The sequence below is a fragment of the Chryseobacterium indologenes genome, assembly GCF_001295265.1.
Taxonomy (GTDB): Bacteria; Bacteroidota; Bacteroidia; order Flavobacteriales; family Weeksellaceae; genus Chryseobacterium; species Chryseobacterium indologenes_A.
Genome location: NZ_LJOD01000001.1, coordinates 692,057 through 748,560 on the forward strand (window position 1 = coordinate 692,057; position 56,504 = coordinate 748,560).

Annotated in this window: 65 protein-coding genes (1 of these 65 cut by a window edge); 50 read left to right on the forward strand and 15 right to left on the reverse strand. The window is 38.9% G+C overall.

The window, feature by feature from the left end:
- The first annotated feature begins 49 nt into the window (after positions 1-49).
- Entirely contained in the window at positions 50-283 is a 234-nt protein-coding gene (locus AOB46_RS03055; protein ID WP_062696558.1) for a hypothetical protein, read from the forward strand.
- Between the two features lie 39 nt (positions 284-322).
- On the opposite strand, the gene AOB46_RS03060 is transcribed toward AOB46_RS03055, so the two are convergent.
- Positions 323-1,441 (reverse strand): ATP-binding protein, encoded by a 1,119-nt coding sequence (locus AOB46_RS03060; RefSeq protein ID WP_062696559.1) that lies wholly within the window; start codon positions 1,439-1,441, stop codon positions 323-325.
- A gap of 233 nt (positions 1,442-1,674) precedes the next feature.
- Between AOB46_RS03060 and AOB46_RS03065 the strand changes: the two genes are divergently transcribed.
- Genes AOB46_RS03065 through AOB46_RS03075 form a run of 3 tightly spaced genes read left to right on the forward strand, consistent with a single transcriptional unit; the run spans position 1,675 to position 4,605 of the window.
- A complete protein-coding gene (locus AOB46_RS03065) occupies positions 1,675-2,958 on the forward strand; it encodes a hypothetical protein (protein WP_062696560.1) in 1,284 nt (427 codons plus the stop codon).
- A gap of 1 nt (position 2,959) precedes the next feature.
- Complete coding sequence (gene lptC, locus AOB46_RS03070; RefSeq protein WP_062696561.1) at positions 2,960-3,559, forward strand: LPS export ABC transporter periplasmic protein LptC; 600 nt, start codon at positions 2,960-2,962, stop codon at positions 3,557-3,559.
- Positions 3,559-4,605 (forward strand): anhydro-N-acetylmuramic acid kinase, encoded by a 1,047-nt coding sequence (locus AOB46_RS03075; protein ID WP_062696562.1) that lies wholly within the window; start codon positions 3,559-3,561, stop codon positions 4,603-4,605. The genes lptC and AOB46_RS03075 overlap by 1 nt, the downstream gene beginning before the upstream one ends.
- A gap of 183 nt (positions 4,606-4,788) precedes the next feature.
- Here the strand turns inward: AOB46_RS03075 and AOB46_RS03080 are convergent, their stop codons facing one another.
- Positions 4,789-5,178 carry a hypothetical protein gene (locus AOB46_RS03080; protein ID WP_062696563.1) on the reverse strand — a complete coding sequence of 130 codons (390 nt, stop codon included), beginning with the start codon at positions 5,176-5,178 and terminating at the stop codon, positions 4,789-4,791.
- Between the two features lie 36 nt (positions 5,179-5,214).
- Between AOB46_RS03080 and AOB46_RS03085 the strand changes: the two genes are divergently transcribed.
- Positions 5,215-5,826, forward strand: a complete 612-nt coding sequence (locus AOB46_RS03085) for an NUDIX hydrolase (protein WP_062696564.1) — start codon at positions 5,215-5,217, stop codon at positions 5,824-5,826.
- A gap of 106 nt (positions 5,827-5,932) precedes the next feature.
- Here the strand turns inward: AOB46_RS03085 and AOB46_RS03090 are convergent, their stop codons facing one another.
- Together AOB46_RS03090 and gldJ are read right to left on the reverse strand one after the other, a co-directional pair.
- A complete protein-coding gene (locus tag AOB46_RS03090; protein ID WP_062696565.1) occupies positions 5,933-7,204 on the reverse strand; it encodes a UDP-N-acetylmuramoyl-tripeptide--D-alanyl-D-alanine ligase in 1,272 nt (423 codons plus the stop codon).
- A 64-nt stretch (positions 7,205-7,268) separates the two neighbouring features.
- Positions 7,269-8,870, reverse strand: coding sequence for a gliding motility lipoprotein GldJ (gene gldJ / locus AOB46_RS03095; protein ID WP_062696566.1), 1,602 nt, complete (start codon positions 8,868-8,870; stop codon positions 7,269-7,271).
- Between the two features lie 164 nt (positions 8,871-9,034).
- Here gldJ and porU point away from each other — a divergent pair, with 164 nt between their 5' ends.
- The 4 genes from porU to AOB46_RS03115 all read left to right on the forward strand — a co-directional run bounded on the left by porU (position 9,035) and on the right by AOB46_RS03115 (position 17,469).
- Positions 9,035-12,937, forward strand: a complete 3,903-nt coding sequence (gene porU / locus AOB46_RS03100) for a type IX secretion system sortase PorU (RefSeq protein WP_062696567.1) — start codon at positions 9,035-9,037, stop codon at positions 12,935-12,937.
- 60 nt (positions 12,938-12,997) lie between these two features.
- Positions 12,998-14,161 carry a type IX secretion system outer membrane channel protein PorV gene (porV, locus tag AOB46_RS03105; RefSeq protein ID WP_062696568.1) on the forward strand — a complete coding sequence of 388 codons (1,164 nt, stop codon included), beginning with the start codon at positions 12,998-13,000 and terminating at the stop codon, positions 14,159-14,161.
- A gap of 236 nt (positions 14,162-14,397) precedes the next feature.
- Entirely contained in the window at positions 14,398-16,653 is a 2,256-nt protein-coding gene (locus tag AOB46_RS03110; RefSeq protein WP_062696569.1) for an FUSC family protein, read from the forward strand.
- A 78-nt stretch (positions 16,654-16,731) separates the two neighbouring features.
- A complete protein-coding gene (locus AOB46_RS03115) occupies positions 16,732-17,469 on the forward strand; it encodes a hypothetical protein (protein WP_062696570.1) in 738 nt (245 codons plus the stop codon).
- On the opposite strand, the gene AOB46_RS03120 is transcribed toward AOB46_RS03115, so the two are convergent.
- Both AOB46_RS03120 and AOB46_RS03125 read right to left on the reverse strand, forming a co-directional pair.
- Positions 17,442-18,056, reverse strand: coding sequence for a 4'-phosphopantetheinyl transferase superfamily protein (locus AOB46_RS03120; protein WP_062696571.1), 615 nt, complete (start codon positions 18,054-18,056; stop codon positions 17,442-17,444). The two genes, AOB46_RS03115 and AOB46_RS03120, sit on opposite strands and share 28 nt — an antisense overlap.
- A 164-nt stretch (positions 18,057-18,220) precedes the next feature.
- Positions 18,221-18,751: a HugZ family protein gene (locus tag AOB46_RS03125; RefSeq protein WP_062696572.1), complete on the reverse strand. Its 531-nt coding sequence runs from the start codon at positions 18,749-18,751 to the stop codon at positions 18,221-18,223.
- Between the two features lie 166 nt (positions 18,752-18,917).
- Here AOB46_RS03125 and ahcY point away from each other — a divergent pair, with 166 nt between their 5' ends.
- The 3 genes from ahcY (at position 18,918) to AOB46_RS03140 (ending at position 21,605) form a co-directional block, all read left to right on the forward strand.
- The gene (ahcY, locus tag AOB46_RS03130; protein ID WP_062696573.1) at positions 18,918-20,231 is read left to right on the forward strand and encodes an adenosylhomocysteinase; all 1,314 of its coding nucleotides are present in this window, start codon (positions 18,918-18,920) and stop codon (positions 20,229-20,231) included.
- 333 nt (positions 20,232-20,564) lie between these two features.
- Complete coding sequence (gene yiaA / locus AOB46_RS03135; protein ID WP_062696574.1) at positions 20,565-20,957, forward strand: inner membrane protein YiaA; 393 nt, start codon at positions 20,565-20,567, stop codon at positions 20,955-20,957.
- Positions 20,958-21,008: 51 nt separating this feature from the next.
- Positions 21,009-21,605: a hypothetical protein gene (locus tag AOB46_RS03140; protein WP_131724310.1), complete on the forward strand. Its 597-nt coding sequence runs from the start codon at positions 21,009-21,011 to the stop codon at positions 21,603-21,605.
- An 81-nt stretch (positions 21,606-21,686) separates the two neighbouring features.
- Here AOB46_RS03140 and purE read toward each other — a convergent pair whose 3' ends face one another.
- Positions 21,687-22,190 (reverse strand): 5-(carboxyamino)imidazole ribonucleotide mutase, encoded by a 504-nt coding sequence (gene purE, locus AOB46_RS03145; protein ID WP_062696576.1) that lies wholly within the window; start codon positions 22,188-22,190, stop codon positions 21,687-21,689.
- Positions 22,191-22,413: 223 nt separating this feature from the next.
- On the opposite strand from purE, the gene AOB46_RS03150 reads away from it, so the two are divergent.
- From AOB46_RS03150 to AOB46_RS03175, 6 genes are all read left to right on the forward strand, one after another.
- Positions 22,414-23,340, forward strand: coding sequence for a DMT family transporter (locus AOB46_RS03150; RefSeq protein ID WP_062696577.1), 927 nt, complete (start codon positions 22,414-22,416; stop codon positions 23,338-23,340).
- 322 nt (positions 23,341-23,662) lie between these two features.
- A complete protein-coding gene (locus tag AOB46_RS03155) occupies positions 23,663-24,235 on the forward strand; it encodes a hypothetical protein (RefSeq protein ID WP_062696578.1) in 573 nt (190 codons plus the stop codon).
- Between the two features lie 8 nt (positions 24,236-24,243).
- Positions 24,244-26,367, forward strand: a complete 2,124-nt coding sequence (locus tag AOB46_RS03160; RefSeq protein ID WP_062696579.1) for a cation:proton antiporter — start codon at positions 24,244-24,246, stop codon at positions 26,365-26,367.
- A 26-nt stretch (positions 26,368-26,393) separates the two neighbouring features.
- A complete protein-coding gene (locus AOB46_RS03165; RefSeq protein WP_062696580.1) occupies positions 26,394-27,104 on the forward strand; it encodes a hypothetical protein in 711 nt (236 codons plus the stop codon).
- A 14-nt stretch (positions 27,105-27,118) separates the two neighbouring features.
- The gene (locus AOB46_RS03170) at positions 27,119-27,754 is read left to right on the forward strand and encodes a hypothetical protein (protein WP_062696581.1); all 636 of its coding nucleotides are present in this window, start codon (positions 27,119-27,121) and stop codon (positions 27,752-27,754) included.
- 71 nt (positions 27,755-27,825) lie between these two features.
- The gene (locus AOB46_RS03175) at positions 27,826-28,197 is read left to right on the forward strand and encodes a hypothetical protein (RefSeq protein WP_062696582.1); all 372 of its coding nucleotides are present in this window, start codon (positions 27,826-27,828) and stop codon (positions 28,195-28,197) included.
- A gap of 54 nt (positions 28,198-28,251) precedes the next feature.
- Here AOB46_RS03175 and AOB46_RS03180 read toward each other — a convergent pair whose 3' ends face one another.
- Positions 28,252-29,364, reverse strand: a complete 1,113-nt coding sequence (locus AOB46_RS03180) for a 5-(carboxyamino)imidazole ribonucleotide synthase (RefSeq protein WP_062696583.1) — start codon at positions 29,362-29,364, stop codon at positions 28,252-28,254.
- 42 nt (positions 29,365-29,406) lie between these two features.
- The gene (locus AOB46_RS03185) at positions 29,407-29,970 is read right to left on the reverse strand and encodes a DUF1543 domain-containing protein (protein WP_241489151.1); all 564 of its coding nucleotides are present in this window, start codon (positions 29,968-29,970) and stop codon (positions 29,407-29,409) included.
- 73 nt (positions 29,971-30,043) lie between these two features.
- Between AOB46_RS03185 and AOB46_RS03190 the strand changes: the two genes are divergently transcribed.
- Together AOB46_RS03190 and AOB46_RS03195 are read left to right on the forward strand one after the other, a co-directional pair.
- Positions 30,044-30,874, forward strand: coding sequence for a sulfite exporter TauE/SafE family protein (locus AOB46_RS03190; RefSeq protein ID WP_062696584.1), 831 nt, complete (start codon positions 30,044-30,046; stop codon positions 30,872-30,874).
- Entirely contained in the window at positions 30,874-31,257 is a 384-nt protein-coding gene (locus AOB46_RS03195) for a DUF1634 domain-containing protein (RefSeq protein WP_062696585.1), read from the forward strand. The genes AOB46_RS03190 and AOB46_RS03195 overlap by 1 nt, the downstream gene beginning before the upstream one ends.
- A gap of 2 nt (positions 31,258-31,259) precedes the next feature.
- Here the strand turns inward: AOB46_RS03195 and AOB46_RS03200 are convergent, their stop codons facing one another.
- From AOB46_RS03200 to AOB46_RS03210, 3 genes are all read right to left on the reverse strand, one after another.
- Complete coding sequence (locus AOB46_RS03200; protein WP_062696586.1) at positions 31,260-31,637, reverse strand: VOC family protein; 378 nt, start codon at positions 31,635-31,637, stop codon at positions 31,260-31,262.
- A 5-nt stretch (positions 31,638-31,642) separates the two neighbouring features.
- The gene (locus AOB46_RS03205) at positions 31,643-32,446 is read right to left on the reverse strand and encodes a hypothetical protein (RefSeq protein WP_131724311.1); all 804 of its coding nucleotides are present in this window, start codon (positions 32,444-32,446) and stop codon (positions 31,643-31,645) included.
- A 119-nt stretch (positions 32,447-32,565) separates the two neighbouring features.
- Positions 32,566-33,012: a nuclear transport factor 2 family protein gene (locus AOB46_RS03210; RefSeq protein ID WP_062696588.1), complete on the reverse strand. Its 447-nt coding sequence runs from the start codon at positions 33,010-33,012 to the stop codon at positions 32,566-32,568.
- 124 nt (positions 33,013-33,136) lie between these two features.
- Here AOB46_RS03210 and AOB46_RS03215 point away from each other — a divergent pair, with 124 nt between their 5' ends.
- A complete protein-coding gene (locus AOB46_RS03215; RefSeq protein ID WP_062696589.1) occupies positions 33,137-34,219 on the forward strand; it encodes an endonuclease/exonuclease/phosphatase family protein in 1,083 nt (360 codons plus the stop codon).
- Between the two features lie 95 nt (positions 34,220-34,314).
- A complete protein-coding gene (locus tag AOB46_RS03220; protein ID WP_062696590.1) occupies positions 34,315-35,022 on the forward strand; it encodes a hypothetical protein in 708 nt (235 codons plus the stop codon).
- Between the two features lie 288 nt (positions 35,023-35,310).
- Here AOB46_RS03220 and AOB46_RS03225 read toward each other — a convergent pair whose 3' ends face one another.
- Positions 35,311-36,597 carry an adenylosuccinate synthase gene (locus AOB46_RS03225; protein WP_062696591.1) on the reverse strand — a complete coding sequence of 429 codons (1,287 nt, stop codon included), beginning with the start codon at positions 36,595-36,597 and terminating at the stop codon, positions 35,311-35,313.
- A 205-nt stretch (positions 36,598-36,802) separates the two neighbouring features.
- On the opposite strand from AOB46_RS03225, the gene AOB46_RS03230 reads away from it, so the two are divergent.
- From AOB46_RS03230 to AOB46_RS03240, 3 genes are read left to right on the forward strand one after another with little or no spacing between them, the layout of a single operon-like run.
- Positions 36,803-37,048 carry a type II toxin-antitoxin system ParD family antitoxin gene (locus tag AOB46_RS03230; RefSeq protein WP_062696592.1) on the forward strand — a complete coding sequence of 82 codons (246 nt, stop codon included), beginning with the start codon at positions 36,803-36,805 and terminating at the stop codon, positions 37,046-37,048.
- Positions 37,045-37,344: a type II toxin-antitoxin system RelE/ParE family toxin gene (locus AOB46_RS03235; RefSeq protein WP_062696593.1), complete on the forward strand. Its 300-nt coding sequence runs from the start codon at positions 37,045-37,047 to the stop codon at positions 37,342-37,344. Before AOB46_RS03230 ends, AOB46_RS03235 begins: the two co-directional genes overlap by 4 nt.
- A 43-nt stretch (positions 37,345-37,387) precedes the next feature.
- The gene (locus tag AOB46_RS03240; RefSeq protein WP_062696594.1) at positions 37,388-38,323 is read left to right on the forward strand and encodes an alpha/beta fold hydrolase; all 936 of its coding nucleotides are present in this window, start codon (positions 37,388-37,390) and stop codon (positions 38,321-38,323) included.
- 588 nt (positions 38,324-38,911) lie between these two features.
- Here the strand turns inward: AOB46_RS03240 and AOB46_RS03245 are convergent.
- A complete protein-coding gene (locus tag AOB46_RS03245) occupies positions 38,912-39,706 on the reverse strand; it encodes a helix-turn-helix transcriptional regulator (protein WP_062696595.1) in 795 nt (264 codons plus the stop codon).
- A 95-nt stretch (positions 39,707-39,801) separates the two neighbouring features.
- On the opposite strand from AOB46_RS03245, the gene AOB46_RS03250 reads away from it, so the two are divergent.
- From AOB46_RS03250 to AOB46_RS03290, 10 genes are all read left to right on the forward strand, one after another.
- On the forward strand, positions 39,802-40,029 hold the full coding sequence (locus AOB46_RS03250; RefSeq protein WP_185113840.1) for a hypothetical protein: 228 nt from the start codon (positions 39,802-39,804) through the stop codon (positions 40,027-40,029).
- Positions 40,026-40,160, forward strand: coding sequence for a hypothetical protein (locus AOB46_RS23955; protein WP_262486708.1), 135 nt, complete (start codon positions 40,026-40,028; stop codon positions 40,158-40,160). Before AOB46_RS03250 ends, AOB46_RS23955 begins: the two co-directional genes overlap by 4 nt.
- A gap of 22 nt (positions 40,161-40,182) precedes the next feature.
- Positions 40,183-42,240, forward strand: a complete 2,058-nt coding sequence (locus AOB46_RS03255) for a hypothetical protein (protein ID WP_062696597.1) — start codon at positions 40,183-40,185, stop codon at positions 42,238-42,240.
- A 19-nt stretch (positions 42,241-42,259) separates the two neighbouring features.
- On the forward strand, positions 42,260-43,186 hold the full coding sequence (locus tag AOB46_RS03260) for an AAA family ATPase (RefSeq protein ID WP_062696598.1): 927 nt from the start codon (positions 42,260-42,262) through the stop codon (positions 43,184-43,186).
- Positions 43,183-43,815 carry an ATP-binding protein gene (locus AOB46_RS03265; protein ID WP_062696599.1) on the forward strand — a complete coding sequence of 211 codons (633 nt, stop codon included), beginning with the start codon at positions 43,183-43,185 and terminating at the stop codon, positions 43,813-43,815. Before AOB46_RS03260 ends, AOB46_RS03265 begins: the two co-directional genes overlap by 4 nt.
- Positions 43,812-44,021 (forward strand): hypothetical protein, encoded by a 210-nt coding sequence (locus AOB46_RS03270; protein WP_062696600.1) that lies wholly within the window; start codon positions 43,812-43,814, stop codon positions 44,019-44,021. Before AOB46_RS03265 ends, AOB46_RS03270 begins: the two co-directional genes overlap by 4 nt.
- Before the next feature lie 216 nt (positions 44,022-44,237).
- Positions 44,238-44,867 carry a DUF3164 family protein gene (locus tag AOB46_RS03275; protein WP_062696601.1) on the forward strand — a complete coding sequence of 210 codons (630 nt, stop codon included), beginning with the start codon at positions 44,238-44,240 and terminating at the stop codon, positions 44,865-44,867.
- Between the two features lie 9 nt (positions 44,868-44,876).
- A complete protein-coding gene (locus AOB46_RS03280) occupies positions 44,877-45,206 on the forward strand; it encodes a hypothetical protein (RefSeq protein ID WP_062696602.1) in 330 nt (109 codons plus the stop codon).
- 178 nt (positions 45,207-45,384) lie between these two features.
- Positions 45,385-45,603: a hypothetical protein gene (locus AOB46_RS03285; protein WP_131724312.1), complete on the forward strand. Its 219-nt coding sequence runs from the start codon at positions 45,385-45,387 to the stop codon at positions 45,601-45,603.
- 85 nt (positions 45,604-45,688) lie between these two features.
- Complete coding sequence (locus AOB46_RS03290) at positions 45,689-45,892, forward strand: hypothetical protein (RefSeq protein WP_062696604.1); 204 nt, start codon at positions 45,689-45,691, stop codon at positions 45,890-45,892.
- On the opposite strand, the gene AOB46_RS03295 is transcribed toward AOB46_RS03290, so the two are convergent.
- Positions 45,889-46,428 carry a hypothetical protein gene (locus AOB46_RS03295; RefSeq protein WP_062696605.1) on the reverse strand — a complete coding sequence of 180 codons (540 nt, stop codon included), beginning with the start codon at positions 46,426-46,428 and terminating at the stop codon, positions 45,889-45,891. The genes AOB46_RS03290 and AOB46_RS03295 overlap by 4 nt on opposite strands.
- Before the next feature lie 219 nt (positions 46,429-46,647).
- Here AOB46_RS03295 and AOB46_RS03300 point away from each other — a divergent pair, with 219 nt between their 5' ends.
- From AOB46_RS03300 to AOB46_RS03370, 15 genes are all read left to right on the forward strand, one after another.
- Positions 46,648-47,106: a CHAP domain-containing protein gene (locus tag AOB46_RS03300; protein ID WP_062696606.1), complete on the forward strand. Its 459-nt coding sequence runs from the start codon at positions 46,648-46,650 to the stop codon at positions 47,104-47,106.
- A gap of 19 nt (positions 47,107-47,125) precedes the next feature.
- The gene (locus tag AOB46_RS03305) at positions 47,126-47,635 is read left to right on the forward strand and encodes a hypothetical protein (protein WP_062696607.1); all 510 of its coding nucleotides are present in this window, start codon (positions 47,126-47,128) and stop codon (positions 47,633-47,635) included.
- Between the two features lie 85 nt (positions 47,636-47,720).
- Positions 47,721-48,881 carry a DUF2586 family protein gene (locus tag AOB46_RS03310; RefSeq protein ID WP_062696608.1) on the forward strand — a complete coding sequence of 387 codons (1,161 nt, stop codon included), beginning with the start codon at positions 47,721-47,723 and terminating at the stop codon, positions 48,879-48,881.
- An 8-nt stretch (positions 48,882-48,889) separates the two neighbouring features.
- Positions 48,890-49,327 (forward strand): hypothetical protein, encoded by a 438-nt coding sequence (locus AOB46_RS03315; protein ID WP_062696609.1) that lies wholly within the window; start codon positions 48,890-48,892, stop codon positions 49,325-49,327.
- A gap of 18 nt (positions 49,328-49,345) precedes the next feature.
- A complete protein-coding gene (locus tag AOB46_RS03320) occupies positions 49,346-49,753 on the forward strand; it encodes a hypothetical protein (protein ID WP_062696610.1) in 408 nt (135 codons plus the stop codon).
- A 181-nt stretch (positions 49,754-49,934) separates the two neighbouring features.
- A complete protein-coding gene (locus AOB46_RS03325; RefSeq protein WP_062696611.1) occupies positions 49,935-51,752 on the forward strand; it encodes a hypothetical protein in 1,818 nt (605 codons plus the stop codon).
- Between the two features lies 1 nt (position 51,753).
- Positions 51,754-52,398, forward strand: a complete 645-nt coding sequence (locus tag AOB46_RS03330) for a DUF6046 domain-containing protein (protein WP_062696612.1) — start codon at positions 51,754-51,756, stop codon at positions 52,396-52,398.
- Positions 52,379-53,374 (forward strand): hypothetical protein, encoded by a 996-nt coding sequence (locus tag AOB46_RS03335; protein ID WP_062696613.1) that lies wholly within the window; start codon positions 52,379-52,381, stop codon positions 53,372-53,374. Before AOB46_RS03330 ends, AOB46_RS03335 begins: the two co-directional genes overlap by 20 nt.
- Entirely contained in the window at positions 53,374-53,865 is a 492-nt protein-coding gene (locus AOB46_RS03340; protein ID WP_062696614.1) for a hypothetical protein, read from the forward strand. Before AOB46_RS03335 ends, AOB46_RS03340 begins: the two co-directional genes overlap by 1 nt.
- Positions 53,862-54,086: a hypothetical protein gene (locus AOB46_RS03345; protein WP_062696615.1), complete on the forward strand. Its 225-nt coding sequence runs from the start codon at positions 53,862-53,864 to the stop codon at positions 54,084-54,086. Before AOB46_RS03340 ends, AOB46_RS03345 begins: the two co-directional genes overlap by 4 nt.
- Position 54,087: 1 nt before the next feature.
- Positions 54,088-54,381, forward strand: a complete 294-nt coding sequence (locus AOB46_RS03350; RefSeq protein ID WP_062696616.1) for a hypothetical protein — start codon at positions 54,088-54,090, stop codon at positions 54,379-54,381.
- On the forward strand, positions 54,371-54,670 hold the full coding sequence (locus AOB46_RS03355; protein WP_062696617.1) for a hypothetical protein: 300 nt from the start codon (positions 54,371-54,373) through the stop codon (positions 54,668-54,670). The genes AOB46_RS03350 and AOB46_RS03355 overlap by 11 nt, the downstream gene beginning before the upstream one ends.
- A gap of 1 nt (position 54,671) precedes the next feature.
- Positions 54,672-55,571 (forward strand): hypothetical protein, encoded by a 900-nt coding sequence (locus AOB46_RS03360; RefSeq protein ID WP_062696618.1) that lies wholly within the window; start codon positions 54,672-54,674, stop codon positions 55,569-55,571.
- Between the two features lies 1 nt (position 55,572).
- Positions 55,573-56,100 (forward strand): hypothetical protein, encoded by a 528-nt coding sequence (locus AOB46_RS03365; RefSeq protein WP_062696619.1) that lies wholly within the window; start codon positions 55,573-55,575, stop codon positions 56,098-56,100.
- Between the two features lies 1 nt (position 56,101).
- Positions 56,102-56,504: the beginning of a phage baseplate protein gene (locus AOB46_RS03370; RefSeq protein WP_062696620.1), read on the forward strand. It continues 416 nt past the right edge of the window; only the first 403 of its 819 coding nucleotides appear in the window; its start codon is at positions 56,102-56,104; its stop codon lies beyond the right edge, outside the window.

Genomic DNA, 56,504 nt, shown 5'->3' on the forward strand with positions numbered 1-56,504 from the left:
TTAAATAATCAAAAAAGTATTACATTTATCTGCATAAAAATTTTGAATCATGAAAAAAACAATTTCCATTCTTGCGATCAGTTTATTCTCTTTGGGCTATGCTCAGGAAAAGCCTAAAGAAGGAGGCTGCTGTGCAGGAAAAGACAAAAAAGAATGTTCCGTAAAAGATAAAAAAGCTTGTTCGGATGCTCATCATAAAGGTTGTGATGCAAAAATGAAAACAGCAGAGAACGCTTCAAAAGAAAAAGATAAAAAGGCTGTAAAAGAAAAAAAGACGGCTTAAATAAAAAACAAAACTCCGGAAAATCTCCGGAGTTTTGTTTTATGTACTTTTATGAATGTATCTCGACAGTTTTATTCCAAGGTCTGTCCAGACAATCTTAGGATTTCCGTTTCTGGTAAGATGAAGGTCCGCAGTATTGATTTCCTCCAGAATGCTTTCTATATTGGCTCCACTGATGAATTTTGAAAATCCGGCCCAATTAAATCCATCTGCATTGATCTTCTTATACACCAGACTTTCCGACTGATAGTTCTGAAGTAGGGCCAGTCTGAAAATCTCAGAGCAATAGTTTAAAAAGTTTTTTTGTTTTTCTCTGTTCCAACCGGCAATTTCTCTTGCCCAGAAAATGATACTCTTAAGAAACTGCGGTTTCTTTTTCACCATAAATGCATCACGCACCCATTGTACAAAAAGTTTTTCAAATTCATCTGATTTGCTTCCGGAATTCATAAGCTTTACAGCATCATTAAGATTTCCCTGGGCTTCATGAACAATTTCCCTTACTTTTTCGTCGGTCAGTGAAAAGTTCTTTTTAAGGAAATTTCCGAGATCTTCATCATCAATCCTCGGAATTTCTACTACCTGGGTCCTTGAAAGAATAGTAGGAAGAATATCGTTAGTGCTTTCTGCTGTAAGAAGGATAATGGTTTTTTCCGGAGGTTCTTCCAGAAATTTTAAAAACTTATTGGAAGCTGCAATGTTCATTTTATCTGCCCTCCACACGATCAGGATTTTGGTTCCTCCTTCAAAACTCTTTAAGGCAAATTTTTGGTTCTGATCATCTATTTCGTCTGCAGAAATAAAAAGCTGCTTGTTTTCAGATTCCAGGAAAGCTGTCCAGTCATCATAACTGGAATAAGGAGAAGCCATGATCATTTCCCTGAATTCTTCAAATTTATTTTTACTCAAAGAATTTTTGTTATCCGTAAAAACCGGAAAGCTGAAGTGCAGATCGAGGTGATTTAAATGCTCCACTTTTGAGGCAGCATGCTCATTTTCTCGGCTTAAGATCTCTTTAGCATAAGCCAGAACCATAGGAAATGTTCCATATCCTTCTTTTCCTACAAAAAGCTGGGCATGGCTCACTCTGTTTTCGGCAATGCTTTCTTTAAGAAGCTGTTTCAGGTTCTGTTGTCCGGCAATGTTCTCCCAATTCATGTTCCAAAGATAAAAAATCTGAAGGAGAATATGGAATTAAAATGTGAATGGTGAATTTTGTCACTTAGTAAAAATCTACGCTGAAACTGATAGACTATTTACCATTCCCATTCAATTATTCAATATTCATCAACTTTCCGGCTTCCCGGATGCCCTTAACAAACTTTAACCACTTATAATTTTTACAATTCATTAATATTTAAGATATTTGCGCATTGTTTTAAAAATAAAGAATGAAAAAAATCTTTGTAGTATCATTCATATCAGCTGGATACTTCCTGAATGCACAGAGCATAAGCAATTCTCCTTATGCCACTTACGGGATCGGAGATGTAAAATATGATAATACGATTGAAACTGCCTCTATGGGTGGTATATCTACTGCTTATATCAGTGATTTCACAAGCAGTTTCAACTTTGCAAACCCTGCAAACAACTCTAATTTCGAGCTTACAAGCATCAGACTGGAAGCAACCAACGAAAACAATTACTTCAAAACCAACTATAACGATACGAAGTCTACCAAACATTCTACGTATCTTTCTAATATTGCACTGGCCTTCCCTTTATCTTCAAAGGTAAAAATGGGACTTTCCTATCAGCCATACAGTTCCAAGAGTTATGATATTCTAAATACCCAGACCTTAGAGGACGGAACAGTATATGGAAACCGTTTTAAAGGAAGCGGAACATTAAATACGGCTCAGGCAGCGGTATCCTACAAAATCAACCAGCAATTTGCCGTAGGTTTAAGAGCGAATCTTTATTTTGGAAATCTTTACGACCTTAATGAATTTACATCATCCAAAGCTGATCTGATTAACGGTTACGAAACTAAAAACAGTATCAAAAACTTCAACTTTACCTTAGGGGGAAGCTACCAGAGCCTGAATACCCGTACCGATAAGAAGTTCACCATTGGAGCAACGGCTACTTTCGGGAATACCCGTAACACCACTACTGATTACACCAACAGTACTTACCGTTATACTGATTTAGCCCAGACAACCAAAGATAATGTAAGCATCATTGAAGAGAAAAACACCAGTTCTAAAAACATTCTTCCATTACAGGCTTCTATCGGGGTAGGTTATGGAAGTGAAAACCATTGGTTCTTCTCCGGTCAGCTTGATTATAAAAAAGGAGAAGATATTTCTTATTTCGGAAAAACATTTAATTTCCAGGATACCTACAGGATTTCTGCCGGAGGATGGTATCTTCCTAACTATAATAACTTCAGAAACTATTTCTCCAGAGTGATCTACCGATATGGAGCGTTCTATGAAAGAGGTAATCTGAAATTAGACGGTACCAGCATTAATAAATTCGGGATTTCCGGAGGAGTTGTACTTCCGTTCAAAACAAGCAGTATTACAAGAATGAGTGGTCTTGAGCTGGGTGTTGAAGTGGGTAAAAGAGGAACTCTTAAGAATAACCTGATTAACCAGAATTATATCAATCTGAGAGTCGGCTTCAATTTTGCTGATAAATGGTTCAGAAAGAATCTGTACAACTAAAATGAATTTTTCATACAAAATATCATATAAAAATATAGCATGCCTTTTTAGTTGTGCTATATTTTTTATATTGACTTCCTGTGAAGAAGATCTTACAAAGATTAACGGAAAAGACAGCAAAAACTTCCCTTCACAGATTATCAAAAAGGCTAATATCATACAACGGGACTCTGGTTTTATTGTATTAAAGGCTAAAGCACCGATTATCGAAAAATACGAGCTCATAGACAGTCCGTATACCGTAGCAAGAAAAGGGATCGATATAGAATTTTTTGATAAGAAAAAACCTAAAATTCCGGGAAAAATCACAGCAAAATTTGCCCGCATTTTTGAATATAAAAAGTTCTATGAAGCAAAAGGTGATGTAAAAATCACCACCAATGAAGGACAGAAATTTGCCATGCAGAGTATTTTCTGGGACCAGAAAAAAAACAGAATCTATACTAAAGATACCGTATACGTAACAATGGAAGACGGCTCTACACTGGTAGGAGCCAATGGAATGACTGCCAAAGATGATTTTTCTGAATACACATTCTACAACAATTCAGGAAATTTCAGTTCCAAAAGGTTAGCTACTGATAAAAAAATGCCACAGTGATGAAGGTACAGGCTATCGGGTTAATGTCCGGGACCAGTCTGGACGGTCTGGATATCTGTTTTGCTTCTTTTGAAAAGAAAAATGGCAGCTGGGCTTTCCGTATCCTGAATACTGAAACAATTCCCTACCCTTCAGAATGGGAAGAAAAGCTCAGAAATTCTGTTCATTTATCTTCTGAAAATCTTCTTGAACTTCATTCAGAGTACGGCTTTTATACCGGCAGACTGGTTAAAGGATTCATCGAAAGAAACCGCCTTGACAATATCAGCCTGATTGCTTCACATGGTCACACCGTTTTTCACCAGCCTCAAAAGAAGTTTACCCTTCAGATCGGTGATGGAAGAGCCATTAGGATAGAAACGGGGCTTCCTGTTATTTATGATTTCAGGAGTCAGGATGTACTCATGGAAGGAAATGGTGCCCCTTTAGTTCCTATAGGGGATCATCTGCTGTTTTCAGAATATGGTGCCTGCCTTAATTTAGGGGGATTTTCAAATATCTCTATGCAGAAAAACGGAAGAAGGATTGCGTTTGATATTGCACCTGTTAACATCGTTTTAAACCGGCTGGCGCAGAAGTCAGGCAAAAGTTTTGACGAAAACGGAGATCTTGCAAGACAAGGCACTATTGATCCTGAAATTCTAAATAAGCTTAATTCTCTCGATTTTTATCACCTGCCCTATCCGAAGTCTTTAGGTATTGAATGGTGCATTCAAAATATTTTCCCCCTGCTGGAAAATACAGAAACAATGGATGCCATCTCTACTTTTACCGAACATGCAGCCCAACAAATTGCCGTAGTCCTCAATGAAAATGCGATAACAAATATTCTCGTTACCGGAGGAGGCGCTTACAATACGTTTTTAATTGAAAAAATAAAGTCAAAAACAAAATCTGAGATTATCATCCCTGAAAAGGAAATCATCGAATACAAAGAGGCCCTGATCTTTGCCTTCATGGGTGTTTTAAGGATGAATAATGAGATCAATATTCTTTCTTCCGCTACCGGAAGTACTGCTGACCACTGTTCCGGGATAATCGTTTAAAATATTAGTCTGAAATCTGATCCAAACTACGGAAGCTAAAAAAACTCAGCATTCAGGCCCTCATCACACTAAAAAATTACAGAATAAAAGTAGACTTACTGAATAACGAAACGATAACCATGTTTAAATTATTCAATATAAAACTGCATAAAAAAACCTTCATTAGTGAAGGTTTTTAGTTTTTTATTTATAAGCTTCAATCTTATCGGTCAGGGTATTGATAAAATTCTGAAGCGGCTTTTCTACCATCATTTTAATAAAAGGATTGAATTTCCCTTCAAAAAGCATCTGAACTTCAGTCTGGTTTTCGTTAACAGGATTCAGAGTTGCTGTCAAAGAAAAGTCTAAGCTTGAGCTTGCCGACTTCAGCACTGCTTTCTGGTCAGTAACTTCATCTATTTTCAAAGCTATTTCAGGCATTCCCTGAAGACCGAATTTAAATCCGTTGTCTCTTGTTTCAAACTTCTGAAGACCGTCCGGCATAAAATCTTTATAGTTCTCAGGTGTTTTTAGTAATTCTGATAACTCCTTTGATGATTTATTGACAATAATTTTTCGTCCTTCTAAATTCATTTTTTATTTTTGTATTTAAATTCTTAATTCTTACAAATGTATAAAGTTTTTGTGAACGAAAAAAAATTATTAGTGTCTAAGCATCCTGAGAATCTTGAAAAAGAGCTTAAGTATGAAAGTTTCACAACTTTAGAGATTGCACTGGATCTTCTGGAGAATACATCTGCGCAGGAACTTAATATATTCGGTGAGAATATAGAAGAGATCTGGAAAGAGTTTCAGGGACTTTTCAGAATTATAGAAGCCGCAGGTGGCCTTGTGAACAATCCGCAGGGAGATATTCTTTTCATCAAAAGATTAGGAAAATGGGATCTTCCGAAAGGTAAAATGGAAAAAGGGGAATCCCGTGAAGAGTCTGCGGTAAGGGAAATTGAAGAAGAAACCGGACTTAGAGACGTGGAACTGATCAGATTCATCAACACTACCTATCATATTTATATTGAAAGAAATGGCGAAAAAATCCTGAAATGCACTCATTGGTTTGAAATGTCTTTCAGTGGAGAAGATACATCAAAGCCTCAGATAGAAGAAGGAATTACAGAAGTGGCCTGGAAAAATACGTCACAGATTGAAAACGAGGTTTTTCCAAGCACTTTTAAAAATATTAAGCTGATCGTTAGAGAATTCTGGGATTCCCAACCTAAATAATTTGGAAAAAAAATTAAGCAGAAAGAAGAATGCTGTTAATCTGCCTTAAAATGACAAACTTTCTCATATCCCCTATCTTTCCTATTCTTACCAAACCGAACTGATATTAAATAAATTCTATAGATTTTTCCAGCGCAATGCCTCTGGACCCTTTTAACAGGATATTTTCAGAATGTATTTTGTGTTCTTTGAGGTATTCTATCAATTCAGCTGTATTCCCGAAAGATATTCCTGAAGGATTAATGGCTTTAAAGTTTTTTCCGACAGTAATAATTTCGTCGAATCCCAGGGTATGGGCCAGTTCAAGAATATTACGGTGTTCTTTTATACTTTCATCGCCCAGTTCAAGCATATCTCCTATAATGATAGTTTTACGACCTTCAAAAGAGATGAAGTTATTCAGAGAAGCGGTCATTGAGCTTGGATTGGCATTGTATGTATCCAGGACTAAAGTTCTTCCTTCTTTCTTTACAACCTGGGAACGCATATTTGTTGGTGTATAGCTTTCAACCGCATGCTTTATATTTTCGAAACTGATTCCGAAATACAGCCCGAGACTTGCAGCAGCGCAAAGATTGGTGAAATTATACTCCCCCGTAAGTTTTGACACTGCTTTCATGCCCTGATATCCTAATCCAACAAAATGTTCTTCTGAAATTAATTCAAACTGATATTCCGAGGTTATGCCTCCAAATGTTATTTTGTCCGGATAGCTCTCTGTTTTCTCTTTCTGAATAGGATCATTTTCATTAACAACAATAGTCTGGCCGTTGTTTTTCAGATAATCATAGAGTTCAGATTTTCCTTTTATGACTCCCTCAAATCCTCCGAATCCTTCTAAATGAGCTTTCCCGAAGTTGGTAATATACCCGAAATTGGGTTGCGAAATGGTACACAGAAGCTCTATTTCTTTCTGATGATTGGCTCCCATCTCAATCACAGCCATTTCATGTTCCGGTTTAACAGAGAGTATCGTAAGCGGAACTCCAATATGGTTATTCAGGTTTCCAAAGGTATACTGAACATTGAATTTTTCCGAAAGCACCGCATGAATGATCTCTTTGGTAGTTGTTTTTCCGTTGCTACCTGTAAGGCCTATAACAGGTATCTGAAGCTGGTTTCTGTGATGAATGGCCAGTTCCTGCAGAAATTCCAACGTAGATGGAACATAGAATATATTCCTGGATTTATTTTCAAATTCAGCCTGCTCAACAATCACTGCCAGCGCCCCGTCATCTATGGCTTTTTCTGCTAAGGTTGCTGCATTGAAATTTTCACCGGAGAAGGCAAAGAAAATATCGTTTTTTCCTATCTTTCTGCTGTCGATGGTCACTTTATCTGCCTGTAGCAGTAAAGGATAAAACTGTGCTGTATTCATAGTTCAAAAATAAAAAACCTTCCGAAAATCCGGAAGGTTTTTTGTAAGTATTTTTTGATAAATATTATCTTCTAGTTCTACCTTTATCGCTGGCTCTGGCATCCTGTGCAACACGGAATCCGATCCAACCAAAAGCTTTCCCCTGATTCTTATATCTTCTCTGCCCCGGATCTAACCAGTATGCAGTATCCATCCATGAACCTCCTTTTACTACTCTCACTTCATTAGAGATAGCAGAAGTTCTGTCTTTGGTATCTTTCTGCATTTTCACTTTTCCGTTAGCATCTACAACAAATCTTGTTTTAGGAGAGTTGTACATGTCAAATGAAGCTGCGGAGTCTGAAGCTCTGTAATATTCAAGAGAAGATTGTCTGTCACCATCTCTGAAGTTTCTGTAATCTGCGATAGTTTCTCTTTCAAACTGTCCAGGAAGTCCTCTGTATACAAGTCTTCCGTCAGCTAAAGTATCGTATTTGATTGTACCTTCTTCGATCATTTTGTAAGTTCCGTCACCGTTTCTTACGATCGCCTGAGGCATATTTCCTCTGTAGTAGTTGAAGTCGCTGAAGTCTTCGTCAATGATAGGTCTGTAAACGTCGGCAGTCCATTCAGAAACGTTTCCGTACATTCCGTAGATTCCTAAATCATTGGAAGGATATTGTCTAACATCTGAAGTTTGTGCAGATCCGTCATTTTTCCATCCCGGAAGACCAGAATAGTCACCTTTACCCATTTTGAAGTTTTCAAGGAACATTCCTCTGTCTCTTCCTTTGGATCCTCTTAATCTTTCAATTTGAGGTTTCTTTCCTGTGTATTGGTTGTATTCTCTGTTTTTAGCCATTCCCAATGCTGCGTATTCCCATTCAACTTCTGTAGGAAGTCTGAATTTCTGAACCATAGATGCATTAGGAGCTCTGTTGGCAGCAAGAAGTCTTTGGTTGGTAGTTTTCATACCACTTTTCTGCTGCATTCTTTTTTCGTTGATGTACCCTTGCATTTCAGGATCATTCGATTTGAATTTATCCATATTGAAAGCAGTTCCACCCTGGTTATTAGATTCGTTGATATACAAATCTTTTGCAATAATACCAGCCTGCATCAAAGCTTTTTCATTGGCTCTGTCTGAAAGCCATTCACAATATCTGTTTGCCTGAGTCCAGGAAACTCCTACTACCGGGTAGTAATCGAATTCCGGAGAACGCAGATAAGTTTCATTATAATCGTTTCTAGCTAATTTGTTGTCCCATAATAAGGTATCCGGCAGGGCACCGTTATAGATTTCCTTAAAGCTAGGATCGCTCGGCGGGAATACATACTTCAACCATGTAAGGTATTCGCGGTATTCATAGTTAGTAATCTCAGTTTCTCCGATAAAGAACGAACTTACCTGCATTCTGCGCGGTGTATTGTTCCAATCGTGCATAACATCATCTTTCACTAATCCCATTGTAAAAGTTCCACCTTCTACATATACCATTCCCGGCCAACCTTTCTGCTTTTGTTGCTTTCCTGCAAAAAACCAACCCTGTTTTTCGTTTGGTTTCCAACCTGTCTTGCTGACAAATTTTTTGGTGCCGCCTCCTTTGCTGGTTCCTGACCCGCCACAGCTGGTTAATGCAAGTGTAGAACTTAATGCTATTAATGAAAACAACTTTAGTTTTTTCATAGTCGATATAAATATTTTCAAAGTACAAAGAAAAAATAAATTATTCAATAAATCAAGTAAACATTTGATTTTTTTGAAAAACGTTAACAAATTAATTTTATTGTATCACAATTTAATTCTAAAATTTTCATTTATTTTGTAATTCAGAAATTTCAATAGTAAACATGAAACAAAAAATCACTCTTTTATTTCTATTCTCTTTTGCATCAATGCTTTGGGCCCAAAGGAAAACCATAGAATGGGATGGTTCCAGAATCCAGGACTTCGGTGACACAAAATTAAATCTTCCGAATTTTAAAAATGAAGGTTTTTCATTTGGCCAAAATAACATTTTTATCATAACTAAACAAAAGATAGGAGAAAAGCAGCTGAAAGTTTCAGATCTTGCCTGGGAAAATGTTTCCGGCAGAGAACTATATGAACTGGATAAAGGCAGTCTTCCCAATTATGACATTGCCAATGTTACCTATTATACCCTGGAAGGGGAAAGATACGCCAACATCAGTGTGGCCTTATTTAAAAATGTAAAAGGACGTCTTCAGAGGCTTTCTTCATTCAACATTACAGAAACTGCGGTTTCCAATGAGCTAAGATCGGGAATGGCCAATAAAGTGGGAACAACAGATAATCCTCTTGCCAACGGTGGTTTTTACAAGATCAAAGTAGACCGTTCCGGAATATTCAAAATCACGGCACAGTTTTTAAGAGATAACGGAATAAGCCCGTCTTCAGTAAATCCGAAGAATTTCAGAATCTATGGAAACGGAGGTATTATGCTTCCTGAGTTTAACCGAGATACAAAATACAGTGCTCTTCAGGAAAATGCCATTCAGGTTGTAGGAGAAGAAGACAATGTATGGAATGAGGGAGATTATGCCCTTTTCTATGCACAGGGACCTAATGGATATAACCTTTATGATACGTCTAACGGAAATGGTTTTAAAAGAACTGAAACCCGTACAGACCGATCCAATAACCTCAAAAATATATACGAAGACTTTTCTTATTACTATATTAACTTTGATAAAGGACCGGGAAAAAGGGTTCAGACCGTTGATGCCAACTTACCGGCTACCCCTCTGATTACAAGGTATGATAATTACCAGGTGGTTAATAATGACCAGAAGAATCTTTTGAAAGTAGGAAGAATCTGGACGGAAGAAGCACCATTCATTACAGAGAAGGTCATCACTTTTCCTATTAATTCTCCCATTCAGGCTTCTGACATGATCAGGTTTAAAACACAGGTGATTGGTTACAGGGCACAGAAAAACACTGTTGAGTTCAAAATTAATAACACCAATGCATCTCTCCAGGCAGTTCCGCCTAATACACAAAACTTCACCTATGATTATTATCAGCTGAAATATGAAGATGTATTAACCAACCTCAGCGGAAATCAGATTACATTCAGCTACAAACCCGATATCACAACAAATCCAAACGGAGCGTTTTATTTTGATTATGTAGAGGTACAGTATAAAGAAAATCTTACCTTCAACGGCACCCAGATGAACTTCAGGGATTTTTCTCTTGTAAGCGGATCAAATACCGGCTATGGATTCGGCATCAATAATGCTGCTGCTTTAGAACAGGTATGGGATGTTACTGATATTACCAACGCCAACAGAAGGGTAAACAAAGCAGGCGCAGGAAGTTTTAATTTTGGTTATCTGGCTTCAGATCCTAATTTCAACAATGAGTTTGTGGCCTTCCGTGCGGACGCCGCTTATTCACCTCAGTTTGTGGAAAGAATTGCCAATCAAAACCTTTCTGCCCTGCAGAATATAGATTACCTGATCCTTACTGTTCCTGAAATGATGGGACAGGCTCAGAGGCTTGCTACCTACCACCAGACTAAAAACAATTACAGGGTAGAAATTGTAGATGTAAATAAAATATATAATGAGTTCGGAAGCGGAAGCAGAGACCTTACTGCGATAAGAGATTTTGTGACCAAACTAAACAGCCCTGCCGGAAGCCTTAAATATGTATTTATATTGGGCGATACTTCATTTGATTATAAAAACAGGATTTCTAACAATTCCAATGTGGTTTCCAGCTATCAGAGTGAACACTCTTCTGATTTTGTAGGATCTTTTGTAACGGATGATTATATTGTAATGACGCAGCCGCAGACCTCATCAAGCATTGATGGCAATTTACCGGACCTGCCTGTCGGAAGAATTCCTGCAGCCAATGTAAGCGAAGCCGGAGATATGATGAATAAAACACTTGCTTATTACAATTCACTTCCGGGACAGTCCAGCCCATTCGGGGAATGGCGTATGAAACTTGATTTTGTTGTGGACGATGATAAGGATAACGGAAGCCCGTTCCATAATGTAATGAATACCTCACTGGCTGATATCTTTGAACAGCCGGGACAGGTGGATCTTAAAGAATATAACGTAAGAAAATTATATATGGATGCCTTCCCTGCTCAAAGTACAGCAGGCGGACAAAGATACCCACAGGTGAACCAGGCAATTTCCAATGATATAGGAAACAGTCTGTATATTTTTTATTTTGGACACGGAGGGATTAACGGATGGGCACAGGAAAGAGTTCTTACCACTACGGAAATTCAGAATTCCAACAATTTTTCTACCGTTTACAGCAGATTCCCGTTTGTATCTACCATTACCTGCGAGTTTACCTTATGGGATGAGCCCGGAACATTTTCAGCGGGAGAACAGTTTATTAAGCTGAAGCAGGGAGGCCCGGCTGCAATGATCACTTCAAGCCGTGCTATTGGAGTAGATTACGGGCGCAGCTTTACCGATTTTTATACTAAAAACATCTTTAAACTGACCGGTGACAATTTTGAAACTCTGGGTTATGCCCATTTAACCGCAAAAAAACAAAAAACAGCAGGTATTGACCACCTGAAGGTTAATTTCCTTGGAGATCCGGCTATGAAGCTGAGCAGACCACAAAGACTTCTTGTAATCGACAATATTGAAACTCCGGTTCCGGGACTGATCAGAGGTCTGGATTTTGTGAAAGTAAAAGGTCATATTAATAACCCGAACGGAACTTTGAACAGCACTTTCAACGGAAGGGTTTCTATTAATATTTTTGATAAAAGGCTTAATAAAAAGACACTGAACAATGACGGAGGACTTACCCCTATATTAGATTACACGGAAGAAGGAAGTGCTATCGTTAAAGCTTCAGGAACAGCTGTAAACGGAGTGTTTACCGTAGAGTTTTATGTTCCGAAAGACATTAACTATGCTGTAGGACAGGGAAGAATTTTAGGATATGCAGATAATAAGGTATCTGATGTATTCAACAATCAGGCTGTACAGGTGGGAGATATCAACCCGAACGGAATCAACGATAATGAACCTCCGAAAGTAAGACTGTATATGAATAACACCAATTTTGCAGACGGAGGAATTACGAATCAGAATCCAATGCTTCTGGCGTGTATTACAGATGATACGGGAATCAACTCTACAGGATCAGGAATCGGCCATGACATTACCGTGTATCTGGATGGCCAGATCATCAATACGGTTGTTCTGAATGATTTCTTCGCTCCGGGTGAAGGCAACGGATGTGTAAACCCAAGCCTGGCCGATTATCAGAAAGGAAATGTAACCTATCCTTTCAGAAATCTTGCTGTGGGACAACACCAATTAACATTTAAAGTTTGGGATATAAACAATAATTCGACAACTGCTACGTTAAACTTTGAAGTTAAGGATGAATCCGATCAGCATCTGATTATTAACAGACCGCTGAACTGGCCGAATCCTTTCACCAATAAAACGTATATTCAGTTTGAGCACAATTGTGATGATATTCTGGATGTTAATGTTCAAATCTATACCATCACCGGAAAATTAGTAAGAACATTATCACAGCCGGTAGTTGCAGAACCGTTCCTACAGGGCTTTAGAACGCCGCGTCAGGCAATAGAATGGGACGGAAGAGATGATTTTGGGGCAACTGTTGCAAAAGGTACGTATATTTTTAAGATATTTGCAAAAAGTCAAAATCAAGAAAAATGCAAAGGAAGTGCCACAGCTGTAGAAAAAATGGTACTTTTGAAATAAATTAGATAATACATAGATAACAATATTTATAAAAAACTGATAATATATAAAAGACAACATATGAATTTAACTACAAAACTGCTTTTGGGATTTGGTTTGAGTGCTGGTTTTCTGGGCTATTCGCAGGACTTAGGCAAGATCAATCCAGTATTAACCGGAGCGCCTTTCCTTAGGATTTCACCTGATGCAAGAGCTGGTGGTATGGGAGATCAGGGGGTTGCTACCTCACCTGATGCCTTCTCACAATTCTGGAACGCAGCAAAATATCCTTTTAGCAGAACAAGTTCTTCCGTAGGTCTTAACTATACACCTTATATGGGGAAGCTTACTAATGATGTATTTTTACTGTATGGTGCATTCCATAAATTCTTAGGACAGGAAGAAAGATCTACCATCTCTGCCAGTATTTATTATTTTAATATGGGGGAAGTGGACCTTACTCAATTAGTAGGTACAGAAGTAGCATCAATGGGTACTTCAAAACCCAACGAATTCTCTATTGACGTTGCTTACGCCCTTAAACTTTCTGATTCTTTCTCAGGAGCTGTTACCGGTAGATTTATCCGTTCAGACTTAGCCGGAGGTTTCAATACCGATACCACTCTTAAACCCGCCAACTCTTTTGCAGTAGATGTTTCCGGATATTATACTTCTCCGAAGTTTTCAAGCTTTGGAGGCTATGAGGGTAAAGTGAATGCAGGTCTCGCTATTCAGAATGTGGGTCCTAAACTGGATTATACAGGAAATGAAGAATCCAGATCTTATCTTCCTACTATGGCAAGATTAGGGGTTGGATATGATATGTACCTGGATGACATGAACAGAATCGGTTTGAGCGTGGAAGGTTCTAAAATCTTAGTTCCGGGTTCGGAATATGTAGGTATAGATCCAAATACAAGACAGCCAAGATATGAGATTCCTAATGTAGGTCCTATTGCCGGAATCACAAAATCATTCAAAAACAAGAACAGCATCATGTACAGCGGAGCTTTGGAATATTCTTATGACAATGCTTTTTCTGTAAGAACAGGTTACTTCCATGAAAGTGAAGAGCAGGGAGCAAGACAGTATGCCACTGCCGGTATCGGATTAAAGTACCGTTCTTTCGGACTGGATATCTCTTACCTGATCAATATGTCAAAAATCAATACTGCCTTAGATAATACCCTTCGTTTCGGTCTTACCTGGAACATTGGTGAAGAAACATCTAATGTAGATTATTAAGATATTTTTTCCACCTATAAACCGGTTCTTTTCTGAGCCGGTTTTTTTATGCCGAAAAAAGTCAATGGCAAACACTCTGTTCGTTACGCTGTAAATCTGCAAATCAGTCTTATTCACTTTTCGCTCGCTGTAAAATTCACAATTGATAAAAATATAATAGCAGACAGCCACAAATAAGTTTATAAAAGTCTTATTTTTATAAGGTTTTTTATCTCTCCAATAATTATTTTTGTAGCATGAACTATTCAGCAGAACTCAAAAAATTCGTTACCAGCCAATATGTATATTCTGCAATCAGAATTACGCTGGCCACTGTTCTGCCCTGTTTGGTTCTTGCGCATTTCGGAATTTTAAAAGAATACTTTCTTTTTCCTTTGGGAACCAGCTTTGTAGCGCTCACCGACCAGCCCGGCCCTTTTATCCGAAGAAGAAATGCACTGGCCTTTGCCATTTGCTGCTTTGTATTGGTGGCACTCATCGCGAGTTTGGTAATGAATATTAAAGTTCTTGTTCTTCTTGAGATTATTGTATTCGGAATGTTTTTCTCCCTGATCGGGGTTTATGGCCAGAGGCTCGCAGCGGTAGGATCATTATCTCTTGTTGTGCTTGCCATCTTTATTGACGGGCATCTTACAGGAAGTGATATCTTTAAAAGCTTACTGATCTTTGCCAGCGGCTGTATATGGTTCCTGCTTATATTCCTTGTTGTAACAACTATCCGTCCGTATAAGCTGGCAGGTCAGATGATTGGTGAAAATTATCTCCAGCTTGCTGAATTTTTAAAGATCAAAGCCAATTACTATCAGAAAAATCCTGATTTCGACAAGCTGACTACCCAGGTTATTGCCAAGCAGATTGAGATCAAAAATCTCCAGGAAGAAACAAGAGAGACTGTTTTCAAGACCAGAACCATCGTTAATGAATCTACAACAACCAGCCGGTTACTGATGCTGATGTTCCTGAACTCAATGGACCTTCATGAAAAACTGATGACCTCTGAAAGCGATTACCAGAAGTTGCAGCAGAGTTTTGAAGACAGCATGATCCTGGTCAACATTCACGATTACCTCAATCTTCTGGCTGAGGAGATTACCAATATCGGGATTGCCCTTCAGAGTGGGACCAGGGCAAAACCTATGTTCAATATGGAGCTTGAACTAAAAAATCTTAATTTTAATTATTTTGAACTAAGGAATAAACAATTATCTCCGGACAGTCTTGAAAACTTCATGATCCTGCGCCAGATTCTGATGCGCATTAATGAGATCACAAAGGAAATCAATGAGATCTACAAAGTATTTTCTCAAAACGTAAAACTGGCCAAAAGTTTATCTACCGGACTCGATCTGAAGAAATTCATGCCTAATGAACCCAAGCTGAATTCTAAAGTTTTAAGGAATAATATTTCATTATCGTCCTCTCATTTCCGTCATGCCATAAGAATTACAACAGCACTGCTGCTTGGATACCTTTTCTCCATGTTTGATTTTCTGGGATTGGGGCATACCTACTGGATATTAATTACCATTACCGCTATTTTAAAGCCGGCCTACTCCATTACCAAGCAGCGGAATCTTCTTCGTCTGTATGGAACTGTTGTGGGAGCTACCATTGCGTATATTATTCTGCATTTTATTCATATCAACAGTATCTTATTTGCCATTCTGCTGATCAGTATGATTATGTGCTTCAGTTTTTTAAAGGGACGCTACTTCTGGGCTGTACTATTTATGACCATTTATGTTTTTCTGAGTTTCAACTTCCTAAACCCGGGGAAAGTAAATATCATCTTTAAAGACAGGGTACTGGATACAGCCATTGCCGGAATCATTGCTTTTGCCGTTTCTTATATTGTTTTACCGGTTTGGGAACATACGCAGAATCTTGATCTCATGAAGAAATCTGCCGCAGATAACCTCATCTATTTTCAGAGTGTAATAGCCAAATTCCTACAGGGAGATTTCGACATTGAAGATTATAAAATAAAAAGAAAAAATGCCATCATTTCACTGGCCAATCTTTCCGATAATTTTCAGCGGATGATTTCTGATCCTAAAAACCAGCAGAAAAAGCTGGAAGTGGTACATCAGTTTGTGGCTACCTCCCATCTTATTACCGCTTATACCGCTTCCCTATCCCAATATGCCAAAAGCAATGAGCAATATCCGGAAATAGATTCCGAAAGCTGGAGTCGTAAGATTGAAGCCGAAATGCAGCAAACCTCAGCCCTGCTCAATGGAAATGACATCAACGAAACTCTCAAAATGGAAAGCCGCCTTGAGCCGGAAGACTCTTCTATTGAGGATATGCTGATGAAAAGAAAAACCGAGATCGAGGAAAACGATATTATCGACCGGAGAGATCCAGATAAAATATCTCATTTAACGGAACTTAAAAATATTCATGATATTCTGGAACTGATCTATGACGTTGCGAAAGAACAGAGAAAGGTGATTGAAAAATATAAAGCGGAGAAGGTAGAGGAATCTTAATTATCCATTTTTCAGATTTCTTGTCTTAGGGTAATTTGTTTTTTAACTGATTATGGTACTTTTAATTAAAAATCACCCTTGGAAAATTTACCGCTATATATTTCATTAACTTTCGGAATCATTACATTAGTTACCCTATTTTTGTTTTGCAGAACAATTAAAGGATCGGATTTAAAAACAGCAAAATCAAATTTCCGTATTATTTCCCCCGCACTCATTGCCTGGCTGATTCTTCAGGCTTTCTTAGCCATGAATAATATTTATAGCACCCATTTAAACTCTCTTCCTCCCAGAATTGTAATATTGGGTATTCTTCCCCCTGTTTTTGTCATTCTACTGCTTTTTAATACGAAGAAAGGTAAATTGTTTATTGACAGTCTTCCCCTTTTATCCATTACCTATACCAATACTATAAGGTTTTTTGTAGAAATAGTATTGTATTGGCTGTTCTTACATAAGGCTATTCCGGAGCTGATGACTTTTGAAGGAATAAATTTTGATATAATGGCAGGTATTACAGCACCATTCATTGCTTATTACGGAATCGGTAAATCAAAAATAAGTATAAATTTAATTTTATGGTGGAATATCATCAGTCTGGCATTGCTGATCAACATAGTGATTATAGCCTTCTTATCTGCACCCTCCCCATTACAGAAGTTAGGATTTGATCAGCCCAATATAGCCATCTTATATTTTCCGTTTTGCTGGCTTCCTACCTTTGTTGTTCCGGTAATTATCTGGGGGCATTTAGTTTCAATAAGGCAGTTGTTTAAAAATAAAAACACTTACTCTTCCACAATTGTAAAGCAGTAATCATCAAAAAACTCTACCCTTGCTTTAAATTCATCTGAAAACTGCTCGTCGTATACCCTGCAGCTTATTTTATGAAGGTGCTTCAGTTCAAAAGGTTTCACTTCATAGTTTTTCTTCAGAGACCAGTATTTGGAATGGTGGATCTTATACATGCTTTCCTTCACGCTCCAGATAATCGTGTAGAATGTATCTGCTTTATCCTCAGGAATAAATCCGCGTTCATTTTCATAGGTAAATTTATCAATTACCCTTAAAATCTTCGGGTTGAATTTTTCAATATCAATCCCTATTTTATTTTTGGAAATCGCAATGGCAGCAAAGGGAAAAGAGTGCGTAATGGAAATTTCCGCATCTTTAGGGGATAAAAAAGGCTCTCTCTCTTTATACAGGATTTTGGAATGAGGTTTTAATCCTTTAAGAAGCTTCCGCACCATCAGGACTTCCTGTAGTTTTTTGGGATGGTAATCCTTTACTTTTTCAGCATTTTCCGGTTCCAGAAGTTCATGGATATTGAGTTCTTCACTCTCATCATATTTCCACACCAGTATTGTGGCATTATCATCAGAAAAATCTCGGTAAAGGGGCATTGCTTTTTTATTCTGCAAAAATACGAAAAAAGGATGGGAGATGGAAGTTATATTTCCCAGCAAACAAATGCAGAATTAATCAGAAAATTTATTCAGAGGAAGCTTTTACTTACGTTAATTGGTATAAACTTCCCTTCTTCCCTCTTCCAGCTCCCCTTCTTAATTTATTTAGGCTGATGATTCACATCATTTCTGTGCTCAAGGATTTCCAGGTTTTCATCTACCCAATAGGCACTTCCGAATCCGTTTACGTAAGAACCTTTTACGGGGTGCAATGCAATAAGAATAAAATCGCCCATTTCTGAAATAACGTCCACCACTTTCCCGTGGGTTTCCTTAAGCTTAGCAACAACTTCATTCCATGTTTCAGATTCTCTTTCTGTTTGGGAAACAGCCGCTTCAATTGTTAGACGTTCACGGGCATAGATCTGCTTGGTGTCCGATTCATCCTCAATAAACATCAATGAAGTTTTTCTTCCGTCCTCCAGGTTTTTGGTATGTTTTGCCATAAAAGACACCAGAATATAAAAAGTATTCCCCGCCTGTACAAAAGGAGCATAGCTTGCATTAGGATTTCCTTCTGCATCAACTGTAGCTAAAATAACACTCTTACACCTGTTGATAAGCTCTTTTACTTTTGGAGCAGCAGGCTTTGCCTTTCTCTGTGCGTCGTTCTGTGCATTAGTATGATCCATAATATATTGATTTATCAGGTGAAAATAGTTATTTATAGTAAAACTAAATAATCTTAAACCCTGTTTAATCTCATAAAATCTGAAACTTATCTATGTTTTTATATCTTAATTATTAATTGTAATTTTGCATTTCGTTATCAACTGAATTTAAAACTATTCATTACATATGAGTACTACAACACAATACGTTCCTTATAAAGTTAAGGATATCTCCCTGGCAGAATGGGGAAGAAAAGAAATTACTCTTGCAGAAGCAGAAATGCCGGGTCTGATGGCTATCCGTGAAGAATACGGACCATCTCAGCCGCTAAAAGGAGCAAGAATCGCTGGATGTCTTCACATGACCATCCAAACCGCTGTACTTATCGAGACATTGGTGGCTTTAGGAGCTGAAGTTACCTGGTCATCTTGTAATATTTTCTCTACACAGGATCACGCTGCTGCTGCAATTGCTGCTGCAGGAATCCCTGTTTATGCGTGGAAAGGTTTAAATGCTGAAGAATTTGACTGGTGTATTGAGCAGACATTATTCTTCGGTGAAGACAGAAAGCCACTGAACATGATCCTTGATGATGGTGGAGATTTAACCAACATGGTTTTTGATAAATACCCTGAATTTACAAAAGATATCAAAGGACTTTCTGAAGAAACCACTACCGGGGTACACAGATTGTACGAAAGAATGAAAAACGGAACCCTGGTAATGCCTGCAATCAATGTAAATGACTCCGTAACCAAATCTAAATTTGACAACAAATACGGATGTAAAGAATCTGCAGTAGATGCGGTAAGAAGAGCTACAGACGTAATGCTTGCCGGAAAAAGAGTGGTAGTTTGCGGATACGGAGACGTAGGTAAAGGTACTGCTGCATCATTCAGAGGGGCTGGTTCTATCGTTACGGTTACTGAAATTGATCCAATCTGTGCGCTTCAGGCTGCTATGGACGGTTATGAAGTGAAAAGACTGGATACTGTAGTAGACAACGCAGATATCATCATTACTACAACCGGTAACTTCAACATCGTAAGAGGAGAACACTTCCTTAAAATGAAAGACAAAGCCATCGTTTGTAACATCGGTCACTTCGATAACGAAATTGACATGGCATGGTTAAATAAAAATTACGGTCAGACTAAATCTGAAGTGAAGCCTCAGGTAGACATCTACAACGTAGAAGGAAAAGAAATCATCATCCTTGCAGAAGGAAGACTGGTAAACTTAGGCTGTGCTACAGGGCATCCAAGCTTCGTAATGTCTAACTCTTTCTCTAACCAGACTCTGGCTCAGATCGAGCTATGGAACAATTCCGCAGCTTACAAAAATGAAGTATATATGCTTCCTAAGCACCTGGATGAAAAAGTAGCAGCTTTACACCTTAAAAAATTAAGCGTAGAGCTTGAAACCCTTTCTCCGGAACAGGCAGAATACATTGGTGTAGATGTAAAAGGGCCATTCAAGCCTGAGTACTACAGATACTAATATTTTTTAATCTTATTATAGTAAAAGACTTTTCAGATTTCTGGAAAGTCTTTTATTTTTCTACCATTCTTTTTTCAGAAGCTGTTTCCTGCTATACGCTCATACTCCTCGCTCCATTGCCCAATCCGAAGCATGCTGTGGGGTAACCGCTGCTATCAGGGCTAGGAAGAGAGCCGGATTTAAAAATCATTGGCTTCAGCTAAATCTGCCTCTTTTATACAATCCGGAAGAAGTTTATTCAGAGCTTTCGTCCTTATTTTACCTATATTTATCTTCCTTATAACAACGTTCATAAAAAAATGAATATATTTAGCCTATCAAAACATATTGACTATGAAAAAACAAAGAGTATCGAATGCATTTGTAGCAGCATCGTGGGTGGCCCTGGGAGCAGGAATGATTGGGTTTATCGTTGGTCTCGCAAGAGCTGAAATGCAGCTGAATGAGAAGGGATATTATTTTACCATTCTGTTATATGGCCTGTTTGCCGTTGTTTCTCTTCAGAAAGCAGTACGTGACCGGTTAGAAAACATCCCGGTAACAGACATTTATTACGGAATCTGCTGGTTTGCTACATTATCCTCTATCGTATTACTGGCTATAGGACTTTGGAACGCCACCATACTTCCAAGCGAAAAAGGATTTTATGCCTTTGCTTTTCTTCTCGCTCTTTTTGGTGCAATTGCCGTTCAAAAGAATACAAGAGACAATATGCTTCAGGAATAATAAAAAACTCTCCGGATCCGGAGAGTTTCTTCTTTAAATAATCAGGCCATAATGCTACAGTCCGAAAAAAATTTCCAGCCATTATCTTCCATACCTGCCAGAGGACTTACAGTTGTCTTAAGAGTCTTTTTGTTAGTTTTTTTTATATTGATACTGGGTTCACTGGCAGGCATGATTATTTTCTCTTTCCGGGTAAAAGAACTTGAAATCAAGCTGATCATATTAGGGTTTTCAGTGCCTGTTCTATCCTTTCTGATATGGATAGCCATAGCAGAATACCGTTCAAAGAAACCCAAATACACCCAAATACAGGTAGATGAAAAAGGGCTGCATCATTACGGTGAAAATATCCAGTCCCAATCTCTTCTCTATGAATCGCTTTCTGCCAATAACGAAGGCGGAGCCTATGATGTGCTATGGACAGACAGAGGCTATTCAGAAAGCGAATCTGATCTTTATATTTTTACAAAAAATGAATTGGATATCATAAAAGCCCAGCCTGTAAAATTTAAATCCGCTGTTCTGGTTCGTAATTCCAATGCGCTGTTTGCTCATTTTGTAAAAGGAATCATGTACTTCCGTCCGGATTTAAAAATAGATCCGAAAGTATTGGAACGGTATCCTATCATAAATCAAATAACAATATAAAAAAGAAACGGATGACTGCTCATCCGTTTTTATTGTTTATCACTGCTTTCAAACTGTTATGCTAATCAATACTATGTTGTATTACAAATCATAATGATTGGGATGCTTTGCCTTAATATCATCCACGGTTCCTAATACTTTATCTTTCAGGGAATCCTGATATTTCTGAAGATTTTCTGCAACACTTGCGTCTGCACTTCCTATTATTTTAGCCGCTAAAATTCCGGCATTCAAAGCACCGTTTAATGCTACTGTTGCCACAGGAATGCCCCCCGGCATCTGAAGAATAGATAATACAGAATCCCAGCCGTCAATAGAATTGCTGGACAAAATAGGAACCCCGATTACAGGAAGCGTTGTGCAGCTCGCTACCATTCCAGGAAGGTGAGCAGCTCCTCCGGCTCCTGCAATAATTACTTTCAACCCTCTTTCTTTTGCTTTCTGGGCATAGTCGAACATTCTTTCCGGTGTTCTGTGGGCAGAAACTACCGTTAATTCATAGGGAATATCAAGACTTTTTAAAAAATTTGCAGCCTGTTCCATAATCGGCAGATCGCTCTGGCTGCCCATAATAATTCCTACCATCTTCAATTTTTATTAGATGTCCAAAGATAAAGAATTTTAACCTGCTGTTAAAATTTTAGAAAAGAGGCAGGAAGCGTGAAGATGGAACTTTCAGACTTCTTGGTTTTCCTGCTTCCTTCTTCCGGCTTGTATTATACATATCTGTACCACTAAAAATTTCCTCAACTGTATCCATCTGATGTAGGGTAAAACCAATAAATTTGCTTGTTATATTCGTCTTATCTTGAAAGATTACAAACTCATTTTTGCTGTTCTTACTGTTGCCCTTGTATGGGGAACTACATTTTTAGCGATCCGTGTGGCTGTAGAAACCATTCCGGCCTGGTTTGTAGCCGGGATCCGGCAGTTTCTCGCAGCGGTTATCATGCTTTTTGTCCTTCTTTCAAAAAAGGAATTCAGATGGATCGGCTGGAAAAGTCTGGGCTACCAGATTATCTTTTCATCATTAATGCTGGTTGTAGCGAATGGAATGACCACCGTGGCGGAAGAAACCGTATCCAGCAGCCTGGCCTCTCTCATCAGTGCCTGCTCTCCTATTCTTGTTTTTCTGGGAAGTGTGGCTGTAGGATTACAAAAATTCAGCCTTAGGGCGCTTGGCGGAGTACTGATGTGCTTCAGCGGAATTCTTTTCATTTTCTGGGATGGGCTTCAGGATCTCGCTAATCCCGATTACAGAATGGGAATGATCTTTCTTTTCTGTGCCATTTCGGGATGGGCTTCAGGAACTATTTTCACCAAAAAATTAAATATTCAGAGCGGAAATATCACCCTGAACCTTTTTTATCAGTTTCTGTTTGCAGGAATTGTTCAGATTGGATTAGCCTTTCTATTCTCAGAAAACTATAACTTCGGAAACTGGACTTTAAAAAGTATTTCTGCGATGCTTTATCTTGCTGTTTTTGGTTCTGTAGCAGCCTTTTTTGCATTCCATTACGCTTTAACCAAAATTTCCCCGGTGCAGGTTTCCATATTAGCCTACATCAACACCATCATTGCCATATTCCTGGGCTGGCTGATCATGGATGAACCTATTTCTGTAAAGTTCATTCTTGCAGCTGTTTTAATCATTTGCGGAGTTTTCATCATCAATTACAAACCGGGAATGTTCAAAAACGGAAAAACGGAAGCCTTAAAAGCCGGCACCTCCTAATATCATAAAACCCCTGCGTATTTGTGACAATGAAATATTTTTAATCAAAAAAGATTCAAAAGAGTTTTACGCTTTAGTTTATAAGTTTATAGCTTCGTGCATAGAAGTTCACTTAAGCTTTTTTAAATCTGAAAAAAAAATTCACCAACACTTATCTGCAATTCCTTTTGATACGACAATCAGAAATATGATCTCTTTCATTATCCACCAAATAAATAACGATAACATGAGAATCTGACAGAATTGCTTTATCTCTTCAACAAAGTTATATTTTTCTCATTTTTAGATTTTTTCTTATCTTGTATACTCCAACTTACATGATATGCTTAAAAACACACTTTTTTTACTTGCAATGGTTTCTTTTCTTATGGTAAGCTGCGATTACAAGGAAAAGGAGAAAAATCTTACGGAAAGAGAAAAACAACTCCTTGAAAAAGAACAATTATTCGCCAAAAAGGAATCTGAATATCAGGCACTCCTGAAAATGAAAGATAGTATCTTCTCCAAAAAAGATTCTGTAGAAATAAAAGCAGCAGTATGGCCGGCAGAAATATCAGGACCATGGAACGGGAAAGTGATTTGTACCGAATCTAACTGCAGCGATTATGTGGTAGGCGACCAGCGTACAGACATCTGGGAATTCGACAATGACCCTACCCAGCCGGTTACCAAGATCATCAATAATAACAATCTGGTCAGACTGTATTCCGGGAAATTTGAAAACAATGAGATCAGGCTTTCTTTTAAAACTGATTCTACAGCCAAAAAATATGTGGAAATGAATGTTGTGCTTAATGACATTTCCGATAACAAGATCAAAGGAACAAGAACGGTTACTTCTGATAACGGCTGTACGGCTAAATTTTCCGTCGAACTGGTACGTTCCATCAAATAAAAACACCTATGATTTTACTGAGTATACACAATCTGAGTTTTCCTATAGAAGATCCGGTATTAAAATTTCTGCTGGTACTGATCATCATTCTTGCAGCGCCTCTGCTGCTGAACAAAATAAAAGTTCCGCATCTTCTGGGGCTCATCATTGCCGGGGCCGTCATAGGACCTAATGGTTTTAATGTGCTTGCCAGAGACAGCAGTATTGTTGTTACCGGAACTACAGGTCTCCTTTACATTATGTTCCTGGCCGGACTGGAAATTGACATGGGTGATTTCAAAAAGAACAAATGGAAAAGCCTCACTTTTGGACTTTACACCTTTATTGTTCCTTTTGTCCTCGGATATCTGGGCGGATATTATATCCTACACTTTTCGATGCTTACCTCCATCCTGTTTGCCAGTCTTTTCTCTTCCCATACGCTTATTGCCTATCCTTTGGTGAGTAAGCTGGGAATTGCAAAGAACAAAGCCGTTAATATTACTGTTGGAGGAACGATGATTACGGATATTCTTGCCCTTTTGGTTCTTGCCGTTATTGTAGGAATGTCCCAGGGAGACGTAGGTACTGAATTCTGGGTTAAGCTGTCTGTTTCCTTTATCGTCTTTGCATTGATCGTCCTTATAGTATTTCCTATTATCGGGCGGTGGTTCTTCAAAAAAGTAGATGATAAGATCTCACAATATATTTTTGTCCTTGTTATGATCTATCTGGCCGCCATGCTTGCAGAACTTGCCGGGGTGGAAGCCATTATCGGGGCATTCTTCGCAGGACTGGCCTTAAACAGACTGATTCCTCACACCTCATCCCTCATGAACCGCGTGGAATTTGTAGGAAATGCTATTTTCATCCCTTTCTTCCTCATCAGTGTGGGAATGCTGATTGATTTTAAGGTATTTTTTAAAAGCTGGGAAACCCTTGAAGTTGCAGGAATCATGCTTGTGGCTTCTATCGGAGGGAAATACCTTTCGGCAGTAGCTACGCAGAAAACGTTCAGGCTGTCCAAAGAAGAGGGAAAACTTATTTTCGGATTAAGCTCTGCTTCTGCTGCGGCAACGCTGGCATCTGTCATGGTAGGGTATAATATCATCATTTCCGAAACAGAAACCGGAGAGCCTGTAAGATTGCTGAATGAGCACGTGCTGAACGGAAGTATCCTCCTGATCCTCATTTCCTGCACCATTTCATCTTTTATCTCACTGGCAAGTGCACAGAAAATTGCAGAAAGCGATAATGAAGATACGGTTTCCGGAAATACCCATGAGGAAGAAAATATTCTTCTGGCCGTTAATCATGAAAAGACTGTTGAAAGAATGGTTAATCTGGGAATCCTGATCAAAGCCCACTCCAATACAGAAGACCTGTTTGCCCTGAATGTCATTAATGAAGATAAAAATGAGTCTTCGGTAAAAAATGCTGAGAAACTACTCCACCAGGCGGCTGATGCTGCGGCTGCGGCTGACGTTAAAATGCAGACTTTAAAACGCTATGACAATGATGTCATCAATGGAGTAAGCAACGTAATCAAAGAGCAGAATATCACCGATCTGATCATTGGCCTGGAAGATGAAAAAGGCTTTTCTCCTTCGTTCGTTTATAATCTGTATAACGGGTATCTTCAGAATGATGATGTGAATGTTCTGGTCTATCATGCAGCCCAGCCTCTTTCTACCATTAAGAAATACGCGGTAATGATCCCTGAAAATGCCCATAAAGAAGCCGGATTCTTTCATGCGCTTTTAAGGGTATGGAATATTGCCAGAAATTCCGGAGCCACCGTTATTTTCTATGCTCCTGAAAATATTCTGGATATTCTGCAGAAGATCATTAAAAAAGCTAATATAGAGGCCGAATTCATCATTATGAATACATGGCAGGATGGCGAAAGAACAGCCACACAGCTGAAAGATGACGAAGCCCTGATCCTCTTTATGGCAAAGCGGGGCATGCAGTCGTATATTCCTCAAATGAGGCTTATTCCTGAATTGTTGAACCGACATTTAAATAATAACAATTATCTTCTGATTTTTCCGTTCTCAGAATTCGACAAGAACAGTCCGGAAATCCGTTCAGTCGGGAACCACGGAGATTTTGTAGAAATTGGCAATGTTATCCAGAAGATTTTTAAATAATAGTATTAAATTTTTAAATTCACTCATTGAAAACAAAGAAAATAATACTTCTGACAGCTGTTTTAAGCTTTCAAATATTTCTGGCCCAATTTGCTAAAGTGGTTGACCAAGACGGCTATGTGAACATCAGAAAAGAGGCAGATGCTAAGAGTGCCATTGTTGGAAAGGTCAGTTCGGGAGAAATCATTTATGTCTATGACCGCGATGAAAGCAGTAAGAACTGGCTGATGGCAGATTATCTGAATAAAAACGGAGATCTGCTTTCCGGATATATTTACAATTCCAGGGTCAGATATATTGAATCCTATCCACGTGTGCCCTCTGTTTCCGTTACTGAAAGTAAGGCTGTTTTGGCTTCAAAGAATATAAAAGTAGAAATTATTGCCGAACCTTTCAGCTACAAAGAAAATAAGAAGTATTTTTCTTCAAGCAGGCGGGACATGCAACTCACAGACCTGTACAAAGGAAAGCCTGTCTGGGGTACTGATGGAACCATTCCGCGGACACATTATAAATCGGTTACCGCTAAAATTGGAAATAATACGGTTGAAATCCCTGCAGCAGAAACAGAAAACCTCTTCAATGTGAATACTGAGTTCACGGAGTGTTATTTTGATTCCGAAAATGAAACCCTCTATATCAGCATGGTTAATTCAGATGGAGCCGGAGGATATGCTGTTCTTTTCAGAGTAGAAAAAGGAAAATACAAAGGAAAAACGGTAATTATGCCTTTCTAAAAACAAAAATAACTATGAGAATCAACACATTATTAATTCCCTTGCTCACTTTTATTTTATTTTCGTGTAAAGAGAAAAAAGAAACCTTTAAAAATGATCCTCCTGCATCTTCTGCAACAGATACTTTAGCTACTGAACAGCCCGCAGAAATGCCAGATACGGCTAATATAAAGAAAATTGAAAGTAAGTCTTTTCAGGAATCGAAAATGGAGGCCGATACGTTAACTAATAATTTCTATTTCGACAAATTTCCTTCAACCCGCTATAAGTTCACCCAAAAAGCAAAACTGGATTTTTCCAGAGATAAAGACTTTTATGATTTCAGGACGAGAATCAGGAAGGCTTATGCAGAAGGAACTCCCGATTTTGCCAGTTATTATATCACCGTTATCTTCGGATGCGGAACGAGCTGTATTATGGGAATGATGATGGATGTTCGGGATGGAAAAATTTACGATCTTCCGCTTGGGGAAGAAACGTCATGCTTATTTGCGGATGACAGGGCAATTTTTGATCTAGACAGCAGGCTTTTCATTGCCAGTATCTGCAGGGAATCTAATGAAGCTGAAAACGTCTATTACAATGCTTTTGTATGGAACGAGCAGAAGAAGGTTTTTGAAAAGGTGGATGAAAAGGATATTAAACAATAATATAAACTTTATCATTAAATACCGGCATAAAAAACATATTTAAACCAACTTATAAAAAAGAAAAATCCTCAATGAAGAAAATCCTGCTTATTTTCATTTCAATAATTGTATTGATTGTAATTTCCTTTACCATCTACTGGAACTTACCCATAAGCATCACCAGACATTCTGATATTGAATACGGGAATAACCTCATCCAAAATGTCGAAAATTACAGGAAGACCCATCACAGCTTACCGGAAAACAACGACTGGAAAACACTGGAAAAATTAGGATTCAAACCTAATGATCTTGGAACTCAGCCGGATTACAGCACTAATGGTGCAGGCGCTTATGAAATTACCTATCTGGACAGCTTCGATGGTCCTTACCTGATCTGGAATTCCAATGAAAAAGAATGGAGTATTGATTTTCCTAAGATTTTTAAAAAGAAAAATCGTTAAATATAGAAAGAGCTGCAATGATTGATTACAGCTCTTTTATTTTGAGGTGAATTGTTATTCAGCAATCACTTTTACCATTCCTTTTACTTTCACCAGTTTTTCCATCAGCTCTTCTCTGGAATCGGCTAGAACATTGATGTGTCCCATTTTTCTGCCCGGTTTGGTTTCTGTCTTTCCATATAGATGAACATAGGTTTCGGGTAATCGGAGAACATCTTCCATTCCCTGATATATTACCTTTCCGGCATGTCCTTCTGCTCCTACCAGATTCAGCATTCCGCTGTAGGTAATGGCATCGGTATCTGCTAAAGGTAGGTTTTTCACCACCCTGTACATCTGTTCAAACTGGGAATTGGTATTTCCTTCCTGGCTCTGGTGGCCGGAATTATGTAATCTCGGAGCCGTTTCGTTCACCCATACTTTTCCTTCCTTATCCAGGAACAATTCAATGGCAAAAAGTCCCGGTGAGTTTACAGCATTCAGAAATTTATCTGTAATTACATCGATTTGGTTCTGAACATCCTCAGTCAAAAGAACCGGGCAGACGTTAAAATCCAGCAGGTTCAGTTTAGGATCAGCCACCATTTCCGTTACGGGGAAAATATTGGTTTCTCCGCTTTCATTTCTGGCAACAATTACAGAAAGTTCTTTGTCAATATCCACAAGGTTTTCAATCACGGAAGGTTCTTTCCAAAGATCCTGAAGATCATTTTCCGTTTTGATGACCTGCACGCCTTTTCCGTCATAACCGCCTGTATTCATCTTCTGAACGAACGGCAGAGGCATTACAATTTTCTCATCACTATTCCACACCACCTGGAATTCGGGGCTTGGGATATCATGGGCTTTATAGAATTCTTTCTGAAGAATTTTCTGTTGGATGGTCTTGATAATGGCTGCATTCGGGACTACCTTTACCCCTTGTTTTTCAAGTTCTGCAAGGGCATCGGCATTTACGTGCTCTATTTCTATTGTTACGACCTCTTTGTCTTTGCCGAAATTCAGCACCGTTTCATAATCATTGAAATTTCCCTGAGTGAAATATGAGATGTTGTGACATGGGGCATCAGAAGCAGGATCCAGCGTGTAAAATTGGTCATCGTATTTCAATGCGCTCTGAATCAGCATTCTTCCCAGCTGTCCGCCTCCTAAAATTCCTATTTTCATTTTTACTTTTATTTTTTCTGTTAGATTTAAATTTCCGCTGCCTTATTGAATTTTATCAATTTTAAGATAGCCTAAGCCCATCGGGTTTTCCTGGTTTTCCTTTTCAGACCGGGTCAGAACAATGGAATATTTTTCTTTCATTTTTTCAGGCAGAATGTCGCTTACATTGAAAACATCATCAATATCAACGCCGTGCTTATCATCAATGTGGCTTACAGCTCCCTCAAAGCCCATTGTTGCATAAAACTCGGTAGCTTTTGCTTTTTTCACGATCTCCCCCATTGACTTCCCTACCATCAGGTGCTGTTCATGAAACTCTTCAAAAAAACCTTTTTTATACCCTCCAAGATTAAGGAAATACAATTGATCTTCTGAGATTTTTTCTCCTTTTTCAACAATTTTCACTTCATATCCATCTGCAAATTTCACTTCCTGATAACAGTCCACATGGATCTTTCCTTCTGCTTCTTTCCAGAATTCTTTCATATCGGACACAAGATCCTTAAGGTTTTCCGCTATTCCGAAAAAAACATCATGCTGTTCAATATTTCGGCCTTTAGGCGTTGCACCGAGGATGATATAGAATAATTTCACTTCACTTTTCATGCCTACAAAAATACGTCAAATTTATCTTTTTTAAACGTTTGGCAGAGTACAGCAATAGTTTTATATTTGTAGCATGTCAGAAATCATCATTCTCTTCCTCGGCGCTATTTCAGCCGGGCTTTTAGGCTCACTTACGGGTTTAGGAGGGGGAGTTATCATTATTCCTTTATTAACGCTGGGTTTCGGCGTTCCTATGCATTATGCTATTGGTGCTTCTTTAATTTCTGTGATCGGAACTTCGTCCGGTGCCGCGGTGGCTTTCGTTAAAGAAGGTTTTACCAATATGCGGATCGGAATGTTTCTGGAGATTGCTACTACAGCAGGGGCTATTATTGGGGCTTTGGTTTCGGGAATGCTTAATCCGAATACCATCGGGATTATCTTTGCCAGCATCCTTTTGTTGACGGTTATTTTAAATCTTAAAGGAAAACCTGACCATCAGGAACCTTTAATTAAAGGAAGCCTGGAAGACCAACTGAAACTTTACGGAACTTTTCCTGACAAAGGTGTTCTGAAAAGCTATTCAGCGAGAAATACCGTTCCCGGATTTCTGATGATGATGTTTGCAGGCGCCATGTCCGGTCTTTTGGGAATTGGTTCCGGTGCCCTGAAAGTTCTGGCTATGGACAATATGATGAAACTGCCATTCAAAGTTTCTACAACAACCAGTAACTTTATGATTGGTGTAACGGCGGTAGCCAGTGCTCTGATCTATTTTCAGAGAGGCGAAATTATTCCGGTGATTGTAGCTCCGGTTCTGATTGGTGTGGTCGTAGGAAGTTTCATCGGATCCAAAACCCTGATGGTTTCCAAAACCAAGAAATTAAAAGTATTTTTTGCCATTGTCATTACGGTACTTTCAATCTATATGATGTATAACGGGATCAATAAAAGCTTCAGATAATGAAAAAGAATTTTACAGATGTGGATCTGAACCGTTCAGTAGGAAATCTCCTGAGACTGGGCGTTATTTTGTCTGTGATTACTTCATTGGCCGGTTTCATCAAACTATTTCTTGAGGGCTTTAAAATGCCTAAAAAATATACAAGTCTTGATATAGGAACTTCCTCTGAAAAGGTATGGGGGCACTTCTGGAACTCTTTGTGTAAAGGAGAAGGAATGGCCATCATTCAACTGGGAATTCTTCTGCTAATCTTTACGCCTTTAATGAGAATTATTTTTGCTCTCATTGGGTATTTAAAAGAAAAAGACTACGTATATGTAGTCATTTCCTCTATTGTACTGGCCATTATGGCGGTAAGCTTTTTTACGGGATACGCACACTAATTCTACATTTCATAGAACTCCAGCGGAAGCTGATCCGGATCCTGGGTGAAGAAAAACTCTTTTCCCGTATATTCATCGATGCGGATTTCTTCGCATATAAGCCCTTTTGAAATAAGTTCCTTCCTCTTATCTCCTACCTTGTCTACGGAAAAAGCCAGATGTCTTAATCCGCATGCTTCCGGGCGGGAAGGTCTTGAAGGTGGATCAGGAAATGAAAAAAGCTCAATTACATAATGATCTCCTATAGCAAGGTCAAGTTTATAGGATTGCCTTTCTTCACGGTACACCTCCCGGATCATATTTAAGCCTAAGGTTTCAGTATAGAATTTTTTAGAAATCTTATAATCCGAACAGATTATGGCAATGTGGTGGATCTTCATATTTATTAGAATGTTTTAAATTTTTCTTTCAGGAGCTTTCCGTAGAGTTTTCGCAGCTTCCGGTCGACTTCCTGTGCTTTCATCGTCTCTCCTATTTTTGCAGATTTTACGGTGATTACCGTTCCTTTATTTCCTATTCTGCTGTGCATATCAAACTGTATATTCCACACCGTCTGATCATCCAGCTGAATGCTGTCTATTGTATATTCATTACTTAAATTGATCATTCTGAAAATGGATGCTTTTAAAGAATCATCAGAAACCTGATAGATCTTCTTATCATTATAAAGATTCTTCTGTTCTAAAGTTCCGGTGCTCAGAAGCCTGCTTTTGCTTTTTGCAATAATTCTGGCAGTATCTTTCTGCACTTTTATATTCCGTTTTTTAAGTTCGGAAAATATTTCATCCTTAGACTGATTCACTTCAAAAGAGTAATCGTTAAAATAGAGATTTCCGGTGTACGGAACATAATCAAAATAACGGTTTCCGGGAGAAGTTGACATCAAAATTAATACGGCTGGCAGTAGCACGAGGGAAGGATTCAGTTTTTTTAAGCTAAAACGGTTAATAACTGAACTGTTTTTAATCAATACGTAAGGAAACGGAAGCAATACCAGTACGATGAGATCCGTATAATCCACTACTCTGTGCAATGGAATAAAGGAAAAACTATTGTACAGCCCGATGCAGCTTTCTGAAAATGGGGATTTCCAAAAGGCAAATAAAACCCCGGCCAGATGGACGGAATACTGTTTCAGCTGTGGAAATAAGTACGTTAAAAGCATCGGCAGCAGGATAATTCCTGCCATATCTGAAAGTTTCCCAGTAAACCAGCTGGTGTAATGGTATTTGAAAAAATGATCATTGAGGAATAAAATGGCCAGACAGGCTAAAAAAATGTAATTAAGGATCAGATTTTTATTTCGCATTATTGTATTTCCTTACAGTTTTCTTTTCTTCTTGTATCAATAAGGTATTGGATTTTCCAGCTGTTGTCCTTCTGCTTTACGAGTTGAAAACTGTTGACTCCACAATGCGCAAACTTTTCTCTGTAATAAAAAGAATATGGTGTAAATACGCTCGCCAGCATGCCATCTGAATGAATAGCCTCAATTTCAATTCTTTCATCCAGGTCTCCTTTCGGAATCTTTACAACGGATGAAATAAAATCTTTGATTTCTTCACTTTTTACGGTTCCATCTTTGGTGATGGTCTGAAGAACAGCATTTTCCGTAAAAGCAGACTGTATCAGGGCTGCATCTGCGTTCTTCATTCCTAAAAATAAATTACGGATCGGCTTTTCTATTTCTTTATTCTCATTCTGCGCAAAACAGAATGTACTGAATATTAATGCTGCAACGGCCAGTTTATTCATATCGGTTTAATCTGATGCAATAAAAGTAAAAAAATATTAGAAACCATTAAAATTAACAAAGTTTAAAATATTAAGAGGCAGGATTTATGATGAAATATTTTATTTTTATCTGTTATTTATTGATATGTGGGGTATTTATTTATTTTTAACCGCGCTGCTGGTGTTTCTGACGGTGCTTCCCAAAATCCAGAATTCACACTGGATATTCAGGGTTCCGGAATTCGGTAAGATCCAGATCACCTATGTTGTGTTCATTACATTTCTTTTCGGGTTCAGCCTGGAAAAGCCGCAGTATTTTTTATATTCACAGGGACTTCTGATCCTGATGTTTGTTCATCATGGGGTTACGCTCATCAGGTATACTCCGCTTTATCCTGTAAAAAAACACAGACAGCGTAACCGGTCTTCAGAGAAGCTTCATTTTGTGTCTGCCAATGTTTATCAGTTCAATAAAGAATATGACCGGTTTATAAAGCTTATTGAAAAATACCGTCCGGATGTTTTTCTCACGATGGAAAGTAACGGTGACTGGGAAAAAGCAATGAGAACTTTAGAGAAAGATTACCCGTACCAGCATAAAGTAACGCTTGAAAATACATACGGAATGCACTTCTATTCTAAAATTGAAATCAAAAGTGCACAGACCCACTATTTTGTTGCGGACGACATTCCGAGCATTGAAGCTCATTTAAAAACTGAAGACGGATTCTCATTTGTATTTTTCGGAGTTCATCCGCCACCGCCAAGCCCTACGGAAGAGGAAACTTCAAAAGAAAGAGACGGAGATCTTCTCAGTACGGCAAAACGCGTGAAAGACCTCCTTAAACCCGTTATTGTTGTTGGGGATTTTAACAATGTAGCATGGTCTAAATCCTCTGTCCTGTTCAGAAAAACAAGTGGTTTAATAGATCCCAGGATCGGGCATTCCTTCGTTTCTACTTTTCATGCCAGGTACCGTATGCTGAGATTTCCTATAGACCTGATGTTCCATAGCGAAGATATTTTTATCAAAGAACTGAAAACGCTGGAAAATTTCGGTTCAGATCATCTTCCTGTTTACTGTGAATTTTTCATCGATCATCATAATGACGAGCAGGAGGAACTTGTGGAAGAAGCCACTGCCGAAGAAAAAGCAGAAGCGGAAGAAATGATACAGGAAGGAAAAAAAGAAGACGGAAACCGCGAAGAAGTGGTAACGGAAGACTGATTTCTAATCCTGATACAAAATACAGAATATTTCTTCGGATAGCAATATATAATGAATAATTTTTGTATAATCGTGCTGGAATTAATAGCCGACATATGAATCTGATAGACAATTTAAAATCAAATGCTTTTATAGAATTTGCGAAAGACCATTCTACCCTCATCATTGCCATTCCTTACATCATCGGAGGCCTGCGCCAGTTATTCAGACTTCTTACCATTTCGTTTGATCTGATTATTTTCTTCTCTTTTACACAACTTTTAATAGATGGCATCATTACCATCCTTAAAATGGTTGTATTATTATCATATGTACAGCTCTACAAATCCTTTTTAGATAAAAAAACCAATTCTGGCGAACTGAAAGCCCTGAAACAATACAGCATTATCTTAGGCTGTTTATTTACAGGAATCGTTGGAACTGTCATCTATTTTAAAATGGTTGTCGGAAACCTTCCGTATGCACCGATTTTCCAGTTTTTCGTATTTCTTTTATTAATTCTGCTGTCTATTAATCTTGTGATTTCATTAAAAGACAGCCCATTTAAAGGCACAGGATATTCTATGATCTTTGTCTTTCTGGTCTTTATTCCTATGCCTGTTTCCTCAATGAATCATATTGACAATATCGACACTTTATCCAAGAGGCTGAAAACGGAATATAAAGATGCTAAAATGGTGTATTACAATGATCAGTATTTGTTTTATAAAATCAATCCTAAAGATTCAGCAGATAAAATTTTAGTTGTGAAAATTGATAAGCTATTTGATGATGTTATATATGAAGGACAGAAAGAAAAGTAATTTTCTGAAACATAAAGGTTGATGATTAACAATATTGATTAAAGTATTTTTACAATCTGTGGAATCTTCTTTTAACCACAACAGGCACAAAAGATTTTTAACACTTTTTTTTAGTAGAATACTTCACACATAGAAGTTCACATAACTTAAAAAAATCTGAGATTTTTAATTAACATAAAACAATCTAAATGACTGTATTTAATCTCAATATTCATTTTGTGTGCTAATTTCATATAAAAGACCGTTCCACAGTCGTGAAACGGTCTTTTAATTTATAAAATTATATTCTTAGAATAATTCTTTTCTGATGATATTCTGGCTCCTTTCTGGTCCTACAGAAACAAGGTATACATTAATACCTAAGTATTTTTCAATAAACTCAATGTATTTCTGAGCATTTTCAGGAAGTTCATCGTAGCTTCTTGCTTTCGTAATATCTTCGTTCCAGCCCGGAAGCTCTTCATAAATTGCTTCGTAATCGTATAGCTTTGTAGTAGAAGAAGTGAAATAATCGATGATTTTCCCATCTTCTGTTTTGTAGTGTGTAGCGATTTTCAGTGTTTCAATTCCTGTAAGAACGTCAAGCTTAGTGATTACAAGATTATTGATTCCGTTGATCATACAGGCGTGCTTTAAAGAAACAAGGTCTAACCATCCTGTTCTCCTTGGTCTTCCGGTTGTAGCTCCGAATTCACCTCCGATCTGTCTGATCTTTTCACCCAATTCATTGTCTAATTCAGTAGGGAAAGGCCCGTTTCCTACTCTTGTACAGTAAGCTTTAGCCACACCAATAAGGTTTTGAAGCGATGTAGGAGGAACTCCTGCACCGGTACAAACTCCTCCGGTAGACGGAGAAGATGAAGTTACGTATGGATACGTTCCGAAATCGATGTCAAGCATTAACGCCTGAGCACCTTCAAACAATACGTTCTTTCCTTCGTGGATGGCTTCATTCAGTTCCAGTTCCGTATCAACAATTCTGTCCTGAAGCTGTTTTCCGATTTCCAGAAACTCGTTATAGATCTCTTCAACATCCAATACAGGCTTTCCGTAATATTTTTCAAAAAGAGAATTTTTAACTTTTAAGTTTTTCTCAATTTTTTCTCTTAAAATCTCAGGATTCAAAAGGTCAACCATTCTGATTCCAACTCTCGCGATTTTATCTTCATAGCAAGGTCCGATTCCTTTTTTCGTAGTCCCGATCTGGGTTCCGCCATGTTCTTCTTCACGGTATGTATCCAAAAGAATGTGGTAAGGCATGATGACATGCGCTCTTCTGCTGATAAAAATGTGGTCAGTTCTCAAGCCTTTGCTCTCAATCTGGCTAACTTCCTTAATAAAAGATTTAGGGTTTACCACTACTCCGTTCGCAATGATACACTTCCCTTTGCACTGCAGTACCCCTGAAGGAAGAAGGTGAAGTACGAATTTTTCATCGCCTACATAAACTGTGTGGCCGGCATTGTCACCGCCCTGGAAACGAACAACATAATCCGATTTAGCAGATAAAACATCCGTGATTTTTCCTTTACCTTCATCTCCGTACTGAAGACCTACAACTACGTAAGTTGACATATTTTACTTTTGTTTTTAGATTCATGCAAAATTACTCTGAAAAAATAGGGTGAGCAAATTATGAGGGAAATTTATTTTTGATCGAGGTGGAAAATGTGATGGTTACAGACTTCATCAATAAGGATTTAATAATATCTTCTGATCATATTCAGATCATTTTGAAAATATACCAAAAATTGGTATATTTGATTAAAATTAAAATATTATGGCAAAAAATACATCCATATTATTGGGAGATTATTTTGATAATTTCATTAATGAACAGATAAAATCCGGAAAATATTCATCTGCCAGCGAAGTAATACGAAATGCTCTTAGATTATTTGAATACGAAGAATCTAAAAAAACAGAACTGATTAATGAATTAAAAAAAGGGGAAAAGTCGGGTTTTGCTGAAAACTTTAACAAAGATACTTTCCTGAACACGCTTCATGAAAAACACCGTTCATGAATTATAAAATCAGTAAAGAAGCTCTTAAAGATTTAGAAAAAATCTGGCTTTATACTTTTGAAAATTGGTCAATGGAACAGGCGGATTATTATTTCAATTTAATAATGAATGAAATTGAATATCTTACTCGTAACCCGATGTCAGGAAAAGATTACGGCAAAGTTAGAAAAGGATATTTCCGTTCAAGAGTAAAATCACATTTTATATTTTACAAAATCAATTTGAAAGATGAAGAAATTGAAATCATCAGAATACTTCATCAGCAAATGGATATTTCGGCGAGACTGGATGAATAAAATTCAAATTCTCATTCCCCATCACAGTTAAAGCTTTTATCAGATGAAATCATTAGAAAAATCAGGATACTTACCTGCCAGAAATCAAAACAGCCCTCAACTCTTCCACACTCTTTTCACTCCGGGTGCAGTACCTCCCAAAGCCACTCTTCTCATCATTCATGGTATGCAGGAGCATAGCGGAAGATATGCTGAAATAGCAACTTATTTTGCAGACCGCGGATTTGCAGTCCTCACTTATGATCATTTGGGACATGGCAGATCAGTAAAGGATAAAAAGGATATTGGATTTTTCCAGCTCAACAAGCCGGATGAAAGACTTATTGATGATGCTGAAACAATGGCACAATACCTACATCAGCAATATCCGGATATTCCGCATTTCGTTCTGGGACATTCTATGGGTTCATTTATAACGAGATGTCTTCTTCAGAGGATAAGCAGCAAATTTACCGGAGCTGTGATCACAGGAACCGGAGGTCCTCTGGCAGGGATCAGTTTCATAAAAGGATATCTTTCATTAGCCAATACAATTGCTCCACATCATCCGACTTATCTCAACACTCTCTTCAGTAAAGTCAATAACAGTCACTTTAGAAAAGATAAAGATTTCAGCAATACAAGCTGGCTCAGCCTGAATCCGGTCAACAGGAAAGCATTTACCGAAGATGAACTCTGCGGAATTCCTTTTACCAATAATGCATTCTATGCGTTATTCAGCATTTACAAAAAGGCTACGGCAAGAAACTGGGCAGATTCCATTTCTAAATCTTTTCCGCTTTTACTGATTAGTGGTCAGAACGATCCCATCGGAGATTTCGGAAAAGGAGTAATGAAAACCATTGACAACCTGAAAAAAGACGGATTTACCCATATCAGTTATCGCCTTTACCCGGAAATGCGCCACGAAATCCTGAATGAAGCAATAAAGGAAGAAATCTTTCAGGAGATTTATGAATGGTTTATGAAATATTTATAGTTTTTAAGCTGAAGATTGAGCAAATAACGTATTTGTTACAGAAGTCCTGGCTAAAGCCAAAGGATTGGATTTTTATTATTTGGGCGGACTAAAGCTCACCTCTATTGAATAAATTCTGTGGGGTAGAAAATGTTTATCTATTTTTCGTTCGCAGATTTCACTTATCTACACTCACCAGATTGAAATGTCCATCATAAAAAAAAACATATAAATATAATAAACTAAACATCAGAAACTTAACCCTGAAAACCCAATAACTACTCATTTTTTCCAAATGCCGGATATCATTTAAACTTATCCGAAAATACAGAAAGCATCTTAAGGTGCTTTTTATTTTAATTTCATAAAATCTACTATTATAAGGGAAAACAGGAAGATATGCCGGCTTACAACGATGTATAATATAACTTCAAAAAAAGTACAAAAACCCGTTGCATGGACATTTGGATGGACACCTGCACGGACATTTCTGTGTTATCCCAACCGGATTAACCAACCCATAAGACCTAAAAAATAATCTGTACAATCAATAAACAATGATTCAACACCCTTTAGGGAATTCTAAAACAGATAAAATTAAACTGAAAATCAACCACTTATATTTCTATTCGTTTTTAAATACTGTATTTCCGCCTCCAGATCATTCAACCGGTCATAAAACTCCGCCGGATCCGGCAGATTGAAATTCAGGTGAAGCTTTACTTCCCATACTTCTTTTATCGTGCTTGGATGGATGTTTTGAGTTGGATAATTTCGTCGGTTATCTGATTTGCAGATCAGATTATCATATTTCTTGATCCTGTTCAGGCATCTTTTGATCAGTCCGTCTTCAATTTCATTTGAAACAATAGCATACAGCTTATTATCGCTGATATCATGAATCCAGTCGTCTACAAACTGGGCAACCACGTGCGTACGGTCAGGAAGCGTAGGAAACATAGAATGTCCTTCAATTTCAAACATCCTGAACACACCGTTATTAAGGTTCGGAAGCCGGAATGTAGGTAATGATTTAATGAAATTCGGATCATTATATCCCTGAAGATATCCGGCCTTCAGCTTGTTGGGTACCAGAGCAATATTATCTCTGTTATGAGAATCCACCGTTATAACCTGTGGAACCCTGTGGTAAAAATCAGAAAGTAAAGCAGCCTGCTCTTTTTTATCTTCTTTCAGCATTTCTCCTTCCCCCATAATAAGCCATTCGGAATTTATTGCGAGCGAGGTGCATATTTTTTCGATTACATTGAATTTAGGCTCCGTTCCGTTGATATAACTTCTTATATTGGACTCATTCACCCCTATCATACCCCCGAAAACAGAATTATTCCCGTTAGCAAAGTAATCAACAAGTTGTTTTATCCGAAAATTTATTCCATTCATAATCAATAATTTGAATCTTGATTCGAGAAATTTTTCGAGTTTTCGTTTGGTTATTCGTAAAACTTTACGATATTTGTCCCGTACAAAAGACAAACATGATAATGAACAAAACTACTAAAAAAAGAACATATTACAATACAGAGATCTTAAATATTCTGATGAAACGTCATGACTGTTCCATTGACTTCATTCGTAAATCTTTGCGCGGTGACAGAGTGGGAGAAAAATCTGATGTCTTAAAGAAGGAATATAATATTTTTTTAAGGAAAACCGAAGAAGCCATTAATAACGAAGCCCAATCACTAAAAAATAAAATACCATGAAAAAAATAATCCAGACCCTGTTCTGCCACAAAAAGATAGAAGTAATAGATGCCAAAACAGGAAGAAAAGAAATTGCTAGTTACAGAATAATATTAGGAATTTTCTTTAAGATCAGCTACCAACCTCAGTAAAACAAACCAAAATAACGATACCATGCCGATTCACTGGGGCAGTATACTCGCAGTAACAAAAGATGAACTGGTTCCGGCATACTTCAGCACATTAGACGCTCTTCAGAAAAAAATCCAGCGGTACAGAGATCTGCCTTTCGGAATTAAGCAGGTCAGAAAAGGAGGAAACGGCCGCCAGATGCTCATTGACTTTGATTCGCTTCCCAAAGAAATACAGGATAGCCTTGGAGATCCGCGCAAAATGCAGCACCCCATGATCCCTTTCTTTCAGTTTGATCCGTCTGCGGTCCGTTATTATACCGATTTCAGATTTGAAGACGGCACCCCGCTCAAAGAAAACTTCAAACAGGAATACATCACCAACGCCAGTGTACTTCTGGCTGCAGAAAGACTGAAAACTGCAAGGCTTGAAGAATGGAAGAAGCTTAAAAAAACATCAGGACGAGGGCTCATGCCTTCTATCTGCACTGATATAATCACTTTTAATGAATATCTGCCAAAGATCTTCAATACAGAACATACTATTCCCGCATCATACAGGGCATTTGACAGGATATGGAAGCCGTTTTTCAACACCTATGAAGACGGAGGCTATAACTACAGCTGCCTGATCTCCGGAAAACTGAAAAACCAGAACCGGAAGCTGATGACCGATGAAATGATTGCATTGCTGAACGACATGTTTGCCGGACAGGATTACAAGCCCTCAAGAACACAAGTTGCCTCCCAATATCAGGCTTTCCTGAAGGGGGAACTGGAGATCATTTCCAATGAAACCGGTGAAATGTACGACCCGGCAGACAGCAGGAAATTCAAAGAAATATCAGACAGCTCCATCATTGCATGGCTAGGAAAGTGGGAAAATAAGATAGGAACCTACGCCAGACGTTCAGGAGACCGTCAGAAACTGATGCAGGAATTCATTCCATGGCACAAGCTGGCCAAAATCAAAGAGGCAGGAACCTTGATTTCAATTGATGACAGGCAGCCTCCGTTCATGTACGACAAAAAAAGAAACCGCGTATGGTTCTATATGGGAATAGATCTCGGTTCTGAAGCCTGGACATGCTGGGTACACGGAAAAACCAAGGAAGGAATCATCACCGAATTCTACCGCCAGATGATCAGGAATTACACAGAATGGGGATTCAATCTTCCTTTAGGTTTAGAATGTGAAAGTTCCCTGAACAGCAGTTTTAAAGATACATTCCTGCGAAACGGAGCCATGTTCGACAATGTTAATATTTATGCGAACCGGGCCCGGTCCAAAGCCATTGAAAGAAAATTTGAAGAACTGCGGTACCGACATGAAAAAAGCAGACTGGGATGGATGGCCAGGCCTCATGCCCGGAAAGAAGAAAACCAGAAGAGCGCGGATGAAGAAGTCATTATTCCGTACGATGATATTGTAGACGGCTCTCTGAACGACATTGAAATATGGAATAATTCACCTCATTCTGTATATAAAGACAAAACAAGATGGGAAGTCTTCTGTGAAATGCAGAACAAAAATACCCGCCCCACCAACTGGCAGGCGCTTCTGCCCTATCTGGGAAAAGAAACAGTATCAAGCTGTAATGCGGGAATCATCAACTTCAGGAGTACCACGTATGTTTTGGGACTAGATGGTGAAATTGTTTTAGGAGAAGACCTGATCAGGCTGATGAAGTATGTGGAAGGAAAAGAGTTCAGGATATTCTGGCTCGACGGAAACGACGGAAATACGCTAAAGGCCATGATCTATTATGAAGATATGATGCTCTGCGACATTGTGCCGCATCCGGAATATTCAAAATCAAAGCACGAAAGAGGTGCACAGGGAGAAATCAACAGAAAGCTGATGTCCGCTTATGAAAATACCGTGAATGCTTTCATGGCCCATCAGAAAAGAGAAATTGAACAGATCACGGTGATAGACAACCGTAAGAAAGTAATCAACAGCAAGTTTCAGATTCCCGGCAGAAAAAGATACAGGCAGGCAGAAACGATTCCAGAGGAAGTTCTTTTTGAAGAAACCCAGGAATACAATTACAAAGAAACAGAAAGTACTGCAAGAAGCTGGAAATCAAACTTCAGATAACAGACACAAAATAGAAAATATGGAGATCAATAAAGAATTAAAATACCAGATCCGGGAAGCGATGATGAAATACCGGAATAACTTCGGCGGAACAGATGCTGCTTTTGCCAAATCATTAAACATAAGCAACTCAATCTACAGCAGGATCAAAAAAGGAGAAACAGAAAAGATCCTATCCGCCGGAGAATGGCTGCACATCGGAAGAAAATTCCGGGTAGACCTTAATAAGAACAGCTGGAAGTTTGCCAGAACCGAAGTCTATGAGCAGATGTACGAAAGCTTCATCTTCTGCCAGAAATCAAAAACATCCATGATCCTGGTTGACGACTGCGGCATAGGAAAAACAGAATGTGCCAAGGCTATTATTTCCCAGATGAAAAATGCCTTTTATGTGGATGCCTCCCAGACACACACTAAAGTAAGATTTATCCGGCAGCTGGCTCTTGTTTTAGGATGCGGGACGAAAGGCAAATACCATGAAGTTCTGGAGAATGTAAAATATGCCCTGAACGTCCTTGAGAACCCATTCATCTGCATTGATGAAGCCGGAGACCTGGAATACAGTGCCTATCTGGAATTAAAAGGAATTATGAATGACACGGTAGACAACTGTGCCTGGTTCATGATCGGGGCGGATGGCCTGAGAGCAAAGATCACCAAAGGAATCAACAACCACAAGGTAGGATTTGCCGAAATATTCAGTCGTTTTTCTGATGATTTCGTCACCCTGGTTCCGAAAGGCCCGGAAGACCGAAAGAAATTTTACACCAAGCTGATCGGAGACGTGGCCTATGTAAACCTTGATGACAAAACAACCGTGAATGAAGTCATCAGAAGCTGTATGGTCAAAATAGATACACCCTACTCTACCCGCAAAGGCCAGGAGAACGGAAAGATCAAATCATTAAGATATCTCAAAACATTAGTAAACGTAAACAGATCATGAGATCCATATCAGTAAAGCAGGCGCTGTCCATCGTCTTTAAACAGTTTGAATTTACCGGATTATGGCAGAAAGCCTTCGGACAGCCGGAAACAACAGGATTCTGGTATCTGGGAGGTGCAGAGAAAAACGGAAAAACCACCTTCGCCATGATGCTCGCCAAATATCTGGCAGAATTTGGAAAAGTACTGTATGTATCTGCGGAAGAAGGATTCTCCAAAGACATCATCTCTGCAATGGTTGCCGCAGGATTATCGGATACTGATAAAAACTTTAAGCTCCTGGATTATATGCCCTGGGATGAACTGAATCAGAAGTTTGAATCAAGAAAATGCCCGAAGATCATTTTTATAGACAACACAACGGTTTACCGTGACGAAATCACCAGGAAAATGGTTCTCGAGCTTAAAGAAAAGCACAAAAACAAGCTCATCATTTTCGTAAGCCACGAAGAAAAAGGACTTCCGGACAGTGCGCTGGGAACTGTCTGGAGAAAATTATCCAAAATCATCATCCAGGCAGAGGGCCTGAAAGCCATCATCTCAGGAAGATGTCCCGGCGGAACATTATTTATCAACGAAGAAAAAGCCAACCTCTATTGGGGAACAACAATTGAAAACCAACAACAATGAATACAAGAGAAAACCTATTAACCATCGCGCTGCAATATGACAGCTACGGAGAAAAATACCTTACCGATTTCGACAGAATGTTTATCCATAAAGAAATCAGCTCCATCTGGAATGAATCAGGATATGTAGTTCCGGAAGACGTGGAAGGAAAAATACAGATAAAACTCAGAATTATTAACCAGCTCCAGTGGGAATCGCCCTACTAAGAGAGGGAAGCCGGGAGATGGAAGAAGGAAGTTATGAAAGCCATAAAGAATAGCTGTTTATACATTTTATTTTTTTAAGAGAGTTTAGCTTTATAGTGAACGTTTGTAATAATAACGAAAAGTAACTTCCAGCCTCCATCTTCCCTCTTCCAGCCAGAAATAAAAACCCCATTATTAAAACCCATAACAATTCATTAATCACCAAAAACAAAAAATATGATCACCGAAACATTAAAAATAATGACTATTGAGGAACTTGAAGCAGAGCTTAACGCAAGAAAACAGAAAGAAGCCCAGAAACGCGAGCAAAAACGCACACAGTATGAAAGCCTGAAAAAGTCTGTCATCAGCGACCTGGCCACAACGGCAGACCATCTTTCCGCACAGATCCAGGATTTTAAAACCAAAGCTTTTTCAGATCTGGGTTCTCTTTTTGACCTGCTGAAAGACTACAGCAAAAGACATCAGGACGGAAAAGGAAACTTCAAAATTGAAGACGAAAATTTTAAAATTCAGTATAAAAGACAGGGAAAAGGTGTTTTTGACGAAAGATCACACCAGGCAGAGAAACACATCATAGATTTTTTAAGCTCGAAATATAAAGGCGATCTTGATACCAAAGACCTCATCATGTCCCTTCTGGAACGTAAAAACGGAGCGCTGGACATCCTTCTGGTTCAGAAATTATACAGCATGGAAGACCGCTTTGACGACGAAAACTGGAAAGAAGGCATAAGGCTGTTAAAAGAAAGCTACAGTTTTTCATTAAGCAAAGATTACATTTCTTTTTTCAAGAAAAATGAGAATAATGAATGGGAAGGAATTAATCTCAATTTTTCCTATTAAAAAGCTGAGATGAAACTTCTTCTATCTTTAAACAACAGTAAGCTGAACGTCCTCAACAACAGTATGCAGATTCTGGATATGCTGAACATCAATACCCAGCCCAGAAACCTGAAAAGCAGCATTTCCATCTGTATGGAGCTCAGAACGGAACTGCTGCAGAAAGCTGTAAAAACCAGACAGAAAGACAGATCTTTTATCATTAAGCTTCCTTATTATAAAGCTGATGCCCTCTGGCATTTCCTGAAGGAATATGAAATCTACTTTCCGGACGATTTCGGAAGCTATGAAACCAACGCCGTCCTGATGATGAAAAATGAACTTCACAGGCAGCTGCAGTAAAAAGTTTTCAATAACCTGATCTAAGCAGGCTGGAAGCCGGAAGTGAGAGGCTGGCAGTTATTTTTAGTTATCATTACAGACAGTCACAATAAAACTGAAAAGTTATTTTTTTATGACTTTCATAACTTCCTTCATCCAGCTTCCAGCATCCAGCTATTTAACCTTTAAATTCAATAACATGATCAAGATAAACGGTCACTGGTACAGCAGTACCGAAGTAAAAGAAGCCCTTGAAAAGAAAGGCTACACGATAATCACCCTGGAAATAAGTACAGAACGCAGGGATTACCCTCAGTATGAGACTTATGCACTGATGAACAGGGAAGATCCCACCGTTTTAAACACCTTAAAAAGTGTGGCCCTAAAGGAGTTCCAAAAGAGACCTCCGTTACTCTAAATACCAAAAGCTATGGGCATCCATAGCTTTTTTTGTGGCCGAAAATCGCCTTGACTTGTACAAAAAGACCCTTTAATTTTGCCTTATGTCTTACAACAATAAAAATTACATCAAACGTGCCCGGTACATTATAAGTGTTTATAATGCACACAAGCACGCTGATGTTCCCGATACCAAAATCGTAAGGCATACGTTCCCCAAATACAACATTCATCTCTCCTACAGGCAGTGGATGAACATCAAAGGAATGGTGATTCCCAAAGAGGAAACCCAGCTTACCTTATTTTAGTTCACGCCTATTACTGAAAAATGATAACGCTCTATTTCAGCCTTTGTTTCCTCCGGACTTGCTGACAAGTCTTCGTACTGCGTCGTAAAGATCAGTTCTCTTACTTTAAATCCTGCATGCTGTCTGCTTGTGCTTTTCACCATCGTTCTTGAAAAGGGTGAGAAATAATCCTTACTCCAGCCCTGAAGCGCTTGATACAGTTTCTGCTCGATTCTTAAAAAATCAAACCCTTTTTTTCTTTCTTCAACCGGAATCCCGTGCCATGTCGGAAATACATCATTCGACACAAGCTGGAAAGATACCGGAACATTTCCCAGTTGTCTGTTTGCCGACATATCGGAATATGATGCTTCCGGGAAATCCACATCATACATGGCTTCCGGAAAATCAATAAAGAGAGCCGGATAAGTTACCGTCCCCTGTGCTCCATTGGCAAGCTGTCCCATCTGCTGATCGATATGCTGAATCTCCGGAACCTCCTGGGCAATTCTTTCCTGAAGGTCTAATAATAACTGTACATAAAAATATTCTTCCATAAGTAGTAAATTATAGTTTATCAAATTAGTTTCTGTTATGGAATAGTTTCATTTAAACAGGCTTATTTTCTTCCCGTCTACACTATTTCACAGTACAAAATTGAGCTTTAAACAGGGCATTTGAAAAAAGGTGTGCAATCCTTGCGCTCTTATTTTCAAACCGTTGCAGGATGTTAGAAATTTGTACTCACAAAACAAACACAACACTCAATTATTAATATGGATTCACTATCTGCAACCGCATTAAAAGTCGCCATTACCCAAATAGGACAAGAGGAAAAACCTCAGGGATCAAATTGGGGAATCCCTGTTAAAACCTATCTGGCCTCAGTGGGAATCAATTTCCCGGCAAGCTGGTGTATGGCTTTTGTCTACTGGTGTTTCAATGAAGCTGCAAGGCAGAATAAAACCACCAATACAGCCATAAGAACAGGCGGAGTTTTATACGCATGGAATAACGCTCCCAGAGAAAAAAAATCCTCAAAACCCTCTGTTGGATCTGTATTCATCATGGACTTTGGAAAAGGTCTTGGCCACACAGGTTTCGTTGAAAAGTTCGATTCCCAGTACATCTATACCATAGAAGGAAATACAAATGACAACGGAAGCCGCGAAGGCATCAAGGTATGCAGAAGAAAAAGAGCTTTAACATCCATCAAAGGATATATACAATATTAGAATTAAAATGAAACAATTCATGTTCTTCATATCGTTATTTTTTGTTTCGCTGGTTCAGGTTTCCTGCTTTAACAGGAAGCCTCAGGAACCGGTGATCATCGAAAACACGAAAGAAGTGGTGACCGTGGTTAAAGACACCATTTTCAGAACAGAAGCAGACAGCACCTATTATCACGCTCTGATAGAATGCATCAACGGAAAACCGGTTCTGAAAGAATCTGAATTCAATAAAGATATCAGCCGTAACGGAAATACCCCCGGAAGCGGCCTGCTGACACCGAAAGTATCGGTAATTGACGGAAAACTATCGGTAGAATGCTATAAACAGGCACAAGAGTCATTTAAAACATGGCGGGAAACCTATATCAAAGAACACGAGAAAACACCAATTTACATTGAAAAACCTATATACAAAGAAAAGGCTTTGTCATGGTTTCAGGAAACACAGCTATGGCTCGGAAGAATCTTTCTTGGTGTACTCGCCCTGTTCGCTCTTGTCCTCATCATCAGATGGAAAAAGATCATATAAACACCATTTAAAAATAAAAAATGAACAGAAAAGGGATTTCTGATTCAAAAATATGTACAACAACTTTTTAAAAAATAAGTAAAAAATGTCACAAGGAAATGGAACACCAAAAGTAAAAGCGAATGTGGCTTCAGGCAACTTACTTCGTCAGATTCAGGTAATCGACGGCGTTGCAGGAATCGTGGGAACAGCCAGCAAAGATGCCAATATTGGTAAAGTGCAGACTGTTTACTCACCAGAAGACGCTAAAACAAAAGGGTACACTGAGCAGGACGAACCGTTCTTGTTTCAGGCAATCAATGAATTTTATCAGGAGCTTGGGGGAAGCCAGGAGCTGTGGATCTTAGGAACTCCGGCTGCAACAACAATGGAAACTGCCCTTAGCAGCACTAACGAATCAGGAGTGAAAAAACTTCTTACCGCCTCCAATGGTAGAGTAAACTTAGTAGGAGTTTGCAGAAAGCCGGATGCAGCTTACGTCTCTCCTGCAGGCTTTTTAGACAAAGACGTTGAGAAAGCGTTATTAGCTTCCAAAACATTAGCTCAGTACCAGCAGTCCATCAACAGACCGGTAAGAATTTTAATCGAAGGTAGAGTAAATGATGCTTCTCTTGAATCTTCTTTTGAGCCGAAATCTGCTGACAATACGTTTGCGGGGGTTGTTCTTGGAGGATCAAGAAAAGACGGCTCTGCATCTGTAGCACTAGTTCTGGCAAGAGCCTGTAAATATCCGGCTCACGTAAAGATCGGAGACGGACAAAACGGAGCACTAAGCATTACCGAAGCGTATATCGGAGAAGACAAAGTAGATGAGATCCCGGTTGAAAAACTGGACAAATTCACCGATGCAGGTTTCATCACTTTCCACACCAGAGAAGGAGCTGCAGGTTATTATTTCAGCGTAGATAAAATGGCTGGTTCAGATGACTTCAGAACACTGGTTCACGGAAGACTGATTGACAAAGCACAGAGAATCTCTACTGCTACAGACACCCCGTTCCTGGAATCTTCCATCAGAATGGCTGCAGACGGAAAACTGAATGAAGCAGATGCTGTTTACCTGGAAGAACTTACAAGAGCCCAGCTATTGAACAACATGGCAGGACAGATCAGCGGAGCGGAAGTATTGGTCCCTTTAGATCAGGATTTAATCAACACAAACACCCTTGAAAAACAGATTCAGATCCAGCCGTTAGGCTATATGACCTGGATTGTACTGAATATGGGTTTAACAAAAACAATTTAATTTAAAACATGGCTAATATAAATATTACATCATCAGAATGCGCATGGGCTCATTTTGAAGTGAAAGTGTTATCAAAAGTAATTAAAGGACTTAGAGGTTTCAGTACAAAAAAAACTGTTGAATCCGAGCATATCTACGGTTCAGGGAACGAGCCTATTGATATTTCAAAAGGGAATACCAAATACGAAGGAAACATCAAGCTTTTAGGTTTTGAAGCCGATGCATTGAACAAAGCTGCAAGAGAGGCTGGATACGATGATATCACTGAGGTTCCTCACGAACTTATCGTGATCACAATTTCTTACAAGAAAAAAGCTTCTGACAAAGGAACAACCATTGTTACTTCAGGAGTTCAGTTCACAGAAGACGGTTTCGAAATGGAGCAAGGGGCTAAAAACAGAGAGGTTACCCTTCCGTACATCGCAATGAGCAGAAGAATTGTATAATCAATAAAACAAAATAAAATGGCAAACGAAAAATTACAGGAAATTTTCAATAACAGAAAATCTAAAGAAGAAAAAAAGACCCAGGAAACCAAGAAAAGTGTAGTAAAAGACCTTAGCCCTTTTGAGGCAAGATACACTGCTAAAAAGCTTGATGAGTGGAAAAAAGAGTATGGCAACAGAGACCTTATTTATCTGAAGGTGGATGACTTCCTTGCGGTTCTCAGACCTCCTAAAGCAGATGACCTGGGCGATTATCTTACGGCTATCGGTTCCAACGGAATGAGTAAAGCCGTAGCGATGATCGTAGAACAGCTTTGGATTGAAGGAGATTATCAGCTGATTGAAGATGAAGACTGCTTCATCGCCGTGTTCTTACAGATGAATAACATTCTGGAGAGCAAGAAAGCCGACTTTTTTCGCGCTTAGTGAAGCCGGTCGGAATTCATTCTCTGATAAAAAGACCGAAGGAATAGAGTTCCTGATTGTTTTTGGAAGTATGCAGTTTGGAGCCGATGCATTAAAGAATTGGGGTGATGAAAAGTTTTTCTATCGCACCGGAATAGCCTTAGAAATTTGGAAAAAACAAGGCGAAAGAAAATTTTAAATTATGAGTGAAAACAACATTGCGTCACAGGCTAATTTTATTGCACAAATAAGTAGCTTTTTAAGAACCAGTGATTTGGTAAATGGCTATAAACAGCTGAGAGATGATATCGATAAAGGGCTGGAAATATTAGGTGATAATATTTTAACAACCATGCGTAGTATACCATCAAAAATTAAAAGCCTTCCAGGCAATATATTTGATGGAATCAAAGATATATACGGAACTGTTAAAGACTCCATAAAATCAAACTACAACAGATTTAGAGAGTATATGAAAATAAAGCTGGGAGTACCGGGTGCATCAGCGCCGGTAGCTGCACCAGCTTCTGCACCAGATGCACCACAAAGTGGCGGAGGCGGAGGTTTCCTCAGCGGTGCAATGGGAGCCTTGGGAGGCGGGCTTAAACTTGTGGGTGATGCCGCATTAAATCTTCTCAAAAGTGGAGCTTCTGCTGCAATTTCAGGCGCTATGCAAAAAGAAAAAGACATTGCCGGGCTTTCGGGGCTTCTGGGAAAAGGAGGCGCTACCGCTGCTTATAAAAATATCAACTCCGATTCTAATAATACGGCATACGATATGACAACATTATTAGAAGCCAACAAAGCCCTTATTTCCGTAGACGGAGATGCTAAACGTGCCAGAGAGGAAGTAATGAACCTTGCTAACGCCGTAAGTGCTGCAGGCGGCAGTGGTAGTGAACTTCTGAGCCTTTCTGAACAGATGAAAGAAATCAAAAGTGAAGGAGTAGCATCCAGCGACCAGCTTAAAAAGTTCGGAGCAGCGGGTATTGATATATACGGAGCGTTATCATCTTCCACAGGTAAAAGCATTGAGCAGCTGAAAGGGATGAATATCACCTATGATATGCTGGCAAAATCACTTTCTGACGCCAAAGGTAAAGGAGGAATGTTCGAAGGCGGCCTTGAAGGCCAGAGCAATACGGTAGAAGGAAAATTAGACATGATCAAAAAAACGTCTACCAGCATGCTTACAGAAATCGGAACCGCTTTCATGCCTCTCATATCAAGCGTACTGGATATAGGTGTTAAACTGGTGAAAGGTTTTGAACCTTTAATGACATTAGTACAACCCTACATTGACACTATCGTGGGAAGTCTGAGCTCAGCTCTGGATTTTATCTTAAATCTGGGAGGAGAAACCAATGCATGGGGTGGCTTTGTAACCACAATTCAGGAATATTTTTCTATTGTCTGGAATACTTTAGGAAGCATTTTTGGTGCCGTTTGGAGTATTGTAAGCGGAATCATTGACTGGATCTCGAAAAGTGTACTGATCAGCGATATTTTTACAGGAGTTTACAAAGTCCTGGGAGCTGTTTTAACCATGGTTGGATGGCTTGCAGATGGGATAAAATTCATTTGGGAAAATGTGCTGAGACCTATTCTGGATGCAATTGAAACAGCTTACCGATGGGTTAGAAAAATTGTTGGAGGAGAAGAGGTTGCCATAGAGCCCAAAGTTACAGTTACCTCTCCAAAAGATCTGACTAAAGATCTTAAAGCCCAGCAGACTGCATTAAATTTCGCCAAGCCAGGCGCAACAGATCTCACAGCAAGGAGCAGGCCGACAGCAATTAGCCAGGGAGAATCCATGAGAACCAATAATGCCGCCAAATCCAGGGAAACCGGAGACACTGTTTCCGGCGGAGGCCAGAAAACCATCAATATCACCCTGGGTAAATTCTTCGATACCATTCAGTTCAATACCCTGAATTCCGGAGAAACATCAGATCAGTTAGAAAGTATAGTAATGGAATGCCTGGGACGTGTTCTATATAACGGAGCAAAAGTAATGTAAGATGCAGACAGTTTTTGATTTACAAAATTTATATAAATCCTATTTTTCAAGAACACCTTTCAGTCTTCCGGGATCAGGAGAGGATGTTACAAGAGACTTCAGGAACCTTGGATCTTCACAAAATAAAAACAGAGGAGAGATCCATTCCAGCAGGAAAGAAATTGCCTTTAATAAAGTGGGAGCATATGGTCAGGACATCTGGTTTCCCGCTGAATTCAGAATCAATGGAAATACCAGTGACTCCCTGACGATAGACGCCTGTACCATTGCGGTAAACCTCAGCAAAACCATTGTGAAGACTGCCGTAAGCGAAAGAAAAGGAACCGTAAAGGAAATGTTTAATGTTGATGATTACAAATTCACCATCAGAGGCTTTCTGATTGATAAAAACAGGAAAGTTCCTGAAGGTGATATTGAGAAGCTTAAGAACATCTTTGAAACAGACCTTCCGGTAACCCTTCACGGAGGATATCCGGAAATGTTTCTGGACAAAAGCTGCCGTGTGGCGATTACCTCTCTGGAATTCCTGGAAACACAGGGAAAAACGCATTGGATAAGACCGTTTAACCTTACCTGCGAGAGTGATTTTATTGCAGATGTAAAAGACTTAGAAGTACCACAGAAAAATGCTAACACTAACCAGTAACATCTCTATCGGAGATGAAAAAAATGTAAAAGCCAGCAAGGTAACCTGGAAAAGCGAAGTAGGATCTTTTATTGACTCATGCACTATTGAACTTCCCAGAATCAGCTACCTCAAAACAGATAAAGTACAGACCCAGGACCTCAACAAAGAGCGTACAAGCAGTGAGAGAATGGGCTATACTTTTAAGGAGGGGAATAAAGTAAGTGTCGAATTAGGCTACAACAATCTCAATAAAAAACGCTTTGAGGGCTTTGTGAAGAGAGTCAACATGGGAATCCCCGTGAAAATAGAATGTGAAGGGTATGGCTACCAGCTGTACGAGGTTATGTTTAACAAATCCTACTCTTCCGTAACTGTTAAAAAGCTTCTGGAGGAACTTACCCAGGGAACGGACATCATTGTTTCTAAAGAGATACCGGATATACCGCTGAAGAACGTGAGGTTCAAAAATGTCAACGGAATTAAAGTTCTGGAATGGCTGAAAGACGAATGCAAGCTCGCTGTCTATTTCAACATGAACGAAATTTTCGCAGGAACCCTTTACGGGAAAGTACAGGACAGGATAAAAGCAAGAATAGGCTGGAATACGGTAAAAGACGATGAATTCCAACAAAAGAAAGTTGATAAAAGTACCCAGATTGTCATTAAAGAAAAAAATGACAAAGGAGAAGTAAACAAGACGAAATCTGACCAGAAAGCATCCAACGAAAAAAGCTTAAAAGTAAAAGCCGGAATTCCTGCCCAGTTTTTAAAGCAGATCGCCAACCGTTTACAGACCAAGGAAAACTATAAAGGCTATGAAGGAAACATCACCCTCTTTCTGGAACCTTATGCCGTAAAAGGAATGGTCCTGGAACTTGAAGGAGGAATGTATCCTGACAAAACCGGTGAGTATTTTATTGAAAGCGTAAGCGGTGAATTTGGAGCTTCAGGGGGAAGACAAACGGTAACATTAGGATTTTTAATGCAGAAATAATGGCAACACCAGAATATATAAGAGAAGGTTTAAGACAGATCGCAAGCTCACACGCCCCTGCGGTAAGCAATATCGCACAGGTAAAATCTGTAGACGAAGGAAAAGCAATATGCATTCTGATGGATGAAGATGGCCAGGAATATCTGGATGTAAGGCTCCGTCCGGTACTTACCGGCAACAAAAGCTTTATCCAGATCCCCAAAGTAGGAAGTTATGTGTTGGCGGTAAGAGTGGAAGATGATGACGATTGGATGGTGATTGCCTGCGATGTAGTAGAAAAGTTCTACTGGAAAACAGAATCAGCCAACCTTGAGCTGAGTGATAAAATCCATATGGAAGCCAACGGAAAAAATTTCGCCAGACTGGTGGATCAGCTCTTTGATGCCATCCGGGATATGAAGTTTACCACCAACTACGGCCCTACCATCAACCTGATCAACCTTGCGGATTTTGAAAACCTTAGAAATGAATTTAAATCCCTTTTAAAATGAGTTTAAGCGCAGCAGAACCAATACTCATCAGCGAACTGCTCAGCATTATGGAAGATGAGGCCGCTGAACAGAATGATGCAGGAGCATCAAGAACCAGAATTGCTGAAGCCATGGCCAAAGCAATAAGAAAATTTGTAGAAGCCGGACAGGTGAAAGTAATCGTAAACACAACGGGAACAGCCACCGCCCAAACCGGTACAGGAACAGGAAACATAACATAATATGCCAGTAGATATTCTTTTAGATGAAAATTTTGAACTGCAGTTTGCAGATGGAGACTTCGCTTTTGGTGAAAGCACGTATGAACACCAGAAAACCCTGCTTTTAGCAGACAAAGGAGAAATTAAGCTTTTCCCTAAAAACGGAGTCGGGGCAAGAAAATACCTGGAACATGCAGCGCCTGATGAACTGGCCAGAGAAATCCGCCAGGAATTCTTCGCAGACGGCATGAATGTACAGAAGATAAAAATTGATGAAAACCTTGAAATAGATATAGAAGCAGATTATGGAGATTAAAGTATTAAACAGGCAGTCAATTTTAGATATCTCAATACAGTACACAGGAGATGTTCAGAAATGTTTTGATATTGCCATTGCCAACGGAAAAGCCGTTTCCGACCTTCTGGCGTCCGGAACCAAGCTTATTATTCCGGACGAATTAGAAAAAAATATTGATGTAACCAGCTATTACACATCAAGAATGATAAAGCCCGCAACAGGGACAACACTAGAACAGGAAAACCAGTTCCCGTCCTTGAAAGGAATTGGTTACATGCAAATAGGAAACACCTTTAAAGTAAGTTAAGATGAATAAAACACTTCAGGAAATAATTAATCAGATTTTACAGCTTAAAAATGAAAATCCGGGTCTGCAGAGCCTCAATACTTCCTCCAGAACCTCTTTCTGGACCAAAATATTTGAAACGGTAGGTTTTGTGATCTGGAATTTTCAGGAAGCCTGTAAACTTCACCTAAAAGAAATTGAGACCCTGATCAAGGAACAGAAAGTTCCCACATTAAGATGGTACAGGAACCAGGCCCTGAGATTTCAATATGGCTTCAGCCTGCTTCCGGACAGCGATCAGTTCTCCCCTACTTATGAGAATGCCAGTGGAAACGATGTTGTGGCTACCCAGGAAGAAATTGATCAGTCAAAAGTAATCAAATATGTAGCCGTAACCAAGGCTCCCAACAGCTCCAAGATCTCCATGAAAATTGCCACCGAAGAGAATGAAGAAATCGTTCCGGTAAACAACCAGATCAAAGAAGCTTTCACAGCCTATATCGAGGAAATTCAGGCTGCCGGAGACAATATTGTTATTGTAAACTACAAACCCGATATCTTGAAACTGCAGTTTAAAATCTGCTATAATCCGGGCGTTCTTCTGCAGAACGGGATGAGTATCCGGACCTCCAGATTTCCGGTTCAGGATGCTATTAAAAGGTTTTTAAAGAATCTTCCCTTCAATGGAGAATTGAGTGTTCAGAAGCTTGAAGCCGCAATTCTGGCCGTGGAAGGTGTAACAGACCTCCTAAACAAAGAAGTCTCAAGCAGATGGATAGAAGCCGGAGCACCGGGATACGGAAATTTCCAGCCGATAGAAATCAGCAGGATTCCAAGCTCAGGAAGCTTTACTTTAAAAGATCCGGACACCGGGCAGGAAGACTGGAGCGGTATTGAATATATTAATTATCAAGCACAGTAATATGAATGATAACCTATTTAATATCAATTTTAAAAGGCTTGCCAACTGGTGGCTTTTTACATTCTGGAGAACAAAATCGGTTTTAAACCTAATGTCTGTCTTAATCTTTTATATCGAAGAGCTTTATATAGAATTCGGAAGAGAGAGAAAGGATAATATCAGGAAAATGAAATATAACTATCAGAAATTTTCGCTTCAGAGTATTCTGAATTATAACCATGACCGGGCGGGAAACAGGATTAAAATTATAAAAGCAGTCCAGCATGATGGTGTTTATGTTTATACCGAAGGAGAGACCAATAATCTCAGTGTGAATGACCCTAAGAAAAAATGGCTTTTCGGAGATGAAAGACCCTTGTACCTCCGGACAGAAGCAGAACTGTACAGCGAGTATGATTTTATCGTAGAAATACCGGTAAATGCATCAGACCCGAATACCCCGTTAATGAATATAGACCAGCTGAAAGCAGATATAGACTTTTATAAGCTGCCTTCCAAGAGATATCAAATAAAAACAAAAGCATATTAATATGAAATATAATTTCAAATTTTTACAAACAGGCGGTGTGCCGTTAACCAATGACCTGATGGCTACCATTGAAGAGGCTTATGAGATCTTTGAAGCATTGGGAGATCTTGCAGGAGACAAAACAATTCTGTCTGGCTGCGATGTTATAGGCGCCAGTGTAAACCCGGGTATTGTAGCCATCGAAGGTAAACTCTATTATTTCGAAGGAGGTCTTTACTCTCCTACCGCTACCGTATATGTACACACAGAAAACATTTCGAAAATATTTGAAGACCAGTTTCCTAAAACGTTAATCGAAAAAAGAACGGTAAAATTCGGTACCGGTACCGTAAGCTATAACTGGTCTGAATTTGTAAAGCTGGAAACCCTTAAAAACATCCAGATTAAAGTCAATAACACCGCAA

Bases quoted from the DNA above. Each gene is read 5' to 3' on its own strand.
- AOB46_RS03170 (WP_062696581.1), top strand. From the start codon at position 27,119: ATGAGAATCAACACATTATTAATTCCCTTGCTCACTTTTATTTTATTT.
- AOB46_RS03290 (WP_062696604.1), top strand. From the start codon at position 45,689: ATGTCTTACAACAATAAAAATTACATCAAACGTGCCCGGTACATTATA.
- AOB46_RS03310 (WP_062696608.1), top strand. From the start codon at position 47,721: ATGTCACAAGGAAATGGAACACCAAAAGTAAAAGCGAATGTGGCTTCA.
- AOB46_RS03185 (WP_241489151.1), bottom strand. From the start codon at position 29,970: ATGAAAAGTGAAGTGAAATTATTCTATATCATCCTCGGTGCAACGCCT.
- AOB46_RS03195 (WP_062696585.1), top strand. From the start codon at position 30,874: ATGAAAAAGAATTTTACAGATGTGGATCTGAACCGTTCAGTAGGAAAT.
- AOB46_RS03260 (WP_062696598.1), top strand. From the start codon at position 42,260: ATGGAGATCAATAAAGAATTAAAATACCAGATCCGGGAAGCGATGATG.
- AOB46_RS03110 (WP_062696569.1), top strand. From the start codon at position 14,398: ATGAACTATTCAGCAGAACTCAAAAAATTCGTTACCAGCCAATATGTA.
- AOB46_RS03190 (WP_062696584.1), top strand. From the start codon at position 30,044: ATGTCAGAAATCATCATTCTCTTCCTCGGCGCTATTTCAGCCGGGCTT.
- AOB46_RS03270 (WP_062696600.1), top strand. From the start codon at position 43,812: ATGAATACAAGAGAAAACCTATTAACCATCGCGCTGCAATATGACAGC.
- AOB46_RS03255 (WP_062696597.1), top strand. From the start codon at position 40,183: ATGCCGATTCACTGGGGCAGTATACTCGCAGTAACAAAAGATGAACTG.
- AOB46_RS03220 (WP_062696590.1), top strand. From the start codon at position 34,315: ATGAATCTGATAGACAATTTAAAATCAAATGCTTTTATAGAATTTGCG.
- ahcY (WP_062696573.1), top strand. From the start codon at position 18,918: ATGAGTACTACAACACAATACGTTCCTTATAAAGTTAAGGATATCTCC.
- yiaA (WP_062696574.1), top strand. From the start codon at position 20,565: ATGAAAAAACAAAGAGTATCGAATGCATTTGTAGCAGCATCGTGGGTG.
- lptC (WP_062696561.1), top strand. From the start codon at position 2,960: ATGAATTTTTCATACAAAATATCATATAAAAATATAGCATGCCTTTTT.
- AOB46_RS03090 (WP_062696565.1), bottom strand. From the start codon at position 7,204: ATGAATACAGCACAGTTTTATCCTTTACTGCTACAGGCAGATAAAGTG.
- AOB46_RS03215 (WP_062696589.1), top strand. From the start codon at position 33,137: ATGTGGGGTATTTATTTATTTTTAACCGCGCTGCTGGTGTTTCTGACG.
- AOB46_RS03320 (WP_062696610.1), top strand. From the start codon at position 49,346: ATGGCAAACGAAAAATTACAGGAAATTTTCAATAACAGAAAATCTAAA.
- AOB46_RS03280 (WP_062696602.1), top strand. From the start codon at position 44,877: ATGAAACTTCTTCTATCTTTAAACAACAGTAAGCTGAACGTCCTCAAC.
- AOB46_RS03350 (WP_062696616.1), top strand. From the start codon at position 54,088: ATGCCAGTAGATATTCTTTTAGATGAAAATTTTGAACTGCAGTTTGCA.
- porV (WP_062696568.1), top strand. From the start codon at position 12,998: ATGAATTTAACTACAAAACTGCTTTTGGGATTTGGTTTGAGTGCTGGT.
- AOB46_RS03240 (WP_062696594.1), top strand. From the start codon at position 37,388: ATGAAATCATTAGAAAAATCAGGATACTTACCTGCCAGAAATCAAAAC.
- AOB46_RS03275 (WP_062696601.1), top strand. From the start codon at position 44,238: ATGATCACCGAAACATTAAAAATAATGACTATTGAGGAACTTGAAGCA.
- AOB46_RS03225 (WP_062696591.1), bottom strand. From the start codon at position 36,597: ATGTCAACTTACGTAGTTGTAGGTCTTCAGTACGGAGATGAAGGTAAA.
- AOB46_RS03285 (WP_131724312.1), top strand. From the start codon at position 45,385: ATGATCAAGATAAACGGTCACTGGTACAGCAGTACCGAAGTAAAAGAA.
- AOB46_RS03085 (WP_062696564.1), top strand. From the start codon at position 5,215: ATGTATAAAGTTTTTGTGAACGAAAAAAAATTATTAGTGTCTAAGCAT.
- purE (WP_062696576.1), bottom strand. From the start codon at position 22,190: ATGGTAGGAATTATTATGGGCAGCCAGAGCGATCTGCCGATTATGGAA.
- AOB46_RS03055 (WP_062696558.1), top strand. From the start codon at position 50: ATGAAAAAAACAATTTCCATTCTTGCGATCAGTTTATTCTCTTTGGGC.
- AOB46_RS23955 (WP_262486708.1), top strand. From the start codon at position 40,026: ATGAAAAAAATAATCCAGACCCTGTTCTGCCACAAAAAGATAGAAGTA.
- AOB46_RS03355 (WP_062696617.1), top strand. From the start codon at position 54,371: ATGGAGATTAAAGTATTAAACAGGCAGTCAATTTTAGATATCTCAATA.
- AOB46_RS03065 (WP_062696560.1), top strand. From the start codon at position 1,675: ATGAAAAAAATCTTTGTAGTATCATTCATATCAGCTGGATACTTCCTG.
- AOB46_RS03120 (WP_062696571.1), bottom strand. From the start codon at position 18,056: ATGCCCCTTTACCGAGATTTTTCTGATGATAATGCCACAATACTGGTG.
- AOB46_RS03210 (WP_062696588.1), bottom strand. From the start codon at position 33,012: ATGAATAAACTGGCCGTTGCAGCATTAATATTCAGTACATTCTGTTTT.
- AOB46_RS03245 (WP_062696595.1), bottom strand. From the start codon at position 39,706: ATGAATGGAATAAATTTTCGGATAAAACAACTTGTTGATTACTTTGCT.
- AOB46_RS03160 (WP_062696579.1), top strand. From the start codon at position 24,244: ATGATTTTACTGAGTATACACAATCTGAGTTTTCCTATAGAAGATCCG.
- AOB46_RS03365 (WP_062696619.1), top strand. From the start codon at position 55,573: ATGAATGATAACCTATTTAATATCAATTTTAAAAGGCTTGCCAACTGG.
- AOB46_RS03295 (WP_062696605.1), bottom strand. From the start codon at position 46,428: ATGGAAGAATATTTTTATGTACAGTTATTATTAGACCTTCAGGAAAGA.
- AOB46_RS03345 (WP_062696615.1), top strand. From the start codon at position 53,862: ATGAGTTTAAGCGCAGCAGAACCAATACTCATCAGCGAACTGCTCAGC.
- AOB46_RS03180 (WP_062696583.1), bottom strand. From the start codon at position 29,364: ATGAAAATAGGAATTTTAGGAGGCGGACAGCTGGGAAGAATGCTGATT.
- AOB46_RS03175 (WP_062696582.1), top strand. From the start codon at position 27,826: ATGAAGAAAATCCTGCTTATTTTCATTTCAATAATTGTATTGATTGTA.
- AOB46_RS03230 (WP_062696592.1), top strand. From the start codon at position 36,803: ATGGCAAAAAATACATCCATATTATTGGGAGATTATTTTGATAATTTC.
- AOB46_RS03080 (WP_062696563.1), bottom strand. From the start codon at position 5,178: ATGAATTTAGAAGGACGAAAAATTATTGTCAATAAATCATCAAAGGAG.
- AOB46_RS03155 (WP_062696578.1), top strand. From the start codon at position 23,663: ATGCTTAAAAACACACTTTTTTTACTTGCAATGGTTTCTTTTCTTATG.
- AOB46_RS03205 (WP_131724311.1), bottom strand. From the start codon at position 32,446: ATGGCAGGAATTATCCTGCTGCCGATGCTTTTAACGTACTTATTTCCA.
- AOB46_RS03305 (WP_062696607.1), top strand. From the start codon at position 47,126: ATGTTCTTCATATCGTTATTTTTTGTTTCGCTGGTTCAGGTTTCCTGC.
- AOB46_RS03250 (WP_185113840.1), top strand. From the start codon at position 39,802: ATGATAATGAACAAAACTACTAAAAAAAGAACATATTACAATACAGAG.
- AOB46_RS03315 (WP_062696609.1), top strand. From the start codon at position 48,890: ATGGCTAATATAAATATTACATCATCAGAATGCGCATGGGCTCATTTT.
- AOB46_RS03235 (WP_062696593.1), top strand. From the start codon at position 37,045: ATGAATTATAAAATCAGTAAAGAAGCTCTTAAAGATTTAGAAAAAATC.
- AOB46_RS03330 (WP_062696612.1), top strand. From the start codon at position 51,754: ATGCAGACAGTTTTTGATTTACAAAATTTATATAAATCCTATTTTTCA.
- AOB46_RS03140 (WP_131724310.1), top strand. From the start codon at position 21,009: ATGCTACAGTCCGAAAAAAATTTCCAGCCATTATCTTCCATACCTGCC.
- AOB46_RS03200 (WP_062696586.1), bottom strand. From the start codon at position 31,637: ATGAAGATCCACCACATTGCCATAATCTGTTCGGATTATAAGATTTCT.
- AOB46_RS03360 (WP_062696618.1), top strand. From the start codon at position 54,672: ATGAATAAAACACTTCAGGAAATAATTAATCAGATTTTACAGCTTAAA.
- AOB46_RS03335 (WP_062696613.1), top strand. From the start codon at position 52,379: ATGCTAACACTAACCAGTAACATCTCTATCGGAGATGAAAAAAATGTA.
- AOB46_RS03060 (WP_062696559.1), bottom strand. From the start codon at position 1,441: ATGAATTGGGAGAACATTGCCGGACAACAGAACCTGAAACAGCTTCTT.
- AOB46_RS03325 (WP_062696611.1), top strand. From the start codon at position 49,935: ATGAGTGAAAACAACATTGCGTCACAGGCTAATTTTATTGCACAAATA.
- AOB46_RS03340 (WP_062696614.1), top strand. From the start codon at position 53,374: ATGGCAACACCAGAATATATAAGAGAAGGTTTAAGACAGATCGCAAGC.
- porU (WP_062696567.1), top strand. From the start codon at position 9,035: ATGAAACAAAAAATCACTCTTTTATTTCTATTCTCTTTTGCATCAATG.
- gldJ (WP_062696566.1), bottom strand. From the start codon at position 8,870: ATGAAAAAACTAAAGTTGTTTTCATTAATAGCATTAAGTTCTACACTT.
- AOB46_RS03075 (WP_062696562.1), top strand. From the start codon at position 3,559: ATGAAGGTACAGGCTATCGGGTTAATGTCCGGGACCAGTCTGGACGGT.
- AOB46_RS03125 (WP_062696572.1), bottom strand. From the start codon at position 18,751: ATGGATCATACTAATGCACAGAACGACGCACAGAGAAAGGCAAAGCCT.
- AOB46_RS03265 (WP_062696599.1), top strand. From the start codon at position 43,183: ATGAGATCCATATCAGTAAAGCAGGCGCTGTCCATCGTCTTTAAACAG.
- AOB46_RS03300 (WP_062696606.1), top strand. From the start codon at position 46,648: ATGGATTCACTATCTGCAACCGCATTAAAAGTCGCCATTACCCAAATA.